Consider the following 55,278-nt stretch of genomic DNA (forward strand, 5'->3'; position numbering starts at 1 on the left):
CTCACCGGAGCTCTTCTCCTCGTTCCGTTTCGGTTCCTGGCAGGCTCGGGCCCCGGTCCCTTCCAGGAGGACTGATGTCGAACACCGCACCCGCCCCCGAGTCCGTCGCCACCTCGGCCCGTGTCGCCACCAAGCGCACGATCCTGATGTGCAAGCCGGACTTCTACACCGTGAGCTACCGGATCAACCCGTGGATGCACCCGGAGGAGCCGACCGACACGTCGAAGGCCGTCGAGCAGTGGGAGTCGCTCGTCGCCGTCTACGAGGAGCTCGGCTTCGACATCTCGTACATCGACCCGATCGACGGCCTGCCGGACATGGTCTACGCGGCCAACGGCGGGTTCGTCCTCGACGGCATCGCGTACGGCGCGAAGTTCCAGTACCCCGAGCGCCAGCCCGAGGGCCCCGCGTACATGGACTGGTTCGGCCAGGCCGGTCTGACCGTCGCCGAGCCGGAGCAGACCAACGAGGGCGAGGGTGACTTCCTGCTCATCGGGGACACCATCTTCGCCGGCACCGGCTTCCGGTCGGACAGCACCTCGCACGACGAGCTCGCGAAGATCTACGGCCGCGAGGTCGTCACCCTCAAGCTCATCAACCCGAGCTTCTACCACCTCGACACCGCGATCGCCGTGCTCGACCCCGAGCCCTCCGTCGACGGGACGAGCAACATCGCGTACCTGGAGAGCGCCTTCGACGAGCCGTCGCTGGCGATCCTGCGCGAGCGCTTCCCCGACGCGATCATCGCCACCGAGGAAGACGCCGCGATCCTCGGTTTGAACTCGTACTCCGACGGGTACAACGTCGTGATCGCCGCCCGGGCTGTCCGGTTCGCCGAGCAGCTGCGGGAGAAGGGCTACAACCCGATCGGCGTCGACCTGTCCGAGCTGCTGCTCGGCGGCGGCGGCGTGAAGTGCTGCACCCTCGATCTGCACCCGGTCGGCACCGGCACCTCGGTCGCGCGTTCGCTCGGGGTCAGCTGATGTCGGCGGCAGCGTCGCTCGGGGTCAACACCGCGGCGGCGCTCGCCGTCGAGGACCGCGCCCTCGCGCACAACTACAGCCCGCTGCCCGTCGTCATCGCGTCGGGTGCCGGAGCGACCGTCACCGACGTCGACGGCAAGCAGTACCTGGACGGGCTCGCCGCGTACTCGGCGGTGAACTTCGGCCACGGCAACCCGCGGCTGCTCGACGCCGCACGGGCGCAGCTCGACCGCGTGACGCTCACGAGCCGCGCGTTCGTCAACGACCAGCTCGGGCCGTTCGCCGCAGCACTGGCGGCGTTGACGGAGACCGAGATGGTCCTGCCGATGAACACCGGTGCCGAGGCCGTCGAGTCCGCGATCAAGGTGTCCCGCGCCTGGGGCTACCGCGTCAAGGGCGTGCCGGCCGAGCGGGCGACGATCATCGTCGCGTCCGGGAACTTCCACGGCCGCACCACGACGATCATCTCGTTCTCGGACGACCCCTCGGCCCACGATGACTTCGGGCCGTTCACGCCGGGCTTCCGCACGGTGCCGTACGGCGACGCTGCGGCGCTGCGCGAGGCGATGGACGAGACCGTCGTCGCCGTGTTGCTCGAGCCGATCCAGGGCGAGGGCGGCGTGGTCATCCCGCCGGAGTCGTACCTCCCTGACGTCCGCGCGGTCTGCGACGAGTTCGGCGCGCTGTTCATCGCCGACGAGATCCAGTCCGGCCTCGGTCGCACCGGACACACGCTCGCGGTGCAGCGCGTCGGGGTCCGCCCCGACCTCATCACGCTCGGCAAGGCCCTCGGCGGCGGCATCGTGCCGGTGTCGGCGGTCGTCGGTTCGGCAGCGGTCCTCGGCGTCCTGCGCCCCGGCGAGCACGGGTCCACCTTCGGCGGCAACCCGCTCGCCGCGGCCGTCGGCGCCGAGGTCGTGGCGATGCTCGGAGAGGGCACCTTCCAGCAGCGGGCCCTCGACGGCGAACCGCTGTTGCGCGGCCTGCTCGACGACCTGCTCGGCAAGGGTGTCGTCTCGCACCGCGTGGCCGGACTGTGGGCGGGGATCGACATCGACCCCGCGCTCGGCACCGGCAAGGCGATCTCGAAGGACCTCGCCGACCGCGGGCTCCTGGTGAAGGACACCCACGGGTCGACGATCCGCTTCGCGCCGCCCCTGGTCGTCACCGACGACGAGGTGCGCTTCGCGATCGGAACCCTGTCCGACGTCCTGACGGCGCGCGCCTGACCTGATCCGCAAAACACCGGTGTTCGCGCGTTGAACCCCCGCATCCCGCGGTGTGGAGCGCGAACACCGGTGTCTTGCGTGCGCCGACGCGCGTCAACCAGTGCGGCTCACACGGCCCAGCGCGCCGCCAGCTCGTCCATCAGGGCATCGAGCTGCTCGTCGACGACCTGCTCCTCGGGGTGCGCCTCGTACCAGGCGATGACCTCGCGCACACCCTGCCGGTAGGTCGTGCGCGGCCGGTACCACGGCACGAGCGACCGGACCTTGCTGTTGTCGAACACCGAGCTGTTCGCCTTGTCGCCGAGCAGCGCCGCGCCCCACTCGGGGTCGACGGCGTTGATCGCGTCCGCCGGCACGTGCACGATCCGCAGGTCCTCGACTCCGGCCGCCGCCGCGATCTCGTGCGCGATGGCGTTCCACGTCGGCGCCTCGTCGCTCGTGATCGTGAAGGGCTCACCGATCGCCTCGGCCCGGTCGAGCAGCCCCGTGAACCCGACCGCGAAGTCGCGACTGTGCGTCAGGGTCCACAGCGAGGTGCCGTCGCCGGTGATGATGACCGGCTTGCCGGCACGCATCCGAGCGACCGCGGTCCAGCCACCGGTCAGCGGCAGCTTCGTCTCGTCGTAGGTGTGCGACGGCCGCACGATCGTCACCGGGAAGTCCTGCTCCCGGTACGCCTGCATCAGCAGCTCCTCGCACGCGATCTTGTCGCGCGAGTACTGCCAGTACGGGTTCTTGAGCGGTGTCGACTCCGTGATCGGCAGGTGCGTCGCCGGCGTCTGGTACGCCGAGGCCGAGCTGATGAACACGTACTGCCGCGTCCGCCCGGCGAAGAAGTCGACGTCGGCCTGCACCTGGTCCGGCGTGAAGGCGATCCAGTTCACGACCACGTCGAAGCGCTGGTCGCCGAGTGCGTCCGCCAGTGCGCTGCGGTCCGACACGTCGGCCTGGAGGCGCGTCACACCCTCCGGCATCGGCCTGCCCCCGGTGGTCCCCCGGTTGAGCACGGTGACGTCGAACCCCTGCTCGACGGCTTCCCGGACGCAGGCGGCGCTGATGACGCCGCTCCCGCCGATGAACAACACGCTCGCTCCGGTCATGGATGCTCCCTCGCTTCCGGCGGCACCGCTCCGTGCCGCAACCCTTTCGATCCTGCACCTACCCGTCGGGGCGGGCACGGAGCACGGCTTCGATCGACGTGGTGCCCTCAGCCCAGGATGCCGCGTGTGGACTGATCCAGCTGAGCAGTTCGAGTGCGAAGTCGTGGTCCCGCTGCAGGTTCCGCGCGTGGATGGGTTCGTGGTGCGCGGCGCGGTTCCGCACGAAGTGCAGCTGCTGGAGCCGTCGCGCCACCTCGCTCCGTCGGATCCGCAGGTTGTCCTGCCCGTGCGGAAAGGCTCGATGCAGGCCAGGAACCCAGAGCGACGTGTGGTAACGCGATTCCACGAGGTACCGCCAGAACCCGAAGCTGAGTTCCGCGATGACCCGTCCGTGCACTTCGGGACGACGACCTTCTCGACTCGCCCGTGCCCGTGCCTTGGCGAGGTCGGCACGCCCGCGGCTGTCGAGTGGTGCCATGTCGAACCAGGGTGGCCCGGCGCGGCTCGATGCCCACGCGCAGAGTTCACGGTCGAGCGCATTGCGAGCGAACACCTCGACGACGCCGGTGAGCTCCATGACCGCCGCCGCGGCTCGCATGTTCCACTCGTAGAGCCGCAGTGCTTCAGTCGACGACCCGGTCCGCCCTGCGTACGAACGGAGCCGTTCGGCTGTGATGAGCCGCTCGAGCTCGTCTTCCTGCATCCCGCCTCGCCTGCTACCGTTGTTCACGAAGACCCCGGAACGATCCCTGGCTCAGGCCACATCGCCGGGGTTTCGTCTTTCCCGATCGTCTCTGAAACATCAGCGTACAGGTGTGCACTCGCAGGCCGAGTGCTCCTGGGGGCGACGCGACTACCGTCACGGTTCGGGTCGCACCGACGCGCCCACGACAGGAGTGACACGCACATGGAGTACCGCTACCTCGGCAACTCGGGCCTCAAGGTCTCCGAGATCACCTACGGCAACTGGCTCACCCACGCATCCCAGGTCGAGAACGACGCGGCGATCGCCTGCGTCAAGGCCGCCCTCGAGGTCGGCATCTCGACGTTCGACACCGCCGACGTCTACGCCAACACCGGCGCGGAGACGGTCCTCGGCGAAGCGCTCAAGGGGGAGCGGCGCCAGTCCCTCGAGATCGCCACGAAGGTGTTCGGGCCGACCGGTCCGAAGGGCCACAACGACACCGGGCTGTCCCGCAAGCACATCCTCGGGTCGATCGACGGCTCGCTGCAGCGGCTGCAGACGGACTACGTCGACCTGTACCAGGCACACCGCTACGACCACGAGACCCCGCTCGAAGAGACGATGCAGGCCTTCGCGGACATCGTGCGCCAGGGCAAGGTCCTGTACGTCGGCGTCAGCGAGTGGACCGCGGACCAGCTGCGTGCGGGTGCTGCGCTCGCGAAGGACCTCGGCTTCCAGCTCATCTCGAACCAGCCGCAGTACTCGGCGCTGTGGCGGGTCATCGAGGACGAGGTCGTCCCCACCTCGAAGGAACTCGGCATCTCGCAGATCGTCTGGTCCCCGATCGCCCAGGGGGTGCTCACCGGCAAGTACAAGCCGGGTCAGCCGCTACCCGAGGGGTCCCGCGCGACCGACGACAAGGGCGGCGCGGACATGATCAAGCGGTTCATGCGCGACGAGGTGCTGTCCTCGGTGCAGGAGCTGCAGCCGGTCGCCGACGAGCTCAACCTGTCGATGGCGCAGCTCGCCGTCGCGTGGGTCCTGCAGAACGACAACGTCGCGAGCGCGATCATCGGGGCCTCGCGTCCGGAGCAGGTGCACGACAACGCAGGCGCTGCCGGCGTCACGATCCCCGCGGAGCTCATGTCGCGGATCGACGATGCCCTGGGCACCGTGGTCGAGCGCGACCCCGCGAAGACGAACGACAGCAGCCCGAAGGCGCGCGAGGCCTAGCCGCCGAAGCCGACGTGCGGAGGCGACCCGCGCCTCCAGGCCGTCGGCGAACCGGCGCGATCGCGAGCCGCACAAACGGAGTCACCCCGAACTGCGCTGCTGCGTGGTTCGGGGTGACTCTGGTTGTACGCGGCGAGCGACGTCACACCGCTCAGACAACGGAAAAGGCCCCCTGCCGAAGCAGGGGGCCTTCACCGGTGGCTGGACACGGCATCGATCCGTGGACCTTTCGATTTTCAGTCGAACGCTCTACCAACTGAGCTATCCAGCCGTGGCGACCCTGACGGGACTTGAACCCGCGACCTCCGCCGTGACAGGGCGGCACGCTAACCAGCTGCGCTACAGGGCCATATTGAATTGCTGTGGTGTTGTTCAGTACTACTTGCTCGCTCACTCAAGGAGTGACCCCAACGGGATTCGAACCCGTGCTGCCGCCGTGAAAGGGCGGTGTCCTAGGCCACTAAACGATAGGGCCGCAAGCAGTGCATCGCGCTACCGATGGACAAGCATACGGATGCCCCCCGGGTTTCACAAATCCGGCCCCACCAACCGTGCATCCCCGGCGTGTCGCGGCGTCAGCGCACGGGTCTCCGATGCTGTCGGTGCGAGCATCGTCGGCGGCCGCACCCCTCGTCCGAGGGGCTGTCGAGCCTGCGACCCGTGTTGTTACTGTTGCACCTGTTAACAGTGTTACGTGCGTGAGCCTTGCCGCGCTGTTACGAAATCGAGATACATGTCGACCTCCACTCCCTTCTCCCTCCGCACCCGCAGCCGCCTGATCGCCGCCGCGGTCGCCGTCGCGCTCACGGCCGGCACGCTCGCGGCCCTTGCCCCGACGTCGTCCGCCAGCGCTGCGAGCTACCCCAGCTGGGACGAGGTGCAGCAGGCGAAGTCGTCGACCAGCGCCCAGCAGGCCAAGGTCAGCGAGATCAAGTCGCTCATCTCGTCGCTGAAGAGCGAGGCGGCTGCCAAGCAGAAGACAGCCCAGGCCGCGGGCGAGGCGTACCAGGCCGCGCAGAGCAAGTACGACGAGGCGACGCTCAAGCAGAAGTCGCTGCAGTCCCAGGCCGACGAGGCCGAGCAGACCGCCGCGCGGTCCGAAGCGCAGGCCGGTCAGCTCGCCGCGCAGCTCGGTCGGGCCAGCGCCAACGACGTGACGACCGACATCCTCACGCACCCCTCGGACTCCGGTGACCTGCTCTACGAGCTCGGTGCCATGTCGAAGCTCAGCGAGCAGGCCGACGGGATCTACTCGCAGGCCTCGCAGGACCGCGGCACCGCCCAGGCCCAGGCCGACAAGGCGGACACTGCAAAAGCAGCCCTGGGCGACCTCGCCGACGCCGCACAGGCGAAGATGCAGCAGGCCCAGGGCGCCGCCGACGCCGCACAGACCGCGGTGGACGCCCAGAACGACAACGAGTCCCGGCTCGAGGCGCAGCTGACCGCCCTCACCACCAAGCAGCAGGGCGTCGAGGCGGACTACCGCAAGGGCGTCGCCGCGGAGAAGAAGCGGCAGGCACAGATCGCGGCCGCTGCGGCCAGGGCAGCCGCGAAGGCCGCAGCCACGAGCCAGGGCGGCACGGGCGGCGGCACCGCGAACGCGTCCGGCTGGGTCCGACCCGCCGGCGGGTACCAGACCAGTCCCTACGGCTACCGCGTCGACCCCTACACGCACGTCAGCGCCCTGCACGCCGGCGTCGACCTGGCCCCGGCCTGCTACGCCCCGATCTACGCGGCACACGACGGCACCGTCACCTTCGCCGGCAACGGTGGCGGGTACGGCAACGAGGTCATCCTGGACAACGGCGGCGGCATCTCCACCGCGTACGGCCACGTCGTCGACGGCGGGATCATGGTCACCGCCGGCCAGCACGTCACCGCGGGACAGCAGATCGCCAAGATCGGCTCGACCGGCTGGTCGACCGGGTGCCACCTCCACTTCGAGACCCGGGTCAACGGCGCTGCCGTCGACCCGGTCCCCTTCATGGCAGCGCGGGGGATCTCGGTATGAGCATCAGCGCCACCGGAACGAGTCCTTCCACGTCATGACCACCTCCGCTCGCTCGTTCTCCTGCGGGATCGCGACCATCGCCGTGCTCGGCATCGGCCTGTCGGTCGTCATCGCCGGACCGGCCCAGGCCGCGCCCTCGGGTCCGTCCTGGGACGACGTCAAGGCCGCCAAGTCCGACGCGGCCGACGCCCAGCAGACGGTCGACGAGCTGAGCGACCGGCTCGGCACGCTGCAGGACGCCGCCGACCAGGCCGGTGTCGCCGAACAGCAGGCCGGACAGGCGTACGCCCTGGCGGCGTCGCAGCAGCAGGAGGCCGAGGACACCCTCGCCGACCTGTCCGCGCAGTCGAAGCGTGCGAAGGACCGGGCGGACGACTCGGCCGGCCAGGTCGCCGGGCTCGTGGTCGAGCTGTCCCGCACGGGCGGCGGTGACCTGTCGACGACGATGCTCATGGACTCGTCGGACTCGAAGGACCTGCTCTACCGCGTCGGCACGATGTCGCACCTGTCCGAGCGCTCCGCGACCGTCCTGGCCGAGGCACGCGCCGACCAGAAGACCGTCGAGTCCCTGGCGGCCCAGCAGTCCGCCGCCGAGAAGGCACTGAGCAAGGCGACCGAGGCGACGAAGACCACCTTCGCGACGGCCAACGACGTGGCCGCAGGCGCCCAGGCGCGGGTGCAGAAGGAACAGGACCAGCAGGCCGAGGTCCTGCGCCAGCTCGCGTACCTGAAGGGCACGAGCGTCGCGACGGAGACCGCGTACTGGAGCGCGCAGCAGGCGAAGGCCGCCGCGGCCGCCATCGCCAAGCAGACGGGCGACGCCGGTACCGGGAACGCCACCGGCGGGGGCACGAGCGGCAGCGACACCGGCAACACGGGCGGCACCGGCAGCACCGGTGGCGGGACCTCCACTCCGGCCGTCCCGAGCACGCCGTCCAAGTCGAGCACCCCGTCGAACCCCGGCACGCCCGCGAAGCCGAGCACCCCGAGCAAGCCGAGCACTCCCAGCACGCCGAGCAAGCCGGCACCCGCTCCTGCTCCCGCCCCGGCCCCTGCTCCGGCACCCGCCCCCGCACCGGCCCCGAGCAGTCCCTCGAAGGCCGCCGGCGCGATCTCCTACGCCCGAGGGCAGCTCGGCGAGGCGTACGTCCTCGGCGGCGCCGGCCCGACCACCTGGGACTGCTCCGGCCTCGTGATGATGGCCTACAGCTCGCAGGGCATCGCGACCGGTGGACACAACGTCGTCTGGCAGTACAACTACTTCAAGTCGATCGGTCGCCTCGTCCCGCTGTCCCAGCGCCAGCCCGGCGACATCCTGTTCTACTCGTCGAACGGCACCGCCTCGGGGGCGTACCACGACTCGATCGTGACGAGCTACGGCACCATGGTCGAGGCCGCGCGCCCCGGCGTCGGCGTCGTCGAGCGCGCCATCTGGCTGCCGAACCAGCTCATGCCGTACGTCGCCCGCCCGAGCGGTTCCCTGTAGCCCGCTCCCGGTCTGCCCGTTCTTTCCCAGAGCGGCTGCAGTAACGAGCGAGATCGGGCGTACCTGCACGGATCAACGCACCAGGTACGCCCGTTTCCACCAGGTGCGCCCCCCGCCCATGCCTCGTTCGCCCGGCAGCAGCCCACCACGCACACAGAACGGCGCCCGCCCTCCGGAAGGAGAGCGGGCGCCGTTCGTCGTCAGGGGATCGTCAGTGCGAGCCGGGCACGTACGCGGCCTGACCGGCCTGCACGATGCGCTCGGCTTCGGCGGCGTCGCCCCAGCCCTCGGCCTTGACCCACTTGTTCGGCTCGAGGTCCTTGTAGCGCTCGAAGAAGTGCGCGATCTCGGCCTTCGTCTGCTCCGGCACGTCCGAGATGTCCTGGATGTGTGCCCAGCGCGGGTCCTTGGCAGGGACGACGAGGACCTTCTCGTCGTTGCCGGCCTCGTCGCTCATCTTGAAGACGCCGACGGGGCGGACCTTGACGCCGACGCCGGGGAACGTCGGGAACTCGAGCAGCAGCAGCGCGTCCACGGGGTCACCGTCGTCGGCCAGGGTCTTCTCGAAGAACCCGTAGTCGGTGGGGTAGACGAACGAGGTGAACAGCACGCGGTCGAGGTAGACGCGACCGGTCTCGTGGTCCACCTCGTACTTGTTGCGGCTGCCCTTGGGGATCTCGACGACGACGTCGTACGCGGCCATGTTGCGCTCCTGTGTCTGCTTCGGGGACTGTCGTGTGTTGCGAAAGCGCGGCTAACGTTACCGGGTGAACTCTCCGCGTCCCCGGCTCGACCCCGCCGTCGCCGAGACCCGCCTGGCGGTCCGTGACCTGCTCGCCGCAGCCGTCGACGACGGTGTGGTCGCCGCAGGCGACCTGGTCCTCGTCGCACTGAGCGGCGGACCGGACTCCCTCGCCCTGGCGGCAGCCACCGCGTTCGAAGCGGGCAAGCAGGGTCTGCGGGCCGGGGCAGTGGTCGTCGACCACGCGCTCCAGGCGGGCTCCGAGGCGGTCGCGAGCCGCGCCTCCCGGCAGGCATCCGAGCTGGGACTCGACCCGGTGACGGTCCGCAGGGTCACGGTCGGCTCCGACGGTGGCCCGGAAGGCGCCGCCCGGGAGGCCCGCCACGCGTCGATCGCCGAGGTCGCGGCCGCCACCGGGTCACCCCTGGTGCTGCTGGGCCACACCCTGGACGACCAGGCCGAGACGGTGCTGCTCGGCCTGCTGCGCGGCAGCGGGCCGGACAGCCTGTCCGGCATGCAGCCGCTCGCCCGACGCGACGGTGGCCCGGCGTACGGCCGGCCGCTCCTGTCGGTCCGGCGCCACGCGACACGGCAGGCGTGTGCCGCGGCGGGGCTGGCGCCGTGGCACGACCCGCAGAACGACGACCCCGCGTACGCACGGGTGCGGGTGCGGAACACCCTGCTGCCGGTGCTCGAACGGGAGCTCGGTGCCGGGGTGCCCGAGGCCCTGGCCCGCACGGCCGACCAGCTGCGCGAGGACTCCGCGGCCCTCGACCACTTCGCCGAGGAGATCGCCGAGGACATCGCCGAGCACTCCGAGGCCGGCATCTCGCTGTCGGTGCGGGCGCTCGGGGCGAACCCGCCGGCGCTCCGGCAGCGACTCGTGCGCCTGGCGGTGGAGAGCGAGTTCGGGGTGACGCTGTCGCGCGTGCAGACGCTCGAGGTCTGCCGGCTGGTCACGGACTGGAGCGGACAGGGCCCGATCGACCTGCCAGGCGTCCGTGCCACGCGGACCGGCGACCGCATCGAGTTCAGCGCCGGTTAGGCTGGCGTGGTGGAACTCTCCGACGTCCAGGCAGACCTGTCCGAAGTGCTCTTCACCCCCGAGCAGATCGACGAGAAGCTCGCCGAGCTCGCGGCGGTCGTCGACGCCGACTACGCGGGCCGCGACCCGCTGCTCGTCGGGGTGCTCAAGGGTGCCGTCATGGTGATGGCGGACTTCTCGCGCCACCTCAAGATGCAGGCGCGGATGGACTGGATGGCGGTGTCGTCGTACGGCTCCGGCACGAAGTCGTCCGGTGTGGTGCGGATCCTCAAGGACCTCGACACCGACCTGCACGGGCGCGACGTCCTGATCGTCGAGGACATCATCGACTCCGGTCTGACCCTGTCGTGGCTCAAGCAGAACCTGCAGTCCCGCGGTGCCGCGAGCGTCGAGATCGTCGCCCTGCTGCGCAAGCCCGAGGCCGCCAAGGTCGAGGTCGACGTGAAGTACGTGGGCTTCGACATCCCCGACGCCTTCGTGGTCGGGTACGGCCTGGACTACGACGAGCGCTACCGCAACCTGCGCGGTGTCGGCGTCCTCGCTCCGCACGTCTACTCCTGACGGGCGGCCCGCCGCGCTCGGGTCGCACTCGGCCGACTCTGGCCCGGGGGTGAGTTCGCCCGCAGAGGACACCCATTCTCGCCACAGAATCGCGGCCGTATGCTGACCTGCACGCAACTTCGGCAGAGAAAGGTGTCGGGCACTCGCGCCCGGATCACATGAACTTCAAGCGCATCTTCCGCGGCCCGTACCTCTACGTGCTGATCGCGCTGGCGGGCATCTTCATCGGCTGGAGCGTCATCAGCCAGGGCAGCACGCAAGAGATCGACACCCAGAAGGGTCTCGAGCAGCTCTCCGATGACAAGGTCTCGTCCGCGACCATCAACTCCACCGAGCAGCGGGTCGACCTCGTCCTGAAGGACGGCGACAAGCAGGAGCAGTTCTACTACTCCACGCCCCGCGGCGAAGAAGTGGTGCAGGCGGTCAACGACGCCAACCTGCCCGACGGCTACAACGACCGTGTCGCCCAGGGCAACTGGTTCCTGTCGCTGCTCGGCATCCTGCTGCCGTTCCTGATCATCGGTGCCCTGTTCTGGTTCCTGCTCTCGAGCGCCCAGGGCGGCGGCTCGAAGGTCATGCAGTTCGGCAAGTCGAAGGCCAAGATCAACAACAAGGAGAACCCGCAGGTGTCGTTCGCCGACGTCGCGGGTGCCGACGAGGCGATCGAGGAACTGCACGAGATCAAGGAGTTCCTCAAGGAGCCCGCGAAGTTCCAGGCCGTCGGGGCGAAGATCCCGAAGGGCGTGCTGCTCTACGGCCCTCCCGGAACCGGCAAGACCCTGCTCGCCCGCGCCGTCGCGGGTGAAGCCGGCGTGCCGTTCTACTCGATCTCCGGTTCGGACTTCGTCGAGATGTTCGTCGGTGTCGGTGCGAGCCGTGTCCGCGACCTCTTCGAGCAGGCGAAGGCGAACTCGCCGGCCATCGTCTTCATCGACGAGATCGACGCCGTGGGTCGTCACCGTGGTGCCGGTATCGGCGGTGGCAACGACGAGCGCGAGCAGACGCTGAACCAGCTCCTGGTCGAGATGGACGGCTTCGACGGCAAGACGAACGTCATCCTCATCGCCGCGACGAACCGTCCCGACGTGCTCGACCCCGCGCTCCTGCGCCCCGGCCGCTTCGACCGCCAGATCGGCGTCGACGCTCCGGGTCTCGCCGGCCGCAAGCAGATCCTCGAGGTGCACGCGAAGGGCAAGCCGCTCGCCGCGAGCGTCGACCTCGAGCTGCTCGCCCGCAAGACGCCGGGCTTCACCGGTGCCGACCTGGCGAACGTCCTGAACGAGGCGGCCCTGCTGACCGCCCGCTCGAACGCGCAGCTCATCGACAACCGTGCCCTCGACGAGGCCGTCGACCGCGTGATGGCCGGCCCGCAGCGCCGGACCCGGATCATGTCCGACCAGGAACGCCTGATCACCGCGTACCACGAGGGTGGCCACGCCCTGGCGGCAGCGGCGATGCGGCACACCGACCCGGTCACGAAGATCACGATCCTGCCCCGCGGCCGTGCTCTCGGCTACACGATGGTGCTCCCGCTCGAGGACAAGTACTCGGTCACCCGCAACGAGCTCCTCGACCAGCTCACCTACGCCATGGGTGGTCGCGTCGCCGAGGAGATCGTGTTCCACGACCCGACCACGGGCGCCTCGAACGACATCGAGAAGGCCACCGGCACCGCCCGCAAGATGGTCACCGAGTACGGCATGAGCCAGGCCGTCGGGTCCGTCAAGCTCGGGTCCGGCTCGAGCGAGCCGTTCGTCGGCCGTGACATGAGCGGTGGCACCGGTCGCGACTACTCGGAGACCATCGCCCAGACGGTCGACGCCGAGACCCGCGCCCTGCTCGAGGCCGCGCACGACGAGGCCTACCAGGTGCTGAACGACAACCGCGACATCCTCGACCGCCTGGCCGGCGAGCTCCTCGAGAAGGAGACGCTCGACGCCCCGGAGCTCGTGGAGATCTTCAAGGACGTCCGCAAGCTGCCGGAGCGCCCCCAGTGGCTCTCCAGCGACAAGCGCCCGGTCAGCAACCTGCCCGCGATCGACGTGCCCGGCAAGGCCGCCTCGACCGCAGCGGACCCGTCGGACTCCGAGTCGACCTCGAAGACCCGTCGTCGCCCGTTCGGCAACCCGGGTATCGCCCCCGCGTAGGCCGGCATGACCGAGCTGCCGACGCGACGAGAGCGTCGACTCGCCGAGGTGAGTCGTGCTCGCGCCGCCGCCGCCGAACCGGCGACGGTCGCGATCGACCTCCGTGCACCCCAGCCGGTGCCGGAGGTCGTGACCGGCCGTCGCCGTGACCGCGGTGGCCCGGCCGAGGAACGCACCCGGGTGCTCGGCATCCTCAACGTCACCCCCGACTCGTTCAGCGACGGCGGGCTGCACCAGGCCTACGACGCCGCCGTGCAGCACGCACGTGACCTCGTCGCCGCCGGTGCGGACGTCATCGACGTCGGTGGGGAGTCCACCCGCCCCGGTTCCGAGCGCGTGCCCGTGCCGGTCGAGCAGGAGCGTGTGCTGCCGGTCGTGCAGCAGCTCGTCGCCGAGGGCATCCCGGTCAGCGTCGACACCATGAACGCCGCGACGGCCGAACGTGCCGTCGACCTCGGTGCCGCGATCGTCAACGACGTCTCGGGCGGGCTCGCTGACCCGGACATGGCCCGGGTCGTGGCGTCGACGGGGGTCGGCTTCGTCGTCATGCACTGGCGCGGCCACAGCGACCGGATGTACCGCAACGCCGAGTACACCCACGCGGTCGAAGAGGTCCGGCGCGAGGTCGAACTCCGGGTCGCCGAACTCATCGTGCTCGGCGTCCGGCAGGAGCAGGTCGTGATCGACCCGGGCCTCGGCTTCGCCAAGCACGGCGTGCAGAACTGGGAGATCCTGGCCGGCTACGAGCGCTTCGCCTCGATCGGTCTGCCGGTGCTCGTCGCCGCCTCACGCAAGCGGTTCCTCGACGGTGTCGGGAGCCCCGAGGGCGCTCCACCCAGGGAGCGCGACCTCGCCACCGCCGCCATCAGCCTGCTCGCCGCCGAACGCGGCGCGTGGGGTGTGCGCGTGCACGACCCGGCACCGACCCGTGCCGTGCTCGACGTCTGGGACGCCTGGAGGGCAGCTCGATCGTGAACGACACCATCCGACTCACCGGGGTCCGCGCCCGCGGACACCACGGCGTCTTCGACCACGAGCGCGAGGACGGCCAGGACTTCGTCGTCGACGTCGCCGTGGAGCTCGACGCCCGTGCCGCCTCGGGCAGCGACGACCTCGACGCCACCGTGCACTACGGCGTCCTCGCCGAGCAGGTCGTGGCCGAGATCGAACGCGACCCGGTCGACCTGATCGAGACGCTGGCCGAACGCATCGCCGCGGCCGTGCTCACCCACCGTGCCGCCTTGGCGACGGAGGTCACGGTGCACAAGCCGCAGGCCCCGATCACCGTGCCGTTCACCGACGTCTCGATCACCATCCGGCGCACCCGCGGCGCCACGGTGCCGGACGAGGAAGAAGAATGACCCACCGGGTCGTCGTCGCCCTCGGAGCGAACCTCGGCGACCGGGGGAGCACGCTCCGCGCCGCCGCCACCGCGATCGCCGCCCTGCCCGGGGTCGAGCCCGTGGCCTCGAGCCGCGAGGTCGAGTCGGTCGCCGTGACCCTCGACGGCCTCGACACGTCGAAGCCCCGCTACCGGAACGCCGTCGTGGTCGTCGACACAGACCTCGAGCCACAGGCCTTCCTCGACGCCCTGCACGGCATCGAGGACGCCCACGGCCGCACGCGCGAGGTCCGGTGGGGCGACCGCACCCTGGACCTCGACGTCGTCGCGGTGGACGACCTGCGGATCGCCACGGACACCCTGGTGGTGCCGCACCCCCGGGCAGCGGAGCGCGCGTTCGTGCTCGCCCCGTGGCTCGACGCCGACCCCGAGGCCGTCCTGCCCGGTGCCGGACCGGTGGCCGACCTGCTCACCGCCGTGGGGGACGACACCGAGCGCGTCGACGAGCCGCGCCTGTTCGCGGAACCGGCACGGGCCTCCCGGCCGGCGGGGAGCGCGACCAGCGCATGAAGCCCACCCGTGCCTCCACGCTGATCAGCATCGCCGTCGTGACGGTGGTCGCCGGTTTCGCGGTCGACGCCGTCCTGGCGTCGCGCCAGCTGCCGACCTTCCTGTTCTCGATCCCGCTCGGCATCACGCTCGCCTTCATCGGCGTCGCCGTCGTGCTCATGGCGCGACCGGTGCGCCGGCACGCGCGCGACGGCGCCGGACGCCAGCGGCCGGTCGACCCGCTCTACGCGACGCGGGTCGTCGTGCTCGCGAAGGCGTCCAGCATCTGCGGCACGCTGCTCGGCGGGTTCGCCCTCGGCCTCGTGCTGTACCTGCTGACCCGTTCCGCGACGCCTTCGCTAGGCTCGACCCTGCCGAACGTGATCGCCGTCGGGGGCGGGATCGTCCTGACGGTCTGCGCACTCGTGGCGGAGCGCATGTGCATCGCACCTCCGGGTGACGACGACGACCGTGACGATCCCCGCAACGGTTCGACGACGGTGAACTGACCGAGCAACCCCAGGAGGCCCGCGATGCCGCGTGAACGACTCGACGAGCCCGGCCTCGGCCTCGGTGGGATCGCCTGGCAGCGGGTGTCCGCGAAGCTCGTGTGGACCGAACTCATCACCACGCTCGTGATCGGTGTCGTGCTCACCGCCGGATGCGTGCTCATCGGGATCGTCACCGACGGCTTCGGATCCGGGGCCGGCACCGTGTGGCTCACCATCGGCATCGTCGTCGCGGTCACCACGGCGATCACCGCCGCGCTGACGCCCCGACGGGTCCGGGCCATCGGCTACGCGCTCCGCGACGACGACCTGGTCGTGCGCCGTGGCCTCATGTGGCAGCGGTTCACGGCGGTCCCGTACGGCCGGATGCAGCTCGTCGACGTCGCCCGGGGCCCGCTCGACCGGGTGCTCGGCATGAGCGAGCTGAAGTTCGTCACCGCCGCGGCCGCGACGAACGTCCGGATCCCGGGTGTCCCGGCAGCGGACGCCGACGAGCTGCGCGACCGCCTCGTCGAGCTCGCCGAGTCCCGTCGCGCCGGACTGTAGGGGTCGTCCGTGACCTTCCGACCGGGCACCCCGCCACCCGCTCCACCCGCGCCGCCCACCCGGGGCAACGCGGCCGCCGCGGCACCCCTGACCGACGGCGAGTGGCACCGCCTGCACCCGCTCACCCCGCTGCTCAAGGGCGGGATCTTCCTCATCGTCATCCTCGGTTACGTGCTCAACAGCCTGCGTGACCAGCTCGTCGAGTTCTTCATCCCGGGCGAGCAGCAGGAGGACGGTGACCCGGTCCGGTACGTGTACGAGCACGGCGTCGTCGGCTGGGTCCTGCTCGGCATCGTGGTGCTGCTCGTGGTGCTGATCGGGTTGTTCTACCTGTCCTGGCGCATGCACGAGTTCCGCGTCACCGGCGAGATCGTCGAGGTGCGCTCGGGCGTGCTGTTCCGGAACCACCGCAAGGCCCGGCTCGACCGGATCCAGGGCATCAACATCCAGCGGCCGCTCGTGCCCCGGGTGTTCGGCACCGCCAAGCTCGAGATCGCGCAGGCCGGCAACGACGCCAACGTGCAGCTCGCCTACCTCGGGGCCCGCGCCGCCGACGACCTGCGGCAGCGGATCCTGGTGCTCGCGTCCGGCGCGAAGGACGACGACGGCCACGGTGGCCCGTCGCGGCAGTCGCACGGGGCGCTGCAGGACCGCGTCGACGAGAAGATGTTCTCGCCCGAGCTCGACCCGGCAGCCGTGCACGCGACCCGCATCGTCAAGGTGCGCCCCGGTCGGCTCATCGCGTCGATGCTGCTGTCCGGCACGACGCTGTTCCTGCTGCTCGTCATCGCCGGCATGATCGTCAGCGTCGCCCTCACCGGCGAGTTCGCGGTGCTGTTCGGGCTGTTCCCCGCCGTGCTCGGTGCCGGTGGCTACTACGTCCGCAAGTTCTCCCGTTCGTTGCAGTACACGATCGCCGAGACCCGCGACGGCATCCGGATCGGCTTCGGGCTGGTCTCGACGTCGAACGAGACGCTGCCGCCCGGCCGCATCCACGCCGTCAGCGTCGCCCAGCCGCTGCTGTGGCGTCCGTTCGGCTGGTGGGACATCCGCATCAACCGTGCGACGAGCGCCGGCAACGGAGCGTCGAGCAACCAGCAGGTGTCCTCGATCGTGCTGCCCGTGGGCACCACGGCGGACGTCCGCGAGGTCCTCGACATCATCCTGCCCGGGCTCGTCGGCACCGTCGTCGCCGGCCCCGAGGCGTCGCAGGAAGCCCTGCGCGAAGGGGCTGCCGAAGCCGTGGACGTCGTCGACGACAGCCTCACCACCTCGGGCGACCGTGGCGGCTTCGTGCACTCCCCACGACGCGGCGCCTGGCTCCGTCCGTTCGCGTTCCGGCGCAACGGCTACCGGTTCGTGCAGGGCGCGGTGCTGCTGCGGCTCGGTGCCGTGTGGCGGTCGCTCGTCATCGTGCCGCTGCCCCGGGTGCAGAGCGTCAAGGTCGAGCAGGGTCCCCTCGAGCGTGCCCTGCGGCTCGCAGCCGTCCACGTCCACACCGTGGCCGGTTCGGTCTCGGCCCGCGTCGGTGCGCTCGACGCGCGTGACGCGCAGCGCCTGTGGTCGGAGACGACGCAGCGTGCCGTCGAGGCGGCCGCGGTCGACACGACGCACCGCTGGCGCGAACGGGAGGCCCGTCCCGCGGCCGCCACGCACGCTGCGGCCGACACCGTGCCCGGGTCCGGAGCCCCTGCCGGACCGACGGCGGACCACCGGCCGGGCGCCGTCCCCGCCGGCTGGGGCGACGTCCCCCCGACCGGAGCCGCACGATGAGGGCCGGGCGCCTCGGGGTCGGCATCGTCGGCGCCGGACGGGTCGGACCCGTCCTCGGAGCGGCCCTGGCGAACGCGGAGCACGCCGTCGTCGGGGTGACCGCCGTGTCCGACGAGAGCCGTGACCGCGCCGAGGCCATGCTGCCGGGCGCCCCGGTGCTCGCGACGCCGGACCTGGTCGAGCGGAGCGAACTCGTGCTGCTCGCGGTGCCGGACGACCAGCTCGCCTCGCTCGTGCAGGGTCTGGCGGACGCCGGGATCTGGCAGCCGGGGCAGCTCGTCGTGCACACCAGCCCGGACCACGGCGTCGGCATCCTCGCCCCGGCGATGGCAGCCGGTGCGATCCCGTTGGCGATCCACCCCGCGATGGCCTTCACGGGCACGAGCGTCGACCTGTCCCGGCTGCGCGACGCGTACTGCGCGGTGACCGCCCCGGCGCCCGTCCTGCCGATCGCGCAGGCGCTCGTGGTCGAGATGGGCGCCGAACCGTTCGTCGTGGCCGAGGGTGACCGGCCCGCCTACGCCGATGCGGTGCGGGCCGCCGTGAGCTTCTCGACCGCGATCGTCGACCAGTCGGCGGGCACCCTGTCCGGCATCGGCGTCGAACACCCGGGTCGTGTCCTCGGTGCGCTCGTCCGCTCCGCCGTCGACAACGCGCTGACCGCCGCCGATGGGCAGTCGACGCTCTAGCGGTTCGGGGGCGGGACCGCGGCGCGGGGAGGACGTCGGGGCCGGGTGGAAGTCGGGGCCGGGCGCTCGAGTGGTCACGACTCCCCGCTCAGTTCCGCCGAGCGGTCACGACCTGTCGGTTGCGCGCGCTCGAGCCGACGGGTTGTGACCGGTGGGCGTGGTGCGGGCGGGGTGTTGTGACCGCGGTCTCGGCTCCTGTTTCGGCGAGCTCGGCGACTCCGGGTGGTCACGACTCCCCGCTCAGTTCGCCCGAGTGGTCACGACCTGTCGGTTGCGCGTGCTCGAACCGACAGATCGTGACCGGTGGGCGTGGTGCGGCCGGGGTGTTGTGACCGCGGTCTCGGCTCCGGCAGCCTGGCCGCCCGGCAGCCCGTGGTGGTCGGGACCCACCGCTCAGTTCTGCCGAGGAGGCGGGAACTGTCGGCCGGGCGGGCGCGGTTCGGGGGCGGGACCGCGGCGCGGGTAGCATTTCCCCCGACCCCCACGACCATCGGAGCCGCACCCGCATGACCGACGAGACCGTCACCCCCGACACCGCGATCGCCGACGCCGCCGCACTGGCCGAGCAGGAGACCAGCGAGCAGCGACAGGTCCGGCTCGACAAGCGGGCGAAGCTGCTGGAGTCGGGCATCGAGGCGTACCCCGCCGAGCTCCCCATCACCTCGACGATCCCGGCCGTGCGCGAGCAGTACGCGCACCTGGAGACCGGCGAGGAGACCCAGGACGTCGTGGGCATCGCGGGTCGTGTGGTGTTCTCGCGCAACACCGGCAAGCTCTGCTTCGCGTCCCTGCAGTCGGGCGACGGCTCGCGCGTCCAGGCGATGGTCTCCCTGGCCGAGGTGGGCGACGAGTCCCTCGCCCGCTGGAAGGAGTTCGTCGACCTGGGCGACCACGTGTTCGTGCACGGCCGGGTGATCTCCTCGCGCCGCGGCGAGCTGTCGATCATGGTCGACGACTGGGCGATCGCGGCGAAGGCGATCCTGCCGCTGCCGAACCTGCACAACGAGCTCAACGAGGAGACGCGGGTCCGCCAGCGCTACCTCGACCTCATCGTCCGCGACGAGGCCCGCGCCACCGTGCGTGCTCGCGCTGCCGTGATGGCCTCGCTCCGTCAGACCTTCACCGCGCACGAGTACCTCGAGGTCGAGACCCCGATGCTCCAGACCCAGCACGGCGGCGCCTCGGCCCGACCGTTCGTGACGCACTCGAACGCCTTCGACACCGAGCTGTTCCTGCGCATCGCACCCGAGCTGTTCCTGAAGCGCGCTGTCGTCGGTGGCATCGACCGGGTGTTCGAGATCAACCGGAACTTCCGGAACGAGGGCGCCGACTCGTCGCACTCGCCCGAGTTCGCGATGGTCGAGGCGTACCAGGCGTACGGCAACTACGAGCAGATGGCCGACCTGACGCAGGAGCTCGTGCAGAACGCGACCCGCGCGGTCACCGGTGGAGCGCTCGAGGTCACCCTGCCCGACGGCAGCACCTACGACCTGGGTGGCGAGTGGCCGCGCATCGACATGTACGGCTCGCTGTCCGAGGCCGCGGGGCGCGAGATCACCCCGGAGACCCCGCTGTCCGAGCTGCAGGCGCTCGCCGAGGCCGAGGGCGTCGAGGTCGCCCACGCCACGCACGGCAAGTACGTCGAGGAGCTCTGGGAGCACTTCGTCATCGACTCGCTCGACCGCCCGACCTTCGTGATGAACTTCCCGGTCGACACCTCGCCGCTCACCCGGCAGCACCGAACCCGTCCGGGCGTCGTCGAGAAGTGGGACCTGTACGTCCGCGGCTTCGAGCTCGGCACGGCGTACTCCGAGCTCGTCGACCCGGTCGTGCAGCGGGAGCGGTTCGTCGAGCAGGCGAAGCTCGCGGCCGGCGGTGACCTCGAGGCGATGCGCGTCGACGAGGACTTCCTGCGGGCCCTGGAGCACGCGATGCCCCCGTCGGGCGGCATGGGCATGGGGATCGACCGCCTGCTCATGGCCATCACGGGCCTGGGCATCCGCGAGACGATCCTGTTCCCGCTGGTCAAATAGCTCCCGGTCCACCGGGGTACGATGCTCGGGTGCCTGAAGGAGTCGTAAGCGGGATCGTCTTCGCCCTGACGCCGACCATCGTCGTCGGCCTGATCTTCTGGTTCGTGATGCGCGCGATCATGCGTGCCGACCGGACCGAGCGTGCCGCGTACGCCAAGGTCGAGGCCGAAGAGCGCGCCCGCTTCGAACGTGAGCACGGTCGTTCCGCGCCGGCTCCGACGTCAGCCGAGTAGCCGCAGCACCCTGCACCCCGCGCGCTGACCGGCGCGCACGTCCTTTCGCTGACTTCACCCGGCGTTCACCGCGCGGTGTGACGCTGTCGCGCATGCCGACCTTTCCGGAACCCGTCGAGGACCTCGACGACCTCGACGTGGAGGACGCCTTCGGGCACCCGGTGTCCGGTACGTCCGGCCTGCCCGACGGTGCCGATCGAACCGACCGCGGAGCCGACGGCGCACCCCTCGACGACGAGGGCGACGTCGACGACCTCGACGTCTGAGCGCCGACGGACCGTCACGCACCGTTCACCTCGCCGACGCGTGCCGGGGTGAGCATCGTCCGCATGGCAACCACCGCACATCCCTTCACGGGCCGCAGCCTCGTCGGTGACATCGAGAGCGAGTACGACGAGTTCGACCGAGACGCAGACCTCGAGGTCTCCAAGCGCCGGGACGGGTGGCTCGAACCCTCCTGGTGACCCCCACCCATTCGGTATTCGGGGTACGACGACCAGATCGCACTGATCCGGTCGGACGTACCCCTTTTGCATGTCCGGAGTACGCAGTCGCCTGGGGTACACGATCGGAAGCGCTGGTGAAACACGCCTGCAACGCCGGAAACACGGCGTTATCCGCTTGATCCAGGGCCGATTGGGGGACCAGACTGGCGGTGGGCTGTACCCCGCGGGGGACGCTTTCGATGACGAAGCACGGAGAACCCTGAGAATCGCTCCGAACGATTTGTGGGGTACACCTCCGGGCCGCTTTACTCATCAGCACCCCCCGGCAACGCCCCACGAAGCCATCACCGTCGAACGCAGGGAGAAACACCATGACGATCGCAACGGCTGCACCCAGCACCACCCGCCGCACCGCCACCAAGAAGGCATCGGCATCGAAGACCGCGACCGCCGAGTCCGCCACCACCTCCCTCGACACCGAGGTCGAGGCCGACGAGCAGCTCGCCGGTGTCCGCGGTGCCTCGGTCGACCAGGTCGGCGACTACCTCCGTCACATCGGCCGTCTCTCGCTCCTCACCGCCGAGGAAGAAGCGCAGATCGCACGCCGCATCGAGGTCGGGCTCTTCGCCGAAGAGAAGCTCGCCACCGAGAAGGGTCTCGCGAAGACCCTGCAGCGTGAACTCCGCTGGCTCGTCCGTGACGGTGAGCGCGCCAAGGAGCGCATGATCACCTCGAACCTCCGCCTCGTCGTGAGCATCGCCAAGCGGTACTCGCAGCGCGGCCTGCCCTTCATGGACGTCATCCAGGAAGGCAACCTCGGCCTGGTCCGTGCGGTCGAGAAGTTCGACTTCACGCAGGGCTACAAGTTCTCGACCTACGCCACCTGGTGGATCCGCCAGGCCATCTCGCGTGGTCTCGCCGACAAGGCACGCACGATCCGCATCCCGGTGCACACCGTCGAGCTCATCAACAAGATCTCGCGCACCGAGCGTGACCTGACCGTCGACCTCGGCCGTGCGCCGATGCCGGAGGAGGTCGCCGCCGAGCTGAGCATGAGCGTCGAGGAACTCGTCGACCTCAAGGGCCGCTCGCACGAGCCGGTCTCGATCCACACCGTGGTCGGCGACTCCGACGACAGCGAGCTCGGTGACTTCATCGAGGACGAGGACGCCGCGAGCCCGAACGAGCTCACCGAGACGACGCTGCTGCACCGCGACATCCGCTCCATCGTCGCCGAGCTGCCCAGCGACGAGGCGAACGTCATCCGCATGCGCTACGGCCTGGACGACGACAAGCCGATGACCCTCGACGAGATCTCGAAGATCGTGCACACGACCCGCCAGGCCGTCAGCCGGGTGGAGTCGCGCGCCAAGCTGCGTCTGTTCGCCAAGGCGGTCTCGCAGGACATGCAGCTGTACCTGACCGACTAGGTCAGTGGACTTCGGCCGGCGCGTTCACCCGTGCCGGCGCGGGGAAACCGGTTCGTTCTGTGGGAAGACGATCCGGTGGGGTGATGGGACGGCCCGCTCGAGCACTGCTCGAGCGGGCCATTCACGTTCCCGGGGCCAGGACCGGGGCTAGGCCCGGTGCAGGGCCGGCACCGACGCGGCGTCAGTCGTCGATCTCGCGCCGGAGCTTCTGCCGCAGGTCGCTCGGGATGAGCTCGACCAGCTGGTCGGGCCGCACCGGCAGATCGAGCAGGCTGAGCTTCACGCGCCCGGTCCGCCCGTGCCGCTCGGCGTCCAGGCGCACCACGCTGCCGGCGTCCTTGCGGAGCCGCATGTCGATCTGCGCCCCGGTGGCCACCTCGCCGACCACGAGCCCGTCGACCTCGAGCGCTGCGCTCCTGGTGCCCTCGGCGATGTCGAACCGGTAGCGCTCCCGCGCGGCGAGCACCACGGAGCGGTCGATCCCGGCCATCGGTGCGACCGGCGTCACCACGGAGCCGGACAGCGCGGGGGAGAGCACCGGCCCACCGGCGGCGTAGTTGTACGCGGTGGAGCCGGCCGGGGTCGCGGCCACGATGGCGTCGGCCCGGTAGTACCCGTAACCGAGGCCCCCGACGCTGAGGTCGGCCGACACCTGCCCGGCACCGGGCCGCCGCACGATGGTCAGGTCGTTGAACGCCAGGTAGTCGGTGCGGGCGCCGCCCCAGGACAACCGGGCCTCGAGCGCGTGGTGCGGCTCGAGCTGGTACTCGCCGGCGGACAGCCGTTCCAGTGCGCTCTCGAGCTCGGGCGGCTCGATCTCGACCAGGAACCCGACGTTGCCGTAGTTCACGCCGAGGACGGGCACCGGGCGCTTCGCCACGAGCCGCATCGCGCCGAGCATGGTGCCGTCGCCGCCGAGGGCCACGACCAGGTCGACGCGGTCGGTGAAGTCGTCGTCGTCGACCACGTCGACCCCGCCGCCGATGCGCTGGGCGTCCGCGCGCCGGGCGAGCAGCTCTCCCTGGCCGGACGCGTTCCAGCGCTGCAGGGTCGTCACGGACTCCTGCACGTTCTTGGTCGGGTGGACGACGAGGCCGACGACGGGCTGCTCCATGAGCGGATCGTACCGAGCCGACCTCCGATGCGGGCTGGTCGTTCGCGTAGGTATGCGATATTCTGAATACATGCAGACCGCTCAACTCTCCGTCGCCCTCCCTTCCGTCCGGCACGGCCGCGAGATCGTGCTGCTCGCCGACCTCGAATCCCACGAGTCCGGCTTCGGCTTCGTCGACGCCGAACACCTGCTGCTGGCAGCCGTCACGCTCTGCGCCGGCATGCCCCGCTTCCGGCCCGTCCTCGACGCCCACCGGATCACCCCCGACGCCGTCCGCTCCGGCATCCGCGCCTTCGTCGGCGCACACAGCACCTGCCCCGGCGAACACGACCGCGTCGCGTGCACGCCGGCTGCGATGCGCGTGCTCGCCCGTGCCGCGACGATCGCCGGCCGTTCGGAGCGCATCCGACCGCCGCACGTCGTCCTCGCCGTGCTCGACTCGGTCGACGATCCGCTCGCCGGATCCGGGCACGACGTCCTCGACGCCCTGGGCGTCGACGCGCGCCGCTTCCGACGCGACCTGCGTCGCGCGGTGCGGCGCTCCTGACCCAGCGCGACCGACAAACGGACTGGAGGCCCGTGGCGATCCCGCCACGGCCCTCCAGTCCGTCTCGTCGTTCGCTCACTGCGCACAAGACGCACCCTGGTCACGCCCACGGCGAACAGGGGCAGCCCCCGGGGGGAGCGCTGGTTACTCTCGAAGTACTTGGCCGGACTCACACGAGACCGGCACAGCGTCGGCTCCGCTCATCAGGGGCCAAGGGAGAGCACATGTTCGAGAGATTCACCGACCGGGCCCGTCGTGTTGTCGTCCTCGCTCAAGAAGAAGCGAAGATGCTCAACCACAACTACATCGGCACCGAGCACATCCTCCTCGGCCTCATCCACGAGGGCGAGGGCGTCGCCGCCAAGGCGCTGGAGTCGCTGGGCATCTCGCTCGACGCCGTGCGCGAGCAGGTCCAGGACATCATCGGGCAGGGCCAGCAGCAGCCGACCGGGCACATCCCGTTCACGCCGCGCGCCAAGAAGGTGCTCGAGCTGTCCCTGCGCGAGGCGCTGCAGCTCGGCCACAACTACATCGGCACGGAGCACATCCTGCTCGGCCTGATCCGCGAGGGCGAGGGTGTCGCAGCCCAGGTCCTCGTGAAGCTCGGCGCCGACCTGAACCGGGTGCGCCAGCAGGTCATCCAGCTCCTGTCCGGTTACCAGGGCAAGGAAGCGGTCGCCGTCGGCGGCGAGCAGCAGCAGAACGCGCAGCAGGGTTCGCAGGTCCTCGACCAGTTCGGTCGGAACCTCACCCAGGCCGCGCGTGACGGCAAGCTCGACCCCGTCATCGGGCGCGAGAAGGAGATGGAGCGGGTCATGCAGATCCTCTCCCGCCGCTCCAAGAACAACCCCGTCCTGATCGGTGAGCCCGGCGTCGGCAAGACCGCCGTGGTCGAGGGCCTCGCCCAGGCGATCGTCAAGGGCGACGTGCCCGAGACACTGAAGGACAAGCAGCTCTACTCGCTCGACCTCGGATCGCTCATCGCCGGGTCCCGCTACCGTGGTGACTTCGAGGAGCGCCTGAAGAAGGTCACGAAGGAGATCCGCACCCGCGGCGACATCATCGTCTTCATCGACGAGATCCACACGCTCGTCGGTGCCGGTGCAGCCGAGGGCGCTATCGACGCGGCCTCGATCCTCAAGCCGCTCCTCGCCCGCGGTGAGCTCCAGACCATCGGTGCCACCACGCTCGACGAGTACCGCAAGCACTTCGAGAAGGACGCCGCACTCGAGCGTCGCTTCCAGCCGGTGCAGGTCAACGAGCCGTCGCTGCCCCACGCAATCAACATCCTCAAGGGTCTGCGCGACAAGTACGAGGCGTTCCACAAGGTGTCCATCACCGACGGTGCGATCGTCGCCGCGGCGAACCTGGCGGACCGCTACGTGCAGGACCGCTTCCTGCCGGACAAGGCCATCGACCTGATCGACGAGGCCGGCGCTCGCCTGCGTCTGTCGATCCTGTCGGCGCCGCCGGAGCTCCGCGAGTTCGACGAGAAGATCTCGACGGTCCGCGGGTCGAAGGAAGCCGCCATCGAGGAGCAGGACTTCGAGAAGGCCGCGAGCCTGCGCGACGAGGAGAAGAAGCTCCTCGGCGAGCGTCTCCGCCTCGAGAAGCAGTGGCGTGCGGGCGACGTCGCCGCGTCCGGCACCGTCGACGAGGGCATCATCGCCGAGGTCCTGGCCCAGGCCACGGGCATCCCGGTGTTCAAGCTCACCGAAGAGGAGACCTCGCGTCTCGTCTTCATGGAGAAGGCACTGCACGAGCGCGTCATCGGTCAGGAAGAGGCCATCTCGGCCCTGTCCAAGACCATCCGGCGTACCCGTGCCGGCCTGAAGGACCCGAACCGTCCCTCCGGCTCGTTCATCTTCGCCGGCCCCACCGGCGTCGGGAAGACCGAGCTCGCCAAGGCCCTCGCCGAGTTCCTGTTCGACGACGAGGGTGCGCTGATCTCCCTCGACATGTCGGAGTTCGGTGAGAAGCACACCGTGTCCCGCCTGTTCGGTGCCCCTCCCGGGTTCGTCGGGTTCGAGGAGGGCGGCCAGCTCACCGAGAAGGTGCGCCGCAAGCCGTTCTCCGTGGTCCTGTTCGACGAGATCGAGAAGGCCCACCCGGACATCTTCAACTCGCTGCTGCAGGTGCTCGAGGAAGGCCGTCTCACCGACGGTCAGGGCCGCGTGGTCGACTTCAAGAACACCGTCATCATCATGACCACGAACCTCGGTTCGCAGGGCATCGCCGGTGGCCCGGTGGGCTTCCAGGTCGAGGGTGACTCGGCCGTCGGCTACGACCGCATGCGCGGCAAGGTCAACGAGGAGCTCAAGAAGCACTTCAAGCCCGAGTTCCTGAACCGTGTCGACGACACGATCGTGTTCCCGCAGCTGTCGCAGCCCGAGCTGCTGCAGATCGTGGACCTGTTCGTGAAGCGTCTGGCCGACCGCCTGCTCGACCGTGACATGACCGTCGAGCTCACGCTGCCGGCCAAGGAGCAGCTCATCAAGGTCGGGTTCGACCCGTCCCTCGGTGCACGGCCCCTGCGTCGCGCGATGCAGCACGAGGTCGAGGACCAGCTGTCCGAGCACATCCTGCAGGGTGAGCTCAACGCCGGTGACCACGTGAAGGTCGACTTCGTCGACGGTGCGTTCCACTTCGAGACCGGGCGTCAGCCGGGCCGCGAAGAGGTCCTCGCCGGTGCAGCCGCGGTCGAGGCCGCGACCGACACGCCCCAGGGCGAGATCGAGTCCTAGGACCTGACACCCCACGGACAGGAGGCTCGGTGCCAGCTGGCACCGGGCCTCCTGTCCGTTCTCGGGTCGCGTTCAGATCCCGCATCGCCGATCTGCGCGTCCTTCCGGCCACGGACCCCCGTCCGGGGGTACTGTGATGACAACGCGCGAGACGTTCCCCCCAACTCCTCGCGCGTCGCGCTCGATCGGTTCCCCCCAACGGATCGAGACGCAGCCGGCCCCGGTCTGTTCGCAGACCGGGGCCGTTGCACGTCCGGGGGGGTGGTGCCGATCCGTGCGGACGGGTGTCCGCGGCGTCAGGCGGCGTCGGGCAGCTGTGCGGCGAAGTCGCGGACGGCGCGCTCCCAGCGCTCCGGGTCCTCATTCCACTCGAGCGTGTGCGGCGCCGTGCGGAACGCGACCGTGGTGGCGCCCTGCCGCGCGGCGACGTCGTCGGCCGCGACCAGGGCATCGGCCTCGGAGTGGATCAGCAGCGTCGGCGTCGACGAGTCCTGCCACGTGGTCGTCGTCACGGGGGTCGGGGCCCCGGCGAGCCGTGACAGCACGTTCGTGGTCGCGATGCGGGCGGCGACCGTGCCGACGAACGCGGGCAGGTGCGCGCCGCGGACGGCCCCGCGGAGCGCCGAGGCGACGTCGAGCAGGGGTGAGACCGCCACGATGCCGTCGACGTCGACGCGTGCGGCGGCGACGGAGCAGGCGAGCGCGCCGGCGGACCAGCCCTGCAGCACGACGCGCTGAGCACCACGGGCTCGGGCGGCGCGGACGGCGGCGACGATGCGGTCCGCTGCACCGGCGTCGAGGGAGCGGAGCGGCAGGTCGGTGGTGTCGACGACCTCGGACGAGGCGCCGAGCGAACGCCAGACCCCGACACCGCGCAGGACCTGGCGCGGGCCGAGGGACTGCCCGTGCACGTGGACCACGTGGGTCGTGGCGCCCTCGGGCTCGGTGCCGGGCACGTTGTCCGGTCCGTCGTACCGCAGGGCGTCCCAGGCCCACTCACCGGTCGCCACGGGGGCGGTGACGCTGCGGCGCACGGTGTCACCGTCGCTGCCGGCACCGGTCTCCGTGCTCGCGGTGGTGATCGCGCCGACCTGCACCCGGGTGTCGTCGCGCTGCAGGTCGTAGGTGCCCGGCAGGCGGGTGTCGCGGGTGGCGGTCAGCTCGACCTCGGTGTCGGTGGCGCTGCGGACCGTGGCGGTCGCCGTGTACGGCGTCGGGAACAGCAGCCGTCGTGCGACGAAGGCGCCGAGTCCGAGCGTGCCGACCGCTCCTGCCGCGGTGCCGAGTGCCGTGATGCGTGCGCCGGTCATGTGATCTCCCTGAGTCGTGCCGTGGTGAGCGTCGCAGCGGCCGGAACGTCCTGCCCGGCCTCACGCGCGCGGTCTTCGATCTCGACGGACAGTCGGTGCTGTCGACTCCGCCACTGGCGACGCTGCCACACGATCGTGAAGTAGAGCCCGGTGTTGCCCGATGCCGTCTCGAGCCGCCGGAGTTCCGGTTCGAGCACGTGGAACCGGCGTCGGGCGGCCCGCCAGTCGCGGAACTCCCGTGCGGCGTCGGGCAGGACGCCACCGGCCGCGCCGATCGCGAGCAGGACCATCGAGCCGAGGAACACCGGGGTGTAGAGCTTCGACAGGACCCCGACCGCACTGTCCGCGCCGGCGACGTGCACGGCGTCGAGGGCGATCGCGATGCCGGCGAGCAGCACGAGGCCGGCGGCACCGACGACGAAGAGCCAGTACAGGCGGCCGAGCCCGTCGCCGCTCCGGAATCCGCGCAGCACGGCGACGGCCGACCGGGCGATCACGATGGCGATGTAGGTCATCTCGACCGCCGAGTAGAGCGCGGTCGGTAGCTGGTCGCCGTAGGCCACCATGAACTGCGCCGTGGGCATCGGTGCGTCGATGAAGCTGAACAGCATGACGAGGGCGACGAGCACGAGTACGCAGCCGATGATGCGGCTGGCGCGCAGGAGCTTGGCGGAGCGCGCGGCGGCCTCGACCGACTGCGCGAGGGCGAACATGCCGCACACCATCAGGCAGCGGCCGATCAGGTCGGCGATGTTGGGCACGTGCGTCACACCGGCGAGGAACGTCGTGACGTCGGGCTGGTTGATCGTGAGTCCGACGGCGACGCAGCTGCAGCAGACCATCAGCCAGGTGACGCTGGCCGACTGGGTGCGCACCAGGAGCAGCCGGGCGACCAGCACCGCCAGGATCAGCCAGACCGGGATCGACCCCCAGACGTGCAACGTCACAGCGTCACCGGAAGATCCCGGGCTGGCCCTCGGGGTCGAGCAGCCCGATCCGCAGCGCGAGCTGGTCGGCGACCAGCTCGACGGCCTGCTCGTGCGGGGTGTCCAACGACCGTGTGAACGCCGTCCGGCCGCTGAGCAGCCCCGTGTACGCCTGGTGGTCGCAGCCGGTGTCGTCCATGAACACGTGGGCGAGCTCGTGCAGCACGCACGCCACCCGGGAGCGCTCGGACAGCCCGGGGCGGGTCTCGAGCAGGGCGTGGTCGGTGCGCTGGATGAGCCGCGCGGACAGGTCGCCCGGCAGCTCCGTGGTGCGCACGTGGATCGGCTTGCCGAGCGCCGCCTCGGCGCGGGAGGTCAGCTCCGGCAGGGACAGCCGACGGGGGAGCCCGAGGCGCTGCACGCGGCGACGGGCCTCGGTCTGCCGACGCAGGGCGTCGAAGCGGTCGCGGTACCCGCTCACGGGGTGCCGCCCGATTCGTCCAGGCGACGCAGGTGGTCGGTGAAGTCGCGGATCTCGTCCGCCGAGGCGAACTCGCCCAGACGCCGGGTGGCGAACGCGACGACCTCGCGCTTGCGGAGTTCGAGCACGAGCTCCAGCTGCGCCTGCACCCGCTCCGGCACGTCGGTGTTGCCGGCCGCGTCGGTCAGGTACTCCGCCGGGACGCCGAAGTAGGTCGCCAGGGCCGCCAGGAGTCGTTGGTCGCGGACGGCCGGACCGTTGCCGCCGAGCATGTAGCCCCAGCGCGGTCGACTCATCGACGCACCCTGCGCCTCGATCTCGGCGGCGATCTCCTTGTACGGGGGTCGCTGGCCCGAGTTGGCCTCGACGACGTCCATCAGGAGCTGCAGTTTGCGCGACAGTTCCCGACGGTGTGCGTCGTCGTCGTTGTACTCGATCACGTGTCCCCACTCTCACATCTGTCTCAGACATGATAAAACTGATCCAGCGCGTCGGCCAGTGTCACCACTCTGCCAGGCTCGCGCTCGCTCGTCAGGTCGGCATTTCGATGGGGGGATGCCGAACGGGGGACGAACGAACGGGAGGCGCGGTGCCAGCTGGCACCGCGCCTCCCGTCCGTCGTGTGGTGCGGACTACGCCTGCACGTCGCCGCGCCAGCCCGGCTGGGTCGGTGCGTTCTCGACGCGCTCCTTGTAGTTCTGCAGGTCCTTCTTGACGGCGTGGCCGCCGACGCCCACGGCGGAGCCGAGCTTCTCGAGGATGCCGGAGGGCTCCCAGTCGATCTGCACGGTGACGCGGGTCTCGGCGTCGGAGAGCTTGTGGAAGGTGACGACACCGGCGTGGTCGGTCTCGCCGTCCTTCACGGTCCAGGCGACACGCTCGTCGGGGTGCTGCTCCGTGATGAGAGCCCGGAACTCGCGCTCCTGGCCGGCGATCTTCACGGTCCAGTCGGTGGTCTTGTCGTCCACCTGGACGATCTTCTCGACCTCGTCGAGGAAGTGCGGGAACTCCTCGAAGCGGGTCCACTGGTCGTAGGCCTGGCGGACGGGGACGTTGACGTCGACGGTTTCGATGATCTGAGGCATGCACCGGACGGTAGGCCGATCGACCTGGGCGGCACTCAGCAGGGCTGTCCCCCTGCGACCCCGGTAGTGTGAGGCGGATGACAGAGCACGGCAAGCACGCGTTCCACGTGCGCGACGACCACGGGATCCTCGTGCGTCCGGCGCTCGCCTCGGACGTCCCGCACATCCAGCGGCTCATCGCCCCCTACGTCGACCGGCGCATCCTGCTCGGCAAGGAGAACGTCGCCCTGTACGGCTCGATCCAGCAGTTCCGGATCGCCGAAGGGCCCGACGGCACCCCGATCGGGTGCGGCGCGCTCGCCGTCTTCTGGGACGACATCGCCGAGGTGCGCACGCTCGCCCTCGACGAGCAGTGGATCCACAAGCGCGTCGGGCACCGGATGCTCGAAGCGCTCGAGCACGACGCCCGTGAACTCGGCGTCGCCCGGATCTTCTGCCTGACCTTCGAGGTCGACTTCTTCGCGAAGCACGGGTACCTGGAGATCGGCGAGAGCGTCGTCTCACCGGACGTCTACGCCGAACTGGTCCGCTCGTCGGACGAAGGGGTCGCCGAGTTCCTCGACCTCGCACGGGTCAAGCCGAACACCCTCGGCAACACCCGCATGCTGAAGAACCTCTGACGCTTTCCCGTGCCGCCCGGCGGGGTGGCCGGGTGCGGCACGCGCCGTTGTCTACCCTGTGCGCATGTCGTCGTTGCGTCACCCCGTCGGGCCCGAGAAGCCGGTCGTCTACTGGCGCCGCCGGGCGCTCGTGCTCGGGGCGCTGCTGGTCGTCGTCCTGGTGGTGGTGCTCATCGTCGTCGGGCGGGGGAGCGGGGCCACGTCGGCGGCGCCGAGTGCGTCGGCCTCTGCTGGTGCAGGGTCTGCTGCCGGTGCATCGTCCGACGGGTCTGCGGCCGGTTCCGGGTCCTCGCGGTCTGCTGCGCCGAAGCCGTCGGCTTCCGCCTCGGCTTCTGCGTCGAAGCCCGCTGACGCCGACGGCTCGACCTGCACGAAGGACCAGATCGTCCTGACCCCGGTGCTCGACAAGTCGGCCTACGGCCCCACCGAGGACCCGAAGATCGCGATGTCGATCAAGAACTCCGGCACGAACTCCTGCCACCTGGACCTCGGATCGGCGCAGCAGGTGCTGACGATCAGCTCCGGCCAGGAGCAGTACTGGTCGTCGAAGGACTGCCAGACCGGCGGCACGAACCAGGACGTCACGATCAAGTCCGGTCAGACGCTCACGACCCCGGCGATCGCCTGGGACCGGACCCGCTCGTCCACGTCGACGTGTGACTCGTCACGGCCGGCGGTCACCGCGGGAGGCGCGAGCTACCACCTGCAGGTCGCCGTCGGGAACCTCGAGTCGAAGACCTCGGTGCAGTTCATCCTGCAGTAGGCGGCGGCGGCGGGTTCGCGGTACGCGGTTCCGATCCGTTCCGCACAACCGAAGTGCATTCGCGCCAGGCGCTCGCGTGGTTCGGCGTGGCTTTGGTTGTGCGAGATGCCGAGCAGGGCGCCGGGAACAGCAACAGGCCCCGTCGTCCGAAGACGACGGGGCCTGTTCAAGCTGATGTGATCAGCCGAGGACGGTGATGTTCTCCGCCTGCGGGCCCTTGCGGCCCTCGGTGATGTCGAACTCCACCTTCTGGTTCTCCTCGAGCGACTTGTAGCCGTTGCCAGCAATCGCAGAGAAGTGCGCGAAGACGTCAGCGCTGCCGTCGTCCGGGGCGATGAAGCCGAAGCCCTTTTCGTTGTTGAACCACTTGACGGTACCGGTAGATGCCATGATGGCGTTTCCTTAGCTTTCTTGCTTCCGCCAAGGTGCAGATGCACCGACGGAGACCCCGACGTACGTCGACGGGGGTAATGCGCCACGCGGGCAGGTGCCGGCGGGACGGGTTCGGGGCCAGGCCTGTCGGCCAGTGACCCTGGGGCCCGGGTTGAGGGGCAAACCACCTCGCCCGGACGTTGAGCGCCGCCGAAGCGGTTCCATCAGGCTAGCGTGCTCTGGGCCGACTGGCTACCCGTGCGTCACGGAACGACGAAAATCTGGTGGAATTGAGCTGATGGCAGACAAGGAACAGCGCTTCCGGAGCGAACAGCTCGAGGAAGCCCTCGCGAAGCAGGACGTCGCTGCGGTGGCGTTCGCGCTCCGCCACGACATCGTGATCGTCCCCCGACTCGTCACCGGCAAGAAGGACATGCAGGTGCGGGTGTTCGGCCGTGAGGGGTCGGACAAGCGCATCCTGCTGCTGTTCTCGTCGGCGGACGCCTACACGGCGATGGTGCCGGACGAGAAGATCCGGCAGGTCATGGTCTACGACGGGCCGCGGCTCGAGGAGTTCCTGGCCGCCCACCTCGACATGCTCGAGGGCGTTTTCTTCGACATCGCCGGCCCGCACACCATGCAGGCCGCGCCGGCGGACCTGCTGGCCGCTTTGCGCGCGTAGCGCCTCAGAACGCGCGGTCGAGCTCGCGTTCGCGCGGCGACTGCGTCATCGAGAACGCCACACGCAGGGCCTCGCGCAGGTGCCCGGAGTCCGAGCCGAGCACCGTCGTGAACCCGAGGCGGGTGGCCTCGTTCACGCGCTGCTTCGTGCCCGTGGCCGGACGGATCTCGCCGGCGAGGCTGATCTCGCCGACGGCTGCGAGCGTGTGCGGGTACGGACGGTCTCGTGCGGCGCTCGCGAGCGCCAGTGCGATCGCCAGGTCGGCGCCGGGCTCCGTGAGCTTCATGCCGCCCACCGTGGACACGTAGACGTCGGCATCGGACAGCTTGAGGCCGGCGCGGCGTTCGAGCACCGCGAGCAGCATCGCCACGCGTGAGGCGTCGACACCGTTCACGACCCGGCGTGGCTGCGGCGCCGAGCTCGGGACGATGAGGGCCTGCACCTCGACCGGCAGCGCTCGGCGCCCCTCGAGTGCGACGGTGACGCACGTGCCGGACACCGGGGTGGCGTTCTTCGACATGAAGAGGCCGCTCGGGTCGGGGACCTCGTGGATGCCGTCGCCACCCATGTCGAAGCACCCGACCTCGTCGGTGGGGCCGAAGCGGTTCTTGAGCGCCCGGACGAAGCGCAGCGCGGTCTGCCGGTCGCCCTCGAAGTGGCAGACGACGTCGACCAGGTGCTCCAGGAGCCGCGGGCCGGCGATCGTGCCGTCCTTCGTGACGTGGCCGACGATGAGGACGGGCAGGGCGCGGTCCTTCGCGATGCGGATCAGGGTCGAGGCGACCTCGCGCACCTGGGACGTGCCGCCCGCGATGCCGTCGATCGAGCTCGACGAGATGGTCTGCACGGAGTCGGCGATCAGCAGGTCGGGCTGGACCTGGTCGATCTGGCCGATGATGACGCCGAGGTCGACCTCGCTCGCCAGGTACAGGTCGTCGTGCATCGCCCCGGTGCGTTCGGCACGGAGTCGGACCTGGTCGACGGACTCTTCGGCGCTGACGTAGAGGACGCGCTTGCCCGAGGCTGCGGCTCGGGAGGCGACCTCGAGCAGCAGGGTCGACTTGCCGACGCCGGGCTCGCCGCTCAGCAGGACCGCGGCACCCGGCACCACGCCGCCGCCGAGGACGCGGTCGAACTCGCCGATGCCGGTCTGCCAGCGCTGCACGGAGGTGCCGCGGGCTTCGGTGATCGGTCGCGCGGCCCGGGCGCCGGTGACGGCGACCGCCGACGTGCCGCGGGTGCTCGCCGACGCCGCAGAACTGTCTTCGACGGTGCCCCAGGTCTGGCACTCACCGCACCGGCCGACCCACTTGATGCTGGTCCAGCCGCACTCGGTGCAACGGTAGAGGGACTGCGGGCGCGCCATGTCGTCGAGGCTAGGCCGTACGGCCGACATCACCGGCGTCGTCGCCCGGCTCGTCTGGTCCGCTTCGTCCGTCCGACCGGTCTCGTTCGTCGGGCACCGCGATCGACCCGGTCATCCGGTGGCGCAGGCGCTCGACCGGCCCCGGACCCTGGCGCGAGGCATGGTCGAGCGCTTCGGCGCCGTCGGTGTCCTGCTCGGCGCGGGCGTTCGCCACGGCCCCGGCTTCACGACCGAGGTTCTCGGCCTCGCGCACGGACAGGTAGTGCCGGATCGCCGCCACGGTGTCGACGCGCGCGTCGACCGCGGGCTCGAACGCGCTCGCCCAGATCTCGTAACCGCGGTCGTTCGGGTGGAACAGGTCGCCGTAGCTGTTGAAGAAGGTGCGGCGGAGCCCGACCCGCTTCGTGATGGTGTGCAGCGGCGCCACCGTCAGCCCGAACTCGTCGGCCACCCGGTGCACGATCTCGTTCGCCACCGCCACCTTGCGCTCCCGGTCCGGCACGAACATGCACGGCAGCTCGGCCACCACGGCGTGCGACGGCACCGCGCCGTAGATCGCCCGGATGTTCCGCTCGAACTTGTCCGGATCGAAGTCGGCGATGTCGTTCGCCCCGATCGACACCGTGCAGACGTCGGGCGCGTAGTGCCGGAGCTTCGGCAGCTGATCACGCTTCGCGCCCCACGTGGTCGAGCCGGAGACGCTGAGGTTCACCACGCGCACCGACATGTGGGAACGGTGCCGGATGCGCCGTGCGAGCAGCCCCACGTAGCCACGCCCGGGTGCGGTCGCACCGACGCCCTGCGCTGCCGAGTCACCGATCGCCACGTAGAGCAGCTGCCCCTCGTGCTGCTGTCGTTCCCGCCACCAGTCGGCGTGGATCGGGAGCATGTCGACGACCCGTTGCGCCGCTGCCCGTTGGCCCTTCACGCCGGCGCGGGCGCCGACGGCTGCGGCACCGACGACGCCGAGGCTGCCGACGACGGAGGTGAGGAGTGCGATGAGCGTGCGGGATCTCATGCCGTGGACGGTACGCCCGCCGGTCTTGCCGGAGACGAGGAGGACCTGTGGGTGTGGGGAGAGCCCTGCAGGTGACCGCCTGTGGAGGGGGAGCCGACCCGGGGTGTCATCACGGGCCTCCCGGATCGTGTAAACTCTTTCCCGGTACCGTGTCCGAGCGGCCGAAGGATCATGTCTCGAAAACATGTGTGGGGGCAACTCCACCGTGGGTTCAAATCCCACCGGTACCGCCAACGCAAAGAGCCCCAGATTCCCGTAAAGACGGGCATCTGGGGCTCTTTCGCTTTGCCCCGGCTCCTGTGCCGGTAACCAGGCGGTAACGGAGCTTCTCGTGGCAGGTGTGAGTATCCGCGTCATCGGACCGCTCCAGAGCTCAGCTGATCGCGAGGAACGACCCGTCCGGTGCCGGCCCATACGCCGCCGAGCTGGCGCTCGAGGTTGGCCACCCTGGTCGCGCCCGAGGAGCAGGGTGCGGGTCTTATGCGAGGAGGGCCGTCGTGGCCCGTGCTGTGGGGCGTTTCGAGATGATGGTGCCTCACGGAAGGATGGCCGCATGAAGGACGAGGCATGGATCGACGAGCCCTTGGGGCGCGGAGCGCGTGACATCCCACTCGAGGAGATGATCGTGCGGCACATGCGCGGCCTGTTCCTCGAGGAGCGACCCGCCGTCGCGAACGCTGCGCTGACATCGATCATCGCGCGCGTCGGGGACGAGCACCGAGCGGACGCCGAGCGCGTCCTGGCGCCCGCGCTCCGAGGCGAGCACACCCTGTTCGCCGCGGTTCCTGGTCCGAACTTCGCTCCGGACCTCGTGCTGGTGCGATCGGACACCAAGGAGGCCGTCGCGGCCTTCGAGTGGAAGGTTGGGGCCAACGGCAACCGCACGTTCCGGATGACGGTCGACAATCTGCCCCGCGCACGCGGCGAGGCTGCTGCTGCGATCCACCTCGCGAATGACGCCGACCCGCGTCGGTCTCGGAAGCAGGGCTCGGACCAGGTTGACCACGACGCCGTGCCTCAGCTCGACGCGTACCTTGCCTGGGAGTGGTGGAGCACCAACGACGACTTCACGATCGACCCGGAGAGCGTGCTCTGGGTGTACGTCGATCTGAAGGGTCGTCGCCCCGAAGACGTTGACGTCGCGCTGGTCAGCGCCGGCTCGTGGGCGCTTCTCGACCCGCTGCACTTCCTACGCGACCTCTACCGTGCGAGCATCCGGTTCGAGGATCCCGAGGATCGGGATGCGATCGCCGTGCTCGGATGGAGCCTCTGGGCCCGCGGCCGCCTGATCAGCAAGTCTGTGCGAGACACCGACACCCCTGAGGACTGGGTGGCGGAGTTCGACAAGGAGGTCTCCGCGGAGTCGCATGAGCTCAACCAGATGCAGATCAAGGAAGTGCTCGGCATCATCCGTGAGGAGCGCGAGCTCTTCGGTCAATTCCGCAGCGCAGTCGACGTGCTCGAACGCGTCTGGGATGAATCGGGCAGCCCGACCGAGGGACCGATCTTCCACGAACTGAACAACAATGCCGAGCTCCTGGACGACGTCGTCGGCCGACTGCTGAGCGCCCTGGCGACTCTGCACTTCGAGAAGCGCCTAGCGGAGATCTCTGTTCCGAGCTGCGCAGTAGGGCTCTATAACGTCGAAAGGTTCTCCGTCACTGATGGGGTCGCTCTTGGACCGGGGCACTGGCCGGATCACGGCATCGAGCCGTCCGGGGACACCTCGGAGTACCACGACATCGCCGCGCAGTGGGGGCGGGGCCCGGGGCGTGGGACCCCGGGGGGCCGCGACGGCGTCACCCTCCGACCGGTCATCGACTTCGGCTGATCCCCTTCACCTAGTACGTGACGAAGCCCCGCAACGCGATCAGGTGCGGGGCTCCGTTGGTCCGGCGCGCCCGACGACCGACCGACGAACGAGTCAGCATCACCGAGAGGGTCGCTGCAGCTCCTTCGTCGCCTGGACCGCCGCGTTGAAGAGCAGGGTGAAGGCGATTCCGAGTGTGAAGATCGCGCTGCCGAGAATCGTCAGCCCGGACGGATCGCCTGACGCGTTCGGCTGCAGGACACCGAGCACGAAGGTGGCGGCTCCGAAAAGTGCGCCGGAACCCGTCCACTAACCGTGCTCGTCGGCCGAAGGCGTAGCGCTTCTCCGGAGTGCTTAGGTTCGCGCGCCATTCGATGCCGGCGAAGAACTCGTCGGTAGCCCTCATCTCCGCTCTGTGTCGGTGCACGTAACTGACCCCTGCGCCGAAAAGTTGCGTTAAGTGCCATTACCGTCGGTGTGAGTCGCACCCCTTGAAGTGACCTGATGCTGCGTCTGTCTGCGGATGCACGCAGCCGCTGAGGCAGTCGATCTCTGCGAGAATCGCGCCATGACAGATCCTCGGCAGTCGGGCCGGCGCATCGGGTGGCATCTCCACCCGTGGCGCCTGGACACCTACCGGTACTGGACGGGTCGGCGATGGCTCAAGGACGGCGAGGCTGCGCCGGAAGCCCGACCGGTCGTGAAGCGGAAGCAGCTGCTGCCGTTGGGGAGCGCAATCTTGCTGCCCATGCCGACGCTCGCTGTGCTCGGCGGCATCATCGGCGCGGTGAAAGTCGGCACGGCCATCGGACCGACCGCGAACTGCACGATGGCGATGGAACAAGCCGAGCGGCAAGCTTCGGACGCGGACTACAACGCGGACTTCTACGTCGAGCGGAGCCTCGACATGTGCCGGGACGCCGATGACTGGAATAAGGCGTTCGCGAAGCACCCGAGCCTCCTCGGCATGACGCGCGCCACCGGCGATCAGGACCTCGAGATCGCCTGCGGTGTGTTCCCGGACACGGCGGTTTGCGAGTCCCGGCGATGACGACGACCCAGGATGCCGGCCATGACTTCACCAGCAGCGGCGGACGGGCATCCACAGCTCGGCTCCGTGCACAAGAACGGTGACCGCCGGTTCGGCATCGCCGGGCTCCACTCGAGCGTCCTCGCCGGCCGAGGAACGCCGATGCTGTCGAGCCTGTACCACTCGACGGTCACCGAGCACATCGGATCAGTCCGCGTCGGCGACGAGCTCCACGTCGAGTGGCGAGGGACCCACTGGTGGGCGACGTCGGACGAAGGCACCGTCGGCCGGCTCTCCTGGTCGAAGGGGCTTCGCGAACAGACGGCCTTCGTCCCGGACGGGCCCAGCCCCTACGACTTCGACGACGGGACGCTGTACGTGCACCACGTCACGGTGAACACCGCCGGCGAGGTCGTCGACTGCGGCGGGTACGTCGTTCCGGACAACTACGAGCCGTCGGACTGGCCGATGACGCCGATCCCGGACCCTGCGGAGCGCGAGCTGACCATCACGATCGGCGCGCCGGCGCCCATGACTCGGCCCGTGCCGGCGGCGGGGGAGTCACCACCCCAGGCGAGTAGCGAGACCACTACGCGCTCCGGCTGGCTTCGGCGGCTGCGCGGGCGCGGCTGAGAGGGAGAGCAACCGATGACGACGTACACACCGAGAGAGCTGGCAGTCGAGCTCGGCTACACGAACGAGTCTCGTCCGGGGCGGGCCGTGCGGGCCTACCTGCGGGAGCGTTACCCGGAGCACACCGGATTCTGGGTACTCGACGAGGCGCAGGCCGACGACGTGCGCGCGAACGTGCCGCGGTCGTCGTGACGGGCGTCAGGCTCCGCGGAGCCTGGTGATGCGCTCCCGGATGCGGGTGTCGAGATCCTCGAACTCGTCGAGCACGTCTATCGCGGCAAACGCGCGCCCGCGGACTCGCTCGGTGACGGCTTCGACGACATGCGCCTCCTCGAGGGCCTGCACGCCGCGGTAGACGCTTCGCTCCGGGACGTCCCTGAGCTCGTCAACGAGCTGCTCGATGGTGAACACCGGCAGCGACAGCAGGACCGGCAGGATCTGGTCGGCGGCGCTGCCAGCGCGCGGGGATGCCTGCTCGCGCCAGGCATCCTCGTACTGCGCGAAGGCGCGCGCCGTGCCGCGGGCCTCTCGGGCCGCCGTTTCGACGCAGAGCGCCAGGTCAGTGACGATCGGCTCCGCGTCACCGGTGCGGTACGCGCCGAGGAGCGAGAAGTAGTGCGTCGTGTCCGCGGCGAGGGCGCTGGCGACCGGAAGCACCGTGTGCGGGGTCACGCCTCGGCGGCGCAGGATCGCGCCGATGAGCGCTCTGCCGATGCGGCCGTTGCCGTCGGTGAACGGGTGGATGCTCTCAAACTGGGCGTGCGCGATCGCTGCCTGAGTGACCGGCTCGACGTCGTCACGGTTGGCGAACGCGAGCAGGTCCTCAAGGAGCGCCGGGACCTCCTCCGGCGGAGGCGGGACGTAGAGCGCGCCACGGGGCGAGTGCTGGGACCCGCCGATCCAGTTCTGCACATCGCGGATGCGGCCGGCGTAGGGGCGCTCGGCGACGTCCGGGTCGTCCTGCATAAGCGCCTTGTGTGCGGCGAGGATCTCGTCGAGCGTGATCGTCGTGCCCGAGGCGTCGATGAGCTTCGTGATCGCAGCGCCAGCGGCCACCATCGACATGGCGGAGGCGTTCTCCTTCAACCCGCCGATGGCGCGCGCGAACGCGACCGGAGACGCCTCGAGGTGCTCGATGCGGCTGGAGGCCACCGACTCCATGCGGATGAGGAAACCGGCGAGGGGGTTGAGCACGCCGTCGGCCACGCGCTCGAGGTCGGCAGCTTCGTCGCGTGCGCGGAACAGCTCCCGCTCGGCGATGACGGGCACGTCGAGATCAGCGACGCGGGGCGGGATGGACGCGGTCACCTCGGTGAGCATGCGGTCGTCGCGTGTGCCGCGGCGGCTCGTGCTCGTCCACGGGACGACGCGCTTCGTGTGTGCTGGCCAGTTCGTCATCGCGCACCCTTCCCGTCAATGGCCATGTCGATAGTGTCACTTATTCTGCAAATGTGGCAATAGCGACGAGGTTGCCGCCATGGAGGGCGCGGCTCGCGGTGCGTCGAATCAGGCGGGCGGGAAGTGCGCTGCGATCGTGGCCGCGACCGCGGTGACGTCGACCTGACCATCGAGCGAGGCAAGCTGCTTCGCGGGCCTCTTCGGCCAGCAGACCTCGATGCCACGGGTGGCGAACGAGCCGCCGAAGAGCGGCCAGTCCGCGTCGACGAAGCAGAGCGCGCCGTGCACGCTGACCGGGTCGACGACCTCGTGCACGAGTGCCGCCTGGCGGAGGACGCTGTCGACGAGCTTCGTGCGGTCGCCGCCGACGATGAGCTTCTCGATGCGCGGCCGGAACAGCCCGCCCTCGACCTGCAGCACGGGCCGCTTGCCGCAGTATCGCTTCGCGTCGATGACCCAAACGCCGGCGCGAGTGATCACGATGTGGTCGATGTTCGCTCGCGTCCTGGGGATGCGACGGTCGTGGAGCACGACGATTTCCTCGGAGGCGATTGCCTCAAGCGCCTGGCCGACGACAGCCTCGCCGGCTGCCCCGGACTTCCATGCGACGGTGCTCTGCCGCTCACTCGAGAGCGCGACGGCGATCTTGCCGATGCGACCCTCGCCCCACGTCTCGCGGATCTTCGTTTCGTCGCGTGCCCTCGGCGGTCGTAATCGCGCTGCGCGGATGCGCCGGCGCCGGTGGTGTCGTTCGTCCCCATGGCATTCATCCAGCCAGACCGGTTGTCCGGGTGCGAGCCCCAGTGCGAGGCGCGAGAGCCCGCTGACGGCGTACCGGTTGTACCGGTACCGGACTACGCCCCACTGTTTGGCTGCGCGGCTCTTAAGCACAAGAACGTGCACGGTTGTGCATCGATGGCTCGGGAGCCCGACGGAACCGCCGCGCGGCCGCTCACTGAGAACTTGAGTCTCATCACGAGCTTGTGCACCGTCATTTCGGCCGAGCGCCGCCATTCGGCGCGATTTTTCGGGCTGCACTCCCGCCCAGCGACGTGCACAACCTCGCGACGGGCTTGTGCGCGATGGTGTATCCACTGCGCAGCGGCTCGTCTAAGCGACGCGGTCCCGTCGTCCGGCTTCCTCGCGCCTCGACGGCGTCGCGCCGCGCGTGAGTGCATGGCTCAAGATCGCTCTGTGTCTGCTCGCTCGAGCTGACGCAGCCTCTTTGCAAACTTCCCCGGAACGTTGAGGCTCCGATGCACTCCTGTTCTCCAAACGAATAGGTCGTGCTTGCGCCATTCGCGCATGACGTAGAGCCGGAAGTAGCTCCTGGCGTGGTAGTGGTCTCGCGAGTTCACGCCTTCCGGGCGCAGTGACGGAACTCCGTTCCTCTCCGGTAAGAGATGTATGAACAGCTCATTGAACGTCGGTCCGTGACCCCGTTGCTTCGTGTGCACCTCGATGAAGAGGGCTGCGGCCCGTGCCCACTCCCGCGAACGGTCGGGCGCAAGTAGGTCTTCAATTACTTAGGCCCAGCTCGCTGGAGGCGGAGCTTGTCGGCTTGGCCACCATGCCTCGCGGCGCTCAGTCATCGTCGACATCTAGACCTGCAAGTTTCAGCGCAGAGCCGTACGCCTCGATCTGTGCGATGGAGACGAGTTCAACCCACCCGAGGATGTTGTCTTGTTCCTCGCGGCTGAGATCCTCCCAGTGCCTGTGATCGAACCACGGCGACACGCTCAGTCGTGTCACGACGGTGCGAGCGGTCTCCCGGATCAGGATCTGACGAAAGGCGTCTGCCTGGGTCCTCCAGTCGGAATTCGTGGGGGTCTCGTTCACGAGGCGTCATCGATTCCTACGCAGGAGTGGCGATGAGCTGAGAGGAGTGTGAGTTGGGCGGCCCTTACCACGATGCCGTTAGCGGTCATCGATAGAGCCCCGCGCTGATGAGGTCGAGTACCTCACAAGGGGCGCCGCCGTCCTCGAGCCAAGCCGCAGGGGTCTTCATGCCCTCATCGATCAGGTCCTCCTGACGTGTGGTGAAAAAGCGACCGATCGAAAGCGGATGCCACCGCTCGAGGAGCTCAGGCAGCAGTTCGGCCAGGTGTGGCAGGAGATGACCGACTGGCCTGGTTGTGAATTGCCAAGTCGGGATACGTCTTTCGCCGCTGATCTCGACCATCAAGAGCTCGCCTCGTTCCGCGGCACTGACGATGTCTTGAGGCGTCCGATGCAGAAACGCGGACGCTGAGTCCAGCGATACCGTCTCCCAGGCGCTCGAGAGCCAACCGCCCGACTCGACTAGCGGTAGTGCACCCTGCGCAAGCTCGTCTTCGGCAGCAGCCACGTCTTCGGCTGTCATCACCCCAGCCTCTACGAGACTCATGCTGTGTTCAGATTGGGCTGCTTGCGGAAGCACGGGCGGCATGCTCTTGATCAGCGTCGTGAGGCCGCGAACAAGGTAGTCGCCTTCAGCTCCCAGAGCCCGGAAGGCAAGTAGCAGTTGCTCCTCCACTGCGGTCGTGGTCAGTGCGTTCTTTTGCCCCGGGCGTGGGCCGTCCTCGGTGCTGTTCGGAATGCTCATTCTAGCAACGCTACATACCTGCGACTCCGGTTGTCGGCGCCGATTACGAGTCAAGATGTCGAATTTGCTCGTTTACCAGACTAAGAATGGGAGTGTAACAATCCGGCATCGGTTCGAGCAGGTCCGAGGGGGTGCGGACGGATCGATTCCCGGCCTCGTTTCGACGGACTCAGAACTTGTCGCCACCCCGGCTCACACGTCTCGGCGACGACGCCCGTGTCTCTCGATTCGACCAAACATCTTGTTGCCGTGCTGACAGTTCTGCGGCGGTCCCGTGTCGCTTTCGTTCACGGCGACAAACTGTGTGACAGTTCGAGGTGCTCCGGCAGCACGAGGCAGGCGGGTGGTGCGTGGTTCAGCCCTTGTCGGTGCTTGACTGCCGAACGACGAGCTCCGGAGTGAACTCGACCCGCTGAAGGTCGATGTCCTGTCCGTGCTCGACCTGCGCCACGAGCAGCTCGATGGCACGGCGGCCGATGTCCTGCGCTGGCTGCCGAACCGAGGTGAGCGGGACAACTGCGGCCTCGGCGAAGGCGATGTCGTCGTAGCCGACGATCGCGATGTCCTCCGGAATTGCGATCGTCCCACGCATTACGAATGCTTGCTCAAGGCCGACTGCGAGGAGGTCGTTGGCCGCGAAGGCGGCGTCCGGCCGCTGGTCGACTGGGCGTTCAAGCAGCGCTTCACCGACGCGGCGCCCCTCGAGTACGGACAGCGACCGGGTCGCGAGGACCTCGAGCTTGATGCCTGCCTCGCATGCCGCAGCGCGAGCACCCGTGAGCCGGTCGGAGACCTGCCGGATACTCAACGGGCCGCCGATGAACGCGATATGCCTGCGGCCGATAGCCGCGAGGTGCTCGACGGCTATCCTCCCCCCGGCGACATCGTCGACCGATACGGACGCGAAGTGCTCTTCGTCGGCACGACGGTCGACCAGGACCACGGCCGTGCCCTGGTCGCGAAGGCGGGCCAGACGCGACAGGTCCTCTCCCGCTGGGGAGATGAGCAGCCCGGCGACTCGGCGTTCCTCGAACAGGTCGACGTACGTCCGCTCGCGGTCCGCGGATTCGTCTGAGTTGCCGATCAGGACGGCGAGGCCCGCGGCCGCCGCCGCGTCTTCGGCGCCGCGGGCAACGTCCGTGAAGAAGGGGTTGCCGCCGTCGAGGACGACGAAGCCAACGGTTGAACTTCGACCGGCTCGGAGCTGACGGGCCGAGTCGTTCCGGACGAAGCCGAGTTCCTCGATCGCGGACTGCACGCGCTCCACGGTGCTCGGTGCGACTTTGTCGGGCCGGTTCAGCACATTTGAAACCGTGCCAAGCGACACACCTGCGCGCGCTGCGACTTCCCGCACGCTCACTGCCATGACGCCATCCTGGCATTGCTCTAGCTCCGTCGTGCACGCACGGACCCGCTGACGTCTTGTAGTTCCGTCGGTAACGCCACTATGTTTGAAACGATTCAATCTCACGAGGAAGTGACACGATGACATCGACCCCGAGCTTCGCCGGCATCGCCGACCAGCTGGCACGACAGCAGATCGAGCTGCCCAGCTGGGCCTTCGGCAACTCCGGCACCCGCTTCAAAGTGTTCAGCACGCCGGGCACCCCGCGCGACCCCTACGAGAAGATCGCCGACGCCGCCCAGGTGCACCAGTACACCGGCCTGGCCCCCACCGTCGCGCTGCACATCCCCTGGGACCTGGTCGACGACTTCGCCGACCTCAAGCGCCACGCCGAGGAGCACGGGGTCTCGCTCGGCACCGTCAACTCGAACACGTTCCAGGACGACGACTTCAAGTTCGGCGCCCTGACCCACGTCGACGAGACGATCCGGCAGAAGGCGATCGACCACCACCTGCGCTGCATCGACGTGATGGACGCCACCGGCAGCCGCGACCTGAAGATATGGCTCGCCGAGGGCTCGAACTACCCGGGGCAGGAGGACATGCGCTCCCGCCAGGACCGCCTGCACGAGTCGCTCTCGACGATCTACGACCACCTCGGTGCCGACCAGCGGCTCGTGCTCGAGTACAAGTTCTTCGAGCCGTCGTTCTACCACACGGACGTCCCCGACTGGGGCACGAGCTACGTGCAGACGGCGGCACTCGGGCCGAAGGCGATGGTCTGCCTGGACACCGGGCACCACGCCCCCGGGACGAACATCGAGTTCATCGTGATGCAGCTCCTGCGCCTCGGGAAGCTCGGTTCCTTCGACTTCAATTCGCGCTTCTACGCCGACGACGACCTGATCGTCGGCGCAGCGGACCCGTTCCAGCTGTTCCGGATCCTGGTCGAGGTGATCCGTGGCGGCGGCTACGACAACCCCGACGTCGCGTTCATGCTCGACCAGTGCCACAACGTCGAGGACAAGATCCCCGGCCAGATCCGCTCGGTGCTCAACGTGCAGGAGATGACGGCCCGCGCGCTTCTCCTCGACCGCGTCGCACTGACCGCCGCACAGGAGGCGCACGACGTCCTCGGCGCGAACGAGGTCTTCATGGACGCGTACCAGGCCGACGTCCGGAAGGACCTGGCCGAGTGGCGCGAGTCCCGCGGGCTGCCGGCGAACCCGATGCGCGCCTACCTGGAGTCCGGGTACCAGCAGTCGATCGCGGCGGACCGTGTCGGCGGCGTCCAGGCCGGCTGGGGCGCGTAGGAACATGACGAACACAGTGGAGGCACGGGTGGACCCCGAGGCGCACGGCAAGGACGCAGACACCACGATCAGGGCGCTGGTCGCGCGCTCGAACGCGCTCGGCTCGGATCCGCGGATCACGAACTACGCGGGCGGGAACACCTCCGCCAAGGGAACAGACACCGACCCCGTCACGGGCGAGCCGGTCGAGCTGCTCTGGGTGAAGGGCTCCGGGGGCGACCTCGGCACCCTTACCCCGGCGGGCCTCGCGGTCCTGCGCGTCGATCGCGTCCGTGCCCTCCAGGACGTCTACCCCGGGGTGGAGCGCGAGGACGAGATGGTCGCCGCCTTCGACTACACGCTGCACGGCAAGGGCGGAGCAGCGCCGTCGATCGACACCGCGATGCACGCCCTCGTCGACGCCGCGCACGTCGACCACCTGCACCCCGACGCCGGCATCGCGATCGCCACCGCGGCGGACGGTCCGGCCCTGACCGAGTGGATCTTCGGCGACCGGGTCGTCTGGGTGCCCTGGCGCCGGCCCGGGTTCCAGCTCGGGCTCGACATCGCAGGCGTCAAGCGTGACCACCCGCAGGCGATCGGCACGATCCTCGGCGGCCACGGCATCACCGCGTGGGGGGACACGAGCGACGAGGCCGAGGCGAACTCGCGCTGGATCATCGACACCGCCGAGCGGTACCTCGCGGAGCACGGCAAGGCGGACCCGTTCGGCAGCGTCCAAGCGGGGTTCGAAGCACTGCCGACCGACGAGCGTCGCGCACGCGCCGCCGCCCTCGCCCCGACGATCCGAGGCATCGCCGGGCACGACAAGCCGGTCGTCGGGCACTTCACCGACAGCGACGTCGTGCTCGACTTCCTCGCGAGCGAGCGCGCCGAAGAACTCGCGGCGCTCGGCACCAGCTGCCCTGACCACTTCCTGCGCACCAAGGTCAAGCCGCTCATCCTCGACCTGCCGGCCTCGGCGAGTGCCGACGAGCAGACCGCGCGCCTGCACGAACTGCACGAACAGTACCGCGTCGACTACCAGGCGTACTACGACCGCCACGCCACCGCGGACAGCCCGGCCATCCGCGGTGCCGACCCGCTCATCGTGCTCGTCCCGGGCGTCGGCATGTTCTCCTACGGCAAGGACGCCCAGACCGCCCGGGTCGCGGGGGAGTTCTACGTCAACGCGATCAACGTCATGCGCGGCGCCGAAGCCCTGAGCACCTACGCCCCCATCGACGAGGCCGAGAAGTTCCGCATCGAGTATTGGGCGCTCGAAGAGGCGAAGCTCCAGCGCATGCCGAAGCCCAAGCAGCTGGTGACCCGCATCGCGCTGGTCACCGGTGCGGCGAGCGGCATCGGCAAGGCAATCGCGAAGCGCCTCGCCGCCGAAGGTGCCGCCGTCGTCATCGCCGACCTCGACCTCACCAAGGCGCAGGAAGCGGCAGCAGAGATCGGCGGCCCGGACCAGGCCATCGGTGTCGTCGCGAATGTGACGAGCGCGGACGCCATCGACCAGGCGATCCAGGCGGCACTGCTGCACTTCGGCGGTCTCGACCTCGTCGTCAACAACGCCGGGCTCTCGCTGAGCAAGAGCCTCCTCGAGACCACCGAACAGGACTGGGACCTGCAGCACGACGTCATGGCGAAGGGGTCGTTCCTGGTGTCGAAGGCGGCTGCGAAGGTCTTCATCGAGCAGGGCCTCGGCGGAGACATCGTCTACATCTCCTCGAAGAACTCCGTCTTCGCCGGGCCGAACAACATCGCCTACTCCGCCACGAAGGCCGACCAGGCGCACCAGGTCCGGCTCCTCGCGGCTGAGCTCGGCGAACACGGCGTCCGCGTCAACGGCATCAACCCCGACGGGGTCGTCCGTGGCTCGGGCATCTTCGCGAGCGGCTGGGGTGCGAACCGGGCGAAGACCTACGGGATCGACGAGCAGGACCTCGGCAAGTTCTACGCCCAGCGCACGATCCTCAAGCGCGAGGTCGTGCCCGAGAACGTCGCCAACGCCGTCTACGCCATCTGCACCGCGGACTTCTCCCACACGACGGGTCTGCACGTGCCGGTGGACGCCGGTGTCGCCGCGGCCTTCCTGAGGTAGCGCGATGCACACCAGCGGCAGCGTCGCCGCAGTCGACCTCGGTGCGACCAGCGGTCGGGTCATCATCGGGCACGTGGGCGGGGGAGGCGTGCGGATGGAGCACGTCGCCCGGTTCGCGAACGGGCCCGTGCCGGTGTGGGAGGGCGAGCGCGAGGCTCTGCACTGGGACGCCCTCGAGCTGTACCGGCAGGTGCGGCTGGGGCTCCGCGACGCACTCGCCCGACACCACGGCGTCGCCAGCATCGGGATCGACTCGTGGGCGGTCGACTACGGCATCGTCCGGGCCGGGCGCATCACGCACCAGCCGTACCACTACCGCGACGAGCGGAACGATGCGGCGTCGCGATCGATGTTGCGGAAGATCGGCAAGGAGGCGCTGTTCCGGCGCAACGGCCTGCAGCACCTGTCGTTCAACACGGTGTTCCAACTGCATGCCGACCTCCGCGACGGGCTCCTGCAGAGCGGTGACCGGGCCCTGCTGATCCCGGACCTGCTCGGGTACTGGCTGACCGGAGCACAGGTGGCGGAACGGACAAACGCTTCGACGACGGGACTGCTCGACATCACCACCGGGCGGTGGTCCGACGACCTGCGGTGGTCGCTCGGGCTTCCCTCGGGCATCTTCCCGGAGCTCGGGCAGCCCGGCGACGCGATCGGCGGGCTCCTGCCCGCCGTGGCCGACGCGGTCGGAGCCGGGCCGTCCACCCCGATCACGCTGGTCGGCTCGCACGACACCGCCTCGGCCGTCGTCGCGGTACCCGCGACGGAGCCCGACTTCGCCTACATCTCCTCCGGCACGTGGTCGCTGGTCGGCGTCGAACTCGACGCGCCCGTCGTCACCAACGCCGCGCGCGAGGCGAACTGCACGAACGAGGGCGGCGTCGACGGCCGCATCCGGTTCCTCAAGAACGTCTCCGGGCTGTGGCTGCTTTCCGAGAGCGTCCGCACCTGGGAACGGGACGGCGAACGCATCGACCTGGAGGCACTGCTCGCCTCCGCCGCCGACGTCACCACCGCGGTCCCCGTGTTCGACGTGGCCGACGACGTGTTCGCGGCGCCCGGCGACATGCCGGCGCGCATCGCCGCGTGGTGCGCCTCGCACGGACTGGCAGTGCCCGGCTCGTGCACCGAGATCGTCCGGTCGATCCTCGAGTCCCTCGCGGTCGCCTACGCCGAGACCCTCCGCACCATCCTCGATGTCACCGGCAAGGACGTCCGGGTCGTGCACGTCGTCGGCGGTGGATCGCAGAACCGCCTGCTCTGCCAGCTCACCGCCGACCGCACCGGACTGCCCGTCCTCGCCGGACCTGTCGAGGCGACCGCGCTCGGCAACGTCCTCGTCCAGGCTCGTGCTCACGGATTCGCCGGACTCGCCGGAGCCTCGTTGGAGGCACTCCGCGACGTCGTCGCCCGGACCACCGAACCTGTGCGCTACACACCCGCTCCGGGCTCGGCCGCCCGACCCTTCCACACCACCGTCAGGAGCCACGTATGACCACCACCGACGACGAGCACCGCGTCGACCCCGCGACCGGCGTCCCCGCTGCCTCCACCGGCCCCGCCTCGAGCGCCCGCGTCCGGGTGCAGCGCCAGCTGCCGAGCGTCCGCGACCTCGCACCGCTCATGCAGTTCAAGAAGCCCTCGCTGCCGGGTCGACGGCAGCGCCTCGAGTCGGCGTTGACGATCTGGGACCTCCGCGCGATCGCCGCCCGACGCACCCCGAAGGCCGCATTCGACTACACCGAGGGTGCAGCAGAGGCGGAGATCTCGCTCGCCCGCGCACGGCAGGCGTTCGAGGACATCGAGTTCACCCCGGCGATTCTCCGCGACGTATCGAAGGTCGATACGTCCCGTGACGTGCTCGGCGCGCCCACCGCGCTGCCCTTCGGGATCGCCCCCACCGGCTTCACTCGGATGATGCAGACCGAAGGTGAACGCGCCGGCGCCCGGGCTGCTGGGCGGGCAGGCATCCCGTTCTCGCTGTCGACGATGGGTACGACGGCGATCGAGGATGTCCGCGACGCCAACCCACACGGCCGGAACTGGTTTCAGCTCTACATGTGGAAGGACCGCGACAAGTCGATGGCGCTCGTCGACCGAGCCGCGCGTGCCGGCTTCGACACGCTGCTCGTCACGGTCGACGTCCCGGTTGCGGGCGCCCGCCTGCGGGACAAGCGCAACGGGTTCTCGATCCCGCCGCAGCTCGGCATGAAGACCATCGTCAACGCGATCCCGCGTCCCTGGTGGTGGTTCGATTTCCTGACCACCGAACCTCTCGCGTTCGCGTCGCTCGACCGGTGGTCGGGGACCGTTGGGGAGTTGCTCGACCACATGTTCGACCCGACGGTCACGTACGAGGACCTCGAGTGGATCCGCGACCAGTGGCCCGGCAAGGTGGTCGTCAAGGGAGTGCAGTCCCTTGCGGATGCGAAGCGCCTGGCTGCGATGGGCGTCGACGGCATCACCCTGTCGAACCACGGCGGCCGCCAGCTGGACCGCGCTCCCGTCCCATTCCGCCTGCTCCCCGAGGTAGTCAAGGAGGTCGGGAAGGACACCGAGGTGCACCTCGACACGGGCATCATGTCTGGTGCCGACATCGTCGCCTCGGTCGCGCTTGGTGCCCGGTTCACGATGGTCGGGCGCGCCTACCTCTACGGCCTCATGGCAGGCGGTGAGGCCGGTGTCGACCGGATGATCCAGATCCTGTCGGAGCAGATCGAGCGCACCATGCGCCTCCTCGGCGTGGCCACACTCGACGAGCTTGAGCCGGGCCACGTCAAGCAGCTCCAGCGGCTCGCACCCGTCCGTCGCTGAGGCCGAATCTGGCGGAGTTCCAATCGCTCCGCCACGAGCCGCGTTCGAGCGCGAGACGCGGGCAGCGGCTCAGAGGTCCGCGGTCGGTTCAGCCCTGGAGTCACGCAGCGAGCCGTTGCGCAGCGTTCGACGCGCTCCCGCTTCGACGCGTCACCGCGAGCTGTAACGCCGACAACATCGCCTCAGCTCGCGTTCTCGAGAAGAACGGCATGCGACGCGAGCAGCACGGCATCGAGGATTCCTGGCACGCTGACCTGGGCTGGGTCGACGGCTACCAGTACGCCATGCTCACAAGTGGACCGCCGCTCGAACCGTCCGATAGCCGATCGGCTACCGACCGTTGGCGAGCGGACGCACACGGTGCCTCGTCTCATTCCCCCAAGATCGCCTGCAGGTACGACACCCCGCCCTGGTTGATGCAGTCCAGCGCTAGGTCACGCATCTGGCTCCGAAACGCGTCCTCGTCCGCGCCCGCGTCGATGGTGACCTCCACGGGCACGTAGCGATGCACTGGAGTTGAAACACCGTCATACGTCTGCCCGAAGCCGTCCCTGGTCAGGATCTCCAGAGGACCGGTACCGGCCCACTCAATACCGACCATCACGTCGTACTCGGACCCGCTCCCACGCTGGGCGAGCACACGAACAAGAGCGAGGAGGTCAGCCACTGCATTCTCGATAGCGGTCGATTCGACCTGCGTCGGCTCGAAGTAGCCGTCGATGGACTTTCGGTGCCCACCAACCGCGCACGCCAACCCGGCGGCGCCAGACCGATAGACACTCGCCCAGGCTTCATTCCATGCTTGCGCGCCCTGGCTGCGATTCGGCGCTATCCAGCTACGCAGGCCCGGTCGAGGGTTGTACCGCTCAACGGCCGTCAGCGGGCGCACGCCGATCCCGTTCGTCCAGCCCTGCGCGAGGGTGAATGCCGCCTCGAAGACGTTGCGCGCGTCATCACGGTCCATCCCGGATGTCACGTTCGGAACACGTGGCGACGCCACCGCATAGAGCCATGCGTGCGGAACCGTCGCCCGCCCAGCACTCACCTGTGCATACAGGTTGGTCAGGGCTTCTCGAGCGTGCCGCTGCTCATCAAAACGAGCACGGTAGGCGTTCGCGACCTCGCGCTCCTTCATCCAGACCGTATCGGCGTCGTTCCGCGCAGGTGCGCCGAAGTAGTCGTTGCGGTAGATCAAGTGCGGCCCGTCGACGCTCGCCGGCACCTCGACGACCACCGCCAGTGCGTCATCGCCAACAAGGACATGCACACCCAACGCGAATACCGGTGGGGAAATCGCCGTTACCGCCGCACTGCGCAGGGCTCGCTCGTACCCCTCATCGAACTCGACGATGTGCACGCGCTCGGTTGCGGCCTTCTGCGCCTCGCGCACCCCGTACACGATCACGCCGCCGCCGCTGTTGGCCATCGCAGCGACGTCCTTCGGGAAGTCTGTCTGTGTGATGTTCTTACGCGGCGGTAGCTCTGACTTCCAGTCAAGGTCCCGTGTCTCACGAACACCCGCGGCGACGGCATCGTTCAGCAGCTCGTCAGTGATGGGCCCAGGGGCAGCGCCCGTCGTTCGGTGCAGCGCGGTAAAACTCATCTCGCCAGCCTAATTTGGCCGCACCTCCCCTCTACGAAGCTGTCTCGATAGACATCGATCAGCGGGACGGGGGAGTGTCCTATTCTGCTGTTTGATGACCGAGCAGTGTGCCAGTACCTTCGACCGGTGGAGGTTTCGGCGTGAAGCCGGTCACTTCGGAGATCACGAGCATACGTCGAACGGTGAACGAACCCGTTGGAATGTGATCGCGTCCGGGAAGCGGTTGCGCCACTTGTAGCCCGATGGCGCTTGAGGCTGGCGGAGGACCGTCTGGCAGGAAGCCCCTTGGCTGTCTTACCCTCAGCTGGTAAGCGTGTGAGCTCGATCCGAAGGAGTGGCTGATGGTCCAGGTCCCGCTACCGATCGACGCTGACGACGGGGCTGTCCTTGCTTCCGAGGCTGCTCACGAGGTCACGGCCGCGACTACGAGTCCTGGGCATCCGACGATCCTGCTTCCCGACGGGCCGCCGTTGGAGGACCTCGAAGCCGAGTGACAACGTCGCGCTCTGTCGCGCGACGCGTCCCAACGTGACGGCAGTGGTGCGATCTGAGTCATGTCGTTCCGTCGGACGTACGCTCGGGGCAGAGCTTGCACGGTTCGAGTTCCAGCCGGCACACACCGGTGTTCGGACCAGTCAGCGCAGAGGTGTCATGTGGACCCGCACGACACACCCCGCCCGACGCGTCGACTGCCGCACACCGCCCTGAAGCTCGCTGACGTCGAACTCGACCCAGTCGTTCCCGGCGTATGGCGAGTACTCGATCGAACCGCCGACGAGGACGCTGCACTGTTGGGCATGGTCATCGAAGCAGGTCGCGACTACCAGGTCATCTTCACAATCGTCCTCGGATCGCGCTTCACCTTCACCAGCCTGAAGGACGCTCGAGCGGCCTTCGTTCAGCAGCCCGGGGACAGTTCGATGCGGTGACAAGGGTCGCAGTCTTTCAAGCGGGAAACCCTGGGGCCCGTCCCAAGGGCGTCCGGCAGGCGATCGGGTTCCGGACGCGATTGCCGTGGGCATGCGATGCTCTCCGCGTACGCTACGGCCTGATGAACGAGTATGGCGTCGATTGGCCATTCTGGAGCGAGGACGGGCCCTGCAATCAGGGTGTCCCGTCGCTACCGCCGCGGCTCATCGACGAAGTACTGGCGTGGACAAATGACTTCAATACTAACTACTCGGTCGAAGCCGGCTGGCCGACCGAGGTCGCCGCGCGCTCCCACGAGCGCCAAGGCCGTCGCCTCCTTCAGTTGGTTCGACCTGAGCTGGAACCTGAGGACGAAGTAGTGTTCGACTACTGGGAGACGAACCGGCGCAAAGGCCTGTAGCCGCCCCCGCATAGCGCCCCGGCAACCGAATCGAACCTCGCCCGGGGGCCAAAGCACTCGGAGACCGCTTGTTTCGGTAGCCGATGGCGTCCCGGACAGTGGCGAGCGCGTCCGGAAGACCAGTCTGCGAGAGGGCCCACTTGTCGCAACCGCCCGAGGAGGGACGCAGCAAGTGTTTCAAACCGCTCCGGCTACCGAACGTGATGCCGCAACAGGGCGAGGTGCGCATAGTTCCGAAGCCGTAGCGTGAACTGCATGACCGACGTGACTGTCCTCGACACGGCGACAGCCGATCGCTACGCCGACGTCCTCAAGAGAGTCGCCGAGTCCTTTACCGCCGGCGACGTCGACGGCGCTGAGGCGCAGCTGGAACCGATCGTGGATGACCGGTGGCTCGGCAGCGTCAAGATGGCGCCGACCCAGGAATATGCAGCCCGCTCCGTGACCCACCGCGACGTCCCTGACCGGTTGCGGGCCGCGGTGTTCCTCCGCGATCGGTTTCGGTGCACCTACTGCGGCGGCCGAGCCGTACCGCGCTGCGTTCTCGTCGCAATCAGTGACGCGTTTCCCCGATTCGGCTACCAAGCGCACTACAAGCGGGGCATGATGCACCCGGCATTCTGGGCACTCGCGCCCGAAGCCGACCACACGCTCGCTCACGCGCGCGGCGGCGCCGGCGAACTCGAAAACCTCACGACCCTGCACGCGATGTGCAACACGGCCAAGGGCGCCGCGCTCGCTGATGAGCTCCCGATCATCGCTCGGACTGCCGCTCAAAACGGGTGGGACGGACTGATATCGAGCTATCCCGCGATCGTCCAGGCGGGCAACCTCCGTGGTGCACGCCACGCGTCAGCGAACTACCACGCTATGTGGCTCCGCATCTTCGGCTTGGCGCCGATCGACCCAGTTACGGATCCATCGGCGTGACACCATCAACAAAGCTCACATCGCAGCCACCGCTGCGACGAGTGCTCTGGGGAACGTAACGATCACGGACGGCTCCTGCCGATACCCCCTGCCCCGTCCGATAACGGATCCGACGTGCTTCCTTGCAAGCTGAAGTTGCAGCCCGGTCGGCATCGCTGAGCGCTTGCCTGTTATCACTTCAGGTGGACGCAAGTCGAGGCCAAGTCGGACGGGTGGCCTGGCATGATGCTCGCTGGTGGGGGAGCGCCCCTACACGGCTGGTCCGCGGTTCTCTCAATCCTTGAGCGGTCGGAGCCCCGGAACTCGCGGCAGGATGACGTTTGCTGCAAGGAATCGGGCGGCAGGCGCAACTGCAGCCGACCACGCGATCGATGCGAGCACGTCGGTCGGGTAGTGCACAGCATCGATGCTCAGAGCGATCGCGACCAACGCGACGAGGAGAACGCCGCCAGCGAGTACCGCTCGCCGATGGGCGTTGTTGCCGGCGAGAAATAGCAGTGCGACGACAAGCGCAGTGACGAACGCGGCATGTCCGCTCGGGAACGATGGGTCCACCTGGGCGGGGGTGAACGGGTGCGAGAGGGTGGCTACGTCAGGGC

At 69.1% G+C, this 55,278-nt stretch carries 55 protein-coding genes, 4 tRNA genes and 1 pseudogene (1 of these 60 only partly in view); 38 read left to right on the forward strand and 22 right to left on the reverse strand.

The genetic code is table 11. The features are described 5' to 3' along the window. Positions 1–74 precede the first annotated feature (74 nt). On the forward strand, positions 75–983 hold the full coding sequence (ddaH, locus tag BR70_RS21580) for a dimethylargininase (RefSeq protein ID WP_035809340.1): 909 nt from the start codon (positions 75–77) through the stop codon (positions 981–983). Continuing rightward, a complete protein-coding gene (gene rocD, locus BR70_RS0117125) occupies positions 983–2,212 on the forward strand; it encodes an ornithine--oxo-acid transaminase (RefSeq protein ID WP_027467050.1) in 1,230 nt (409 codons plus the stop codon). Before ddaH ends, rocD begins: the two co-directional genes overlap by 1 nt. Before the next feature lie 107 nt (positions 2,213–2,319). Here rocD and BR70_RS0117130 read toward each other — a convergent pair whose 3' ends face one another. Then, a complete protein-coding gene (locus tag BR70_RS0117130) occupies positions 2,320–3,312 on the reverse strand; it encodes an SDR family oxidoreductase (protein ID WP_027467051.1) in 993 nt (330 codons plus the stop codon). 58 nt (positions 3,313–3,370) lie between these two features. Further along, complete coding sequence (locus BR70_RS0117135; protein WP_027467052.1) at positions 3,371–4,015, reverse strand: hypothetical protein; 645 nt, start codon at positions 4,013–4,015, stop codon at positions 3,371–3,373. Positions 4,016–4,219: 204 nt separating this feature from the next. Here BR70_RS0117135 and BR70_RS0117140 point away from each other — a divergent pair, with 204 nt between their 5' ends. Continuing rightward, entirely contained in the window at positions 4,220–5,230 is a 1,011-nt protein-coding gene (locus BR70_RS0117140) for an aldo/keto reductase family protein (protein WP_027467053.1), read from the forward strand. 198 nt (positions 5,231–5,428) lie between these two features. Here BR70_RS0117140 and BR70_RS0117145 read toward each other — a convergent pair. The 3 genes from BR70_RS0117145 to BR70_RS0117155 all read right to left on the reverse strand — a co-directional run bounded on the left by BR70_RS0117145 (position 5,429) and on the right by BR70_RS0117155 (position 5,705). Continuing rightward, a tRNA-Phe gene (locus tag BR70_RS0117145) sits at positions 5,429–5,501 on the reverse strand. Between the two features lies 1 nt (position 5,502). After that, positions 5,503–5,579 (reverse strand) — tRNA-Asp (locus tag BR70_RS0117150). A 53-nt stretch (positions 5,580–5,632) separates the two neighbouring features. Further along, a tRNA-Glu gene (locus tag BR70_RS0117155) sits at positions 5,633–5,705 on the reverse strand. Between the two features lie 258 nt (positions 5,706–5,963). Here BR70_RS0117155 and BR70_RS21585 point away from each other — a divergent pair. Then, the gene (locus tag BR70_RS21585; RefSeq protein WP_035809342.1) at positions 5,964–7,241 is read left to right on the forward strand and encodes a M23 family metallopeptidase; all 1,278 of its coding nucleotides are present in this window, start codon (positions 5,964–5,966) and stop codon (positions 7,239–7,241) included. A 34-nt stretch (positions 7,242–7,275) separates the two neighbouring features. Beyond that, positions 7,276–8,727: a C40 family peptidase gene (locus BR70_RS0117165; protein WP_027467054.1), complete on the forward strand. Its 1,452-nt coding sequence runs from the start codon at positions 7,276–7,278 to the stop codon at positions 8,725–8,727. 211 nt (positions 8,728–8,938) lie between these two features. On the opposite strand, the gene BR70_RS0117170 is transcribed toward BR70_RS0117165, so the two are convergent. After that, positions 8,939–9,430, reverse strand: a complete 492-nt coding sequence (locus BR70_RS0117170) for an inorganic diphosphatase (RefSeq protein WP_027467055.1) — start codon at positions 9,428–9,430, stop codon at positions 8,939–8,941. A gap of 64 nt (positions 9,431–9,494) precedes the next feature. On the opposite strand from BR70_RS0117170, the gene tilS reads away from it, so the two are divergent. From tilS to BR70_RS21600, 15 genes are all read left to right on the forward strand, one after another. Continuing rightward, a complete protein-coding gene (gene tilS / locus BR70_RS0117175; protein WP_027467056.1) occupies positions 9,495–10,514 on the forward strand; it encodes a tRNA lysidine(34) synthetase TilS in 1,020 nt (339 codons plus the stop codon). Positions 10,515–10,523: 9 nt separating this feature from the next. Further along, positions 10,524–11,075, forward strand: coding sequence for a hypoxanthine phosphoribosyltransferase (gene hpt / locus BR70_RS0117180; protein ID WP_017887686.1), 552 nt, complete (start codon positions 10,524–10,526; stop codon positions 11,073–11,075). 158 nt (positions 11,076–11,233) lie between these two features. Then, entirely contained in the window at positions 11,234–13,222 is a 1,989-nt protein-coding gene (ftsH, locus tag BR70_RS0117185) for an ATP-dependent zinc metalloprotease FtsH (RefSeq protein WP_027467057.1), read from the forward strand. Between the two features lie 6 nt (positions 13,223–13,228). Then, positions 13,229–14,197 (forward strand): dihydropteroate synthase, encoded by a 969-nt coding sequence (gene folP / locus BR70_RS0117190; RefSeq protein ID WP_173032459.1) that lies wholly within the window; start codon positions 13,229–13,231, stop codon positions 14,195–14,197. Continuing rightward, complete coding sequence (gene folB / locus BR70_RS0117195) at positions 14,194–14,583, forward strand: dihydroneopterin aldolase (protein ID WP_027467059.1); 390 nt, start codon at positions 14,194–14,196, stop codon at positions 14,581–14,583. The genes folP and folB overlap by 4 nt, the downstream gene beginning before the upstream one ends. Continuing rightward, positions 14,580–15,134 carry a 2-amino-4-hydroxy-6-hydroxymethyldihydropteridine diphosphokinase gene (gene folK, locus BR70_RS21590; protein WP_035809345.1) on the forward strand — a complete coding sequence of 185 codons (555 nt, stop codon included), beginning with the start codon at positions 14,580–14,582 and terminating at the stop codon, positions 15,132–15,134. The genes folB and folK overlap by 4 nt, the downstream gene beginning before the upstream one ends. Next, on the forward strand, positions 15,131–15,622 hold the full coding sequence (locus tag BR70_RS0117205; protein WP_027467060.1) for a DUF3180 domain-containing protein: 492 nt from the start codon (positions 15,131–15,133) through the stop codon (positions 15,620–15,622). The genes folK and BR70_RS0117205 overlap by 4 nt, the downstream gene beginning before the upstream one ends. Before the next feature lie 24 nt (positions 15,623–15,646). Further along, positions 15,647–16,168, forward strand: a complete 522-nt coding sequence (locus tag BR70_RS0117210) for a PH domain-containing protein (protein WP_027467061.1) — start codon at positions 15,647–15,649, stop codon at positions 16,166–16,168. A 9-nt stretch (positions 16,169–16,177) separates the two neighbouring features. Further along, complete coding sequence (locus tag BR70_RS21595; protein ID WP_051597058.1) at positions 16,178–17,941, forward strand: PH domain-containing protein; 1,764 nt, start codon at positions 16,178–16,180, stop codon at positions 17,939–17,941. Then, entirely contained in the window at positions 17,938–18,630 is a 693-nt protein-coding gene (locus tag BR70_RS0117220; protein ID WP_035809347.1) for a Rossmann-like and DUF2520 domain-containing protein, read from the forward strand. The genes BR70_RS21595 and BR70_RS0117220 overlap by 4 nt, the downstream gene beginning before the upstream one ends. Positions 18,631–19,136: 506 nt before the next feature. Next, complete coding sequence (lysS, locus tag BR70_RS0117225; protein WP_027467063.1) at positions 19,137–20,663, forward strand: lysine--tRNA ligase; 1,527 nt, start codon at positions 19,137–19,139, stop codon at positions 20,661–20,663. A gap of 29 nt (positions 20,664–20,692) precedes the next feature. After that, positions 20,693–20,896 carry a hypothetical protein gene (locus tag BR70_RS0117230; protein WP_027467064.1) on the forward strand — a complete coding sequence of 68 codons (204 nt, stop codon included), beginning with the start codon at positions 20,693–20,695 and terminating at the stop codon, positions 20,894–20,896. Positions 20,897–20,988: 92 nt separating this feature from the next. Next, positions 20,989–21,162: a hypothetical protein gene (locus BR70_RS0117235; protein WP_155896920.1), complete on the forward strand. Its 174-nt coding sequence runs from the start codon at positions 20,989–20,991 to the stop codon at positions 21,160–21,162. A gap of 63 nt (positions 21,163–21,225) precedes the next feature. Next, a complete protein-coding gene (locus BR70_RS23890) occupies positions 21,226–21,360 on the forward strand; it encodes a hypothetical protein (protein WP_258320880.1) in 135 nt (44 codons plus the stop codon). A gap of 353 nt (positions 21,361–21,713) precedes the next feature. After that, on the forward strand, positions 21,714–22,772 hold the full coding sequence (locus tag BR70_RS21600) for a sigma-70 family RNA polymerase sigma factor (RefSeq protein WP_035809350.1): 1,059 nt from the start codon (positions 21,714–21,716) through the stop codon (positions 22,770–22,772). Between the two features lie 181 nt (positions 22,773–22,953). Here the strand turns inward: BR70_RS21600 and BR70_RS0117250 are convergent, their stop codons facing one another. Next, the gene (locus BR70_RS0117250; RefSeq protein WP_027467066.1) at positions 22,954–23,886 is read right to left on the reverse strand and encodes an NAD(+)/NADH kinase; all 933 of its coding nucleotides are present in this window, start codon (positions 23,884–23,886) and stop codon (positions 22,954–22,956) included. Positions 23,887–23,956: 70 nt separating this feature from the next. Between BR70_RS0117250 and BR70_RS0117255 the strand changes: the two genes are divergently transcribed. Both BR70_RS0117255 and BR70_RS0117260 read left to right on the forward strand, forming a co-directional pair. After that, a complete protein-coding gene (locus tag BR70_RS0117255) occupies positions 23,957–24,433 on the forward strand; it encodes a Clp protease N-terminal domain-containing protein (protein WP_027467067.1) in 477 nt (158 codons plus the stop codon). Positions 24,434–24,657: 224 nt separating this feature from the next. After that, positions 24,658–27,177, forward strand: coding sequence for an ATP-dependent Clp protease ATP-binding subunit (locus BR70_RS0117260; protein WP_027467068.1), 2,520 nt, complete (start codon positions 24,658–24,660; stop codon positions 27,175–27,177). A gap of 296 nt (positions 27,178–27,473) precedes the next feature. Here BR70_RS0117260 and BR70_RS0117265 read toward each other — a convergent pair whose 3' ends face one another. From BR70_RS0117265 to BR70_RS0117285, 5 genes are all read right to left on the reverse strand, one after another. Next, positions 27,474–28,487: a hypothetical protein gene (locus tag BR70_RS0117265; protein WP_027467069.1), complete on the reverse strand. Its 1,014-nt coding sequence runs from the start codon at positions 28,485–28,487 to the stop codon at positions 27,474–27,476. After that, the gene (locus BR70_RS0117270) at positions 28,484–29,434 is read right to left on the reverse strand and encodes a hypothetical protein (protein ID WP_027467070.1); all 951 of its coding nucleotides are present in this window, start codon (positions 29,432–29,434) and stop codon (positions 28,484–28,486) included. The genes BR70_RS0117265 and BR70_RS0117270 overlap by 4 nt, the downstream gene beginning before the upstream one ends. 4 nt (positions 29,435–29,438) lie before the next feature. After that, entirely contained in the window at positions 29,439–29,894 is a 456-nt protein-coding gene (locus tag BR70_RS0117275; protein ID WP_027467071.1) for a hypothetical protein, read from the reverse strand. Then, positions 29,891–30,334 (reverse strand): hypothetical protein, encoded by a 444-nt coding sequence (locus tag BR70_RS21605; RefSeq protein ID WP_035809351.1) that lies wholly within the window; start codon positions 30,332–30,334, stop codon positions 29,891–29,893. The genes BR70_RS0117275 and BR70_RS21605 overlap by 4 nt, the downstream gene beginning before the upstream one ends. A 192-nt stretch (positions 30,335–30,526) precedes the next feature. Further along, complete coding sequence (locus BR70_RS0117285; protein ID WP_027467072.1) at positions 30,527–30,979, reverse strand: SRPBCC family protein; 453 nt, start codon at positions 30,977–30,979, stop codon at positions 30,527–30,529. 77 nt (positions 30,980–31,056) lie between these two features. On the opposite strand from BR70_RS0117285, the gene BR70_RS0117290 reads away from it, so the two are divergent. Continuing rightward, positions 31,057–31,599 (forward strand): amino-acid N-acetyltransferase, encoded by a 543-nt coding sequence (locus tag BR70_RS0117290; protein ID WP_051597059.1) that lies wholly within the window; start codon positions 31,057–31,059, stop codon positions 31,597–31,599. A gap of 64 nt (positions 31,600–31,663) precedes the next feature. Then, positions 31,664–32,362, forward strand: a complete 699-nt coding sequence (locus BR70_RS0117295) for a hypothetical protein (RefSeq protein ID WP_027467074.1) — start codon at positions 31,664–31,666, stop codon at positions 32,360–32,362. A 180-nt stretch (positions 32,363–32,542) separates the two neighbouring features. Here the strand turns inward: BR70_RS0117295 and cspE are convergent, their stop codons facing one another. Further along, positions 32,543–32,752 (reverse strand): transcription antiterminator/RNA stability regulator CspE, encoded by a 210-nt coding sequence (cspE, locus tag BR70_RS0117300; protein ID WP_017887662.1) that lies wholly within the window; start codon positions 32,750–32,752, stop codon positions 32,543–32,545. A gap of 280 nt (positions 32,753–33,032) precedes the next feature. Here cspE and BR70_RS0117305 point away from each other — a divergent pair, with 280 nt between their 5' ends. Then, the gene (locus BR70_RS0117305) at positions 33,033–33,416 is read left to right on the forward strand and encodes an SseB family protein (protein ID WP_017887661.1); all 384 of its coding nucleotides are present in this window, start codon (positions 33,033–33,035) and stop codon (positions 33,414–33,416) included. Positions 33,417–33,420: 4 nt separating this feature from the next. Here the strand turns inward: BR70_RS0117305 and radA are convergent, their stop codons facing one another. Next, a complete protein-coding gene (gene radA / locus BR70_RS0117310) occupies positions 33,421–34,782 on the reverse strand; it encodes a DNA repair protein RadA (RefSeq protein WP_027467076.1) in 1,362 nt (453 codons plus the stop codon). Positions 34,783–34,792: 10 nt separating this feature from the next. Next, a complete protein-coding gene (locus BR70_RS21610; protein ID WP_081827433.1) occupies positions 34,793–35,800 on the reverse strand; it encodes an SGNH/GDSL hydrolase family protein in 1,008 nt (335 codons plus the stop codon). Between the two features lie 143 nt (positions 35,801–35,943). On the opposite strand from BR70_RS21610, the gene BR70_RS0117320 reads away from it, so the two are divergent. From BR70_RS0117320 to BR70_RS23425, 5 genes are all read left to right on the forward strand, one after another. Beyond that, positions 35,944–36,033, forward strand: a tRNA-Ser gene (locus tag BR70_RS0117320). A gap of 401 nt (positions 36,034–36,434) precedes the next feature. Beyond that, complete coding sequence (locus BR70_RS0117325; RefSeq protein ID WP_155896922.1) at positions 36,435–37,631, forward strand: hypothetical protein; 1,197 nt, start codon at positions 36,435–36,437, stop codon at positions 37,629–37,631. A 727-nt stretch (positions 37,632–38,358) separates the two neighbouring features. Then, the gene (locus BR70_RS23665; protein WP_197019665.1) at positions 38,359–38,661 is read left to right on the forward strand and encodes a hypothetical protein; all 303 of its coding nucleotides are present in this window, start codon (positions 38,359–38,361) and stop codon (positions 38,659–38,661) included. Between the two features lie 21 nt (positions 38,662–38,682). Next, on the forward strand, positions 38,683–39,273 hold the full coding sequence (locus BR70_RS0117345) for a hypothetical protein (RefSeq protein WP_155896924.1): 591 nt from the start codon (positions 38,683–38,685) through the stop codon (positions 39,271–39,273). A gap of 15 nt (positions 39,274–39,288) precedes the next feature. Continuing rightward, a complete protein-coding gene (locus tag BR70_RS23425; protein ID WP_155896925.1) occupies positions 39,289–39,465 on the forward strand; it encodes a hypothetical protein in 177 nt (58 codons plus the stop codon). Positions 39,466–39,471: 6 nt separating this feature from the next. Here the strand turns inward: BR70_RS23425 and BR70_RS0117355 are convergent, their stop codons facing one another. The 5 genes from BR70_RS0117355 to BR70_RS0117375 form a co-directional block, all read right to left on the reverse strand. After that, positions 39,472–40,671 carry a Fic family protein gene (locus BR70_RS0117355; protein ID WP_027467080.1) on the reverse strand — a complete coding sequence of 400 codons (1,200 nt, stop codon included), beginning with the start codon at positions 40,669–40,671 and terminating at the stop codon, positions 39,472–39,474. 108 nt (positions 40,672–40,779) lie between these two features. Next, on the reverse strand, positions 40,780–41,685 hold the full coding sequence (locus tag BR70_RS22960; protein ID WP_081827434.1) for a nuclease-related domain-containing protein: 906 nt from the start codon (positions 41,683–41,685) through the stop codon (positions 40,780–40,782). Between the two features lie 570 nt (positions 41,686–42,255). Next, complete coding sequence (locus tag BR70_RS0117365) at positions 42,256–42,510, reverse strand: hypothetical protein (protein WP_027467081.1); 255 nt, start codon at positions 42,508–42,510, stop codon at positions 42,256–42,258. Positions 42,511–42,595: 85 nt separating this feature from the next. Further along, positions 42,596–43,255, reverse strand: coding sequence for a hypothetical protein (locus BR70_RS0117370; RefSeq protein WP_155896926.1), 660 nt, complete (start codon positions 43,253–43,255; stop codon positions 42,596–42,598). A 355-nt stretch (positions 43,256–43,610) separates the two neighbouring features. Then, on the reverse strand, positions 43,611–44,621 hold the full coding sequence (locus BR70_RS0117375; RefSeq protein ID WP_027467083.1) for a LacI family DNA-binding transcriptional regulator: 1,011 nt from the start codon (positions 44,619–44,621) through the stop codon (positions 43,611–43,613). Positions 44,622–44,740: 119 nt separating this feature from the next. Between BR70_RS0117375 and rhaI the strand changes: the two genes are divergently transcribed. The 5 genes and pseudogenes from rhaI to BR70_RS23915 form a co-directional block, all read left to right on the forward strand. Continuing rightward, positions 44,741–45,913 (forward strand): L-rhamnose isomerase, encoded by a 1,173-nt coding sequence (rhaI, locus tag BR70_RS0117380; protein WP_051597061.1) that lies wholly within the window; start codon positions 44,741–44,743, stop codon positions 45,911–45,913. Positions 45,914–45,917: 4 nt separating this feature from the next. Then, entirely contained in the window at positions 45,918–48,002 is a 2,085-nt protein-coding gene (locus tag BR70_RS0117385) for a bifunctional rhamnulose-1-phosphate aldolase/short-chain dehydrogenase (protein WP_081827435.1), read from the forward strand. Positions 48,003–48,006: 4 nt separating this feature from the next. Then, positions 48,007–49,497, forward strand: a complete 1,491-nt coding sequence (locus BR70_RS0117390) for a rhamnulokinase (RefSeq protein WP_027467086.1) — start codon at positions 48,007–48,009, stop codon at positions 49,495–49,497. Between the two features lie 128 nt (positions 49,498–49,625). Continuing rightward, entirely contained in the window at positions 49,626–50,816 is a 1,191-nt protein-coding gene (locus tag BR70_RS0117395) for an alpha-hydroxy acid oxidase (RefSeq protein WP_051597103.1), read from the forward strand. 8 nt (positions 50,817–50,824) lie between these two features. Further along, positions 50,825–50,986, forward strand: a pseudogene (locus BR70_RS23915) (hypothetical protein); the annotation flags it as partial. A gap of 200 nt (positions 50,987–51,186) precedes the next feature. Here the strand turns inward: BR70_RS23915 and BR70_RS0117400 are convergent. Then, positions 51,187–52,419, reverse strand: coding sequence for an AlbA family DNA-binding domain-containing protein (locus BR70_RS0117400; RefSeq protein ID WP_027467088.1), 1,233 nt, complete (start codon positions 52,417–52,419; stop codon positions 51,187–51,189). A 797-nt stretch (positions 52,420–53,216) separates the two neighbouring features. On the opposite strand from BR70_RS0117400, the gene BR70_RS23895 reads away from it, so the two are divergent. The 3 genes from BR70_RS23895 (at position 53,217) to BR70_RS0117415 (ending at position 54,679) form a co-directional block, all read left to right on the forward strand. Continuing rightward, the gene (locus BR70_RS23895; RefSeq protein ID WP_269319962.1) at positions 53,217–53,348 is read left to right on the forward strand and encodes a hypothetical protein; all 132 of its coding nucleotides are present in this window, start codon (positions 53,217–53,219) and stop codon (positions 53,346–53,348) included. Positions 53,349–53,470: 122 nt separating this feature from the next. Next, a complete protein-coding gene (locus BR70_RS23435; protein WP_155896928.1) occupies positions 53,471–53,749 on the forward strand; it encodes a hypothetical protein in 279 nt (92 codons plus the stop codon). A 255-nt stretch (positions 53,750–54,004) separates the two neighbouring features. Continuing rightward, positions 54,005–54,679 carry an HNH endonuclease gene (locus BR70_RS0117415; protein ID WP_027467089.1) on the forward strand — a complete coding sequence of 225 codons (675 nt, stop codon included), beginning with the start codon at positions 54,005–54,007 and terminating at the stop codon, positions 54,677–54,679. Between the two features lie 273 nt (positions 54,680–54,952). On the opposite strand, the gene BR70_RS21620 is transcribed toward BR70_RS0117415, so the two are convergent. Next, positions 54,953–55,278, reverse strand: partial view of a phosphatase PAP2 family protein gene (locus BR70_RS21620; protein ID WP_155896929.1) — the 3' end only. 379 nt of this gene lie beyond the right edge of the window; the window shows 326 of its 705 coding nt (coding positions 380–705); its start codon lies off the right edge, out of view — the gene reads right to left on this strand; its stop codon occupies positions 54,953–54,955.

It is taken from the genome of Curtobacterium sp. UNCCL17, assembly GCF_000686685.1.
GTDB lineage: Bacteria > Actinomycetota > Actinomycetes > Actinomycetales > Microbacteriaceae > Curtobacterium > Curtobacterium flaccumfaciens.

What these genes read in the sequence shown, in the direction of transcription:
- ddaH (WP_035809340.1), top strand. Translation starts at nt 75, where the DNA reads ATGTCGAACACCGCACCCGCCCCCGAGTCCGTCGCCACCTCGGCCCGT.
- rocD (WP_027467050.1), top strand. Translation starts at nt 983, where the DNA reads ATGTCGGCGGCAGCGTCGCTCGGGGTCAACACCGCGGCGGCGCTCGCC.
- BR70_RS0117130 (WP_027467051.1), bottom strand. Translation starts at nt 3,312, where the DNA reads ATGACCGGAGCGAGCGTGTTGTTCATCGGCGGGAGCGGCGTCATCAGC.
- BR70_RS0117135 (WP_027467052.1), bottom strand. Translation starts at nt 4,015, where the DNA reads ATGCAGGAAGACGAGCTCGAGCGGCTCATCACAGCCGAACGGCTCCGT.
- BR70_RS0117140 (WP_027467053.1), top strand. Translation starts at nt 4,220, where the DNA reads ATGGAGTACCGCTACCTCGGCAACTCGGGCCTCAAGGTCTCCGAGATC.
- BR70_RS21585 (WP_035809342.1), top strand. Translation starts at nt 5,964, where the DNA reads ATGTCGACCTCCACTCCCTTCTCCCTCCGCACCCGCAGCCGCCTGATC.
- BR70_RS0117165 (WP_027467054.1), top strand. Translation starts at nt 7,276, where the DNA reads ATGACCACCTCCGCTCGCTCGTTCTCCTGCGGGATCGCGACCATCGCC.
- BR70_RS0117170 (WP_027467055.1), bottom strand. Translation starts at nt 9,430, where the DNA reads ATGGCCGCGTACGACGTCGTCGTCGAGATCCCCAAGGGCAGCCGCAAC.
- ftsH (WP_027467057.1), top strand. Translation starts at nt 11,234, where the DNA reads ATGAACTTCAAGCGCATCTTCCGCGGCCCGTACCTCTACGTGCTGATC.
- folP (WP_173032459.1), top strand. Translation starts at nt 13,229, where the DNA reads ATGACCGAGCTGCCGACGCGACGAGAGCGTCGACTCGCCGAGGTGAGT.
- folK (WP_035809345.1), top strand. Translation starts at nt 14,580, where the DNA reads ATGACCCACCGGGTCGTCGTCGCCCTCGGAGCGAACCTCGGCGACCGG.
- BR70_RS0117205 (WP_027467060.1), top strand. Translation starts at nt 15,131, where the DNA reads ATGAAGCCCACCCGTGCCTCCACGCTGATCAGCATCGCCGTCGTGACG.
- BR70_RS0117210 (WP_027467061.1), top strand. Translation starts at nt 15,647, where the DNA reads ATGCCGCGTGAACGACTCGACGAGCCCGGCCTCGGCCTCGGTGGGATC.
- BR70_RS0117220 (WP_035809347.1), top strand. Translation starts at nt 17,938, where the DNA reads ATGAGGGCCGGGCGCCTCGGGGTCGGCATCGTCGGCGCCGGACGGGTC.
- lysS (WP_027467063.1), top strand. Translation starts at nt 19,137, where the DNA reads ATGACCGACGAGACCGTCACCCCCGACACCGCGATCGCCGACGCCGCC.
- BR70_RS0117235 (WP_155896920.1), top strand. Translation starts at nt 20,989, where the DNA reads ATGCCGACCTTTCCGGAACCCGTCGAGGACCTCGACGACCTCGACGTG.
- BR70_RS23890 (WP_258320880.1), top strand. Translation starts at nt 21,226, where the DNA reads ATGGCAACCACCGCACATCCCTTCACGGGCCGCAGCCTCGTCGGTGAC.
- BR70_RS21600 (WP_035809350.1), top strand. Translation starts at nt 21,714, where the DNA reads ATGACGATCGCAACGGCTGCACCCAGCACCACCCGCCGCACCGCCACC.
- BR70_RS0117250 (WP_027467066.1), bottom strand. Translation starts at nt 23,886, where the DNA reads ATGGAGCAGCCCGTCGTCGGCCTCGTCGTCCACCCGACCAAGAACGTG.
- BR70_RS0117255 (WP_027467067.1), top strand. Translation starts at nt 23,957, where the DNA reads ATGCAGACCGCTCAACTCTCCGTCGCCCTCCCTTCCGTCCGGCACGGC.
- BR70_RS0117260 (WP_027467068.1), top strand. Translation starts at nt 24,658, where the DNA reads ATGTTCGAGAGATTCACCGACCGGGCCCGTCGTGTTGTCGTCCTCGCT.
- BR70_RS0117265 (WP_027467069.1), bottom strand. Translation starts at nt 28,487, where the DNA reads ATGACCGGCGCACGCATCACGGCACTCGGCACCGCGGCAGGAGCGGTC.
- BR70_RS0117285 (WP_027467072.1), bottom strand. Translation starts at nt 30,979, where the DNA reads ATGCCTCAGATCATCGAAACCGTCGACGTCAACGTCCCCGTCCGCCAG.
- BR70_RS0117290 (WP_051597059.1), top strand. Translation starts at nt 31,057, where the DNA reads ATGACAGAGCACGGCAAGCACGCGTTCCACGTGCGCGACGACCACGGG.
- BR70_RS0117295 (WP_027467074.1), top strand. Translation starts at nt 31,664, where the DNA reads ATGTCGTCGTTGCGTCACCCCGTCGGGCCCGAGAAGCCGGTCGTCTAC.
- cspE (WP_017887662.1), bottom strand. Translation starts at nt 32,752, where the DNA reads ATGGCATCTACCGGTACCGTCAAGTGGTTCAACAACGAAAAGGGCTTC.
- BR70_RS0117305 (WP_017887661.1), top strand. Translation starts at nt 33,033, where the DNA reads ATGGCAGACAAGGAACAGCGCTTCCGGAGCGAACAGCTCGAGGAAGCC.
- radA (WP_027467076.1), bottom strand. Translation starts at nt 34,782, where the DNA reads ATGGCGCGCCCGCAGTCCCTCTACCGTTGCACCGAGTGCGGCTGGACC.
- BR70_RS21610 (WP_081827433.1), bottom strand. Translation starts at nt 35,800, where the DNA reads ATGAGATCCCGCACGCTCATCGCACTCCTCACCTCCGTCGTCGGCAGC.
- BR70_RS0117325 (WP_155896922.1), top strand. Translation starts at nt 36,435, where the DNA reads ATGCGCGGCCTGTTCCTCGAGGAGCGACCCGCCGTCGCGAACGCTGCG.
- BR70_RS23665 (WP_197019665.1), top strand. Translation starts at nt 38,359, where the DNA reads ATGCCGACGCTCGCTGTGCTCGGCGGCATCATCGGCGCGGTGAAAGTC.
- BR70_RS0117345 (WP_155896924.1), top strand. Translation starts at nt 38,683, where the DNA reads ATGACTTCACCAGCAGCGGCGGACGGGCATCCACAGCTCGGCTCCGTG.
- BR70_RS23425 (WP_155896925.1), top strand. Translation starts at nt 39,289, where the DNA reads ATGACGACGTACACACCGAGAGAGCTGGCAGTCGAGCTCGGCTACACG.
- BR70_RS0117355 (WP_027467080.1), bottom strand. Translation starts at nt 40,671, where the DNA reads ATGACGAACTGGCCAGCACACACGAAGCGCGTCGTCCCGTGGACGAGC.
- BR70_RS22960 (WP_081827434.1), bottom strand. Translation starts at nt 41,685, where the DNA reads ATGGCGGCGCTCGGCCGAAATGACGGTGCACAAGCTCGTGATGAGACT.
- BR70_RS0117370 (WP_155896926.1), bottom strand. Translation starts at nt 43,255, where the DNA reads ATGAGCATTCCGAACAGCACCGAGGACGGCCCACGCCCGGGGCAAAAG.
- BR70_RS0117375 (WP_027467083.1), bottom strand. Translation starts at nt 44,621, where the DNA reads ATGGCAGTGAGCGTGCGGGAAGTCGCAGCGCGCGCAGGTGTGTCGCTT.
- rhaI (WP_051597061.1), top strand. Translation starts at nt 44,741, where the DNA reads ATGACATCGACCCCGAGCTTCGCCGGCATCGCCGACCAGCTGGCACGA.
- BR70_RS0117385 (WP_081827435.1), top strand. Translation starts at nt 45,918, where the DNA reads ATGACGAACACAGTGGAGGCACGGGTGGACCCCGAGGCGCACGGCAAG.
- BR70_RS0117390 (WP_027467086.1), top strand. Translation starts at nt 48,007, where the DNA reads ATGCACACCAGCGGCAGCGTCGCCGCAGTCGACCTCGGTGCGACCAGC.
- BR70_RS0117395 (WP_051597103.1), top strand. Translation starts at nt 49,626, where the DNA reads ATGCAGTTCAAGAAGCCCTCGCTGCCGGGTCGACGGCAGCGCCTCGAG.
- BR70_RS0117400 (WP_027467088.1), bottom strand. Translation starts at nt 52,419, where the DNA reads ATGAGTTTTACCGCGCTGCACCGAACGACGGGCGCTGCCCCTGGGCCC.
- BR70_RS23895 (WP_269319962.1), top strand. Translation starts at nt 53,217, where the DNA reads ATGGTCATCGAAGCAGGTCGCGACTACCAGGTCATCTTCACAATCGTC.
- BR70_RS23435 (WP_155896928.1), top strand. Translation starts at nt 53,471, where the DNA reads ATGAACGAGTATGGCGTCGATTGGCCATTCTGGAGCGAGGACGGGCCC.
- BR70_RS0117415 (WP_027467089.1), top strand. Translation starts at nt 54,005, where the DNA reads ATGACCGACGTGACTGTCCTCGACACGGCGACAGCCGATCGCTACGCC.